Raw genomic sequence first — 57,671 nt, 5'->3', positions numbered from 1 at the left:
CATTAGCAAAATTAGGAGCCAATGCTGATTTTATTGTTTTTGAAAAATAATTTATATACCGGCTTTTACATGGTATCAAAAAAAGAGATAGCCCATGAACAATAAAAACTCATGGACTATGAACCATAAGCCACCATCCATGAACTATCAAATTCTTTTTTTTACTAAGCGTAACGATTTTTTATATGGTATTCAAGCTGGGCCATTATGTTATCGTCCAGATTACCCAGGCTGCAAACAAAATCGCATTCTTCATTAAAATTAACTTCTGCTATAATTTTACCCTGATCAACCACGCGGAACCTTCCTGCTTCGTTGGGTAAAATAGCTACAATGCGTTCATCATCCTTAAAATTGATCAACACATGAAACTGGCGTTGTGGTATAAATGCTATTTGCTGTAACATAAAACCCCCTTTCCCTTGTTAAAAAATATTAATAAATATCAAGAACATTGATTACTATAAAGTTAACGAATTTAGTTTTAATTAATTGTTATGTTTTGTAGCATTTTTTGCTCCAAATATTATAATAACTTTAGCCCACAATAACTATGCTATGAAGTATCTCTTTAATCTTTTTTTATTATTGATGGTAAGCGTTGCGTGCCAGGGTCAAAAACTAAAGCTTGCCTTACACTTAACCAAAGGCAATACCTACAATATGGTTACTACTACCTCCTCTGCTGTAAAACAAACTATTAACGGTCAGTTAAACAATATTGAATTAACCATTACGGGTAATACATCGTTCAAGGTGCTTAATGCCGATGACTCACTTTATTACATGGAGGTTAATTATAAAAACCTGGGTATGAAAATGCAATTACCCACCGGCCCTGTTAATTTCGATTCACAAAAGAAAGACCCTTCTGATATCATGTCGTCCATCCTGTCGGGTCTGGTGAATAAACCTTTTACAGCTACATTTACCAAAAGCGGTAAAGTAAGGTCGGTTGAAAATGTAGAGAAGATGATCTCATCGGTGCTTGATGGTTTTACGCAGGTACAAGGGCCGCAAAAAGAACAGATTAAAAATCAATTCATCCAGTCGTTTGGCGAAAAAGCCATTAAGGGGAACATCGAAATGTCGACCGCTATTTTTCCTGAAGTCCCGGTATCAAAAAATGAAAAATGGACTATAAATACCACGCTGGAAAGCGCTATGACCGCCAAAATAAGCACCGTTTACCAGTTAACAGATGTTACCCCTACCAGCTATGCTATTCATGGTGATGCCACTATTGCAACTAATGCGAATGACAATTATAAAGAGGTAAATGGGATGCCCATGAAATATAACATGAGCGGAACAATGACAGCCGATATAAAAGCCGATAAAGCTACCGGCTGGATCAGCGAGTCAAAAACCAAACAGACGATAAGCGGTACTGTTGAAATAAAAGATAACCCAAAAGTACCCGGCGGCATTACTTTCCCTATGAGTGTGGTAAATGAATCGGTTACTACGGATAAATAAAATCTGATATGCTGTATAAAAAAAGTCCTTGCATGACTACCTGCAAGGACTTTTTTATACACGGCTATTTGTCAATTTGTTAATGGCTACTCACCCAGAAGCCTTCAAGGTAAAGTTTGTAACGGGTGGGTTGAAATTCTCCATAAGCAAAAACAACTATCACGTCACCTCTTTTGCAGAAGTACAATCTTAAGTTATCAATGCCTTTGTACAAATCCAGAAATCCGCCATCTGAAGTAAATCCGCCGGTTTTTACGATGGATTCAAAATCATCATTACCAATAATATGACGCAGATCCTCAAAACTATTATTGGCAAAGTCATTAAATTGTATAGTCCCCCCTATATTTATTCCTATATCTGGGATAATGGATCTGTTTAAAATTTCCGATTCGGATCCATCAAAAACTAATGACTTTACCTTTATATATTTTGTGATCATTAATAAATGTTATTTAATTTTTTCTTCCTCCAGGTAACCCTCTTTTTTCAGATCGTTAACCGTGTAGGGTAATTCATCCTGGGTACCTAAACCCGGTTTACCAAACCAGGGAATTATTTTCCCTTCCCTTACATTTGGAATAGGTTTTACAATTTTGTAAACCCTGTAGGGCGAATTCAGCGTCTTATCCGGCAATGCCCGTTGCGGAAAAGGTACAGATTTTAAAGATACAAATGTTCCTTTGTCCTGAAACACACTGTCGGCATCATAATAACCGCCATAGCGATCAACCTCTAATCCAACTTTCAGGATAACTATTTTTAAATTTACCGCACCACGGTTTGGGGGCCAGCCACCGTTCAGATTGTTGGTAGTAAAGAATTGCTCCAGTTCGTTCCATTTTTCTTCCTTCCAAAGTTTCCATGCCGCCACTGCGAGGAGCTTTTTGGTACTGTCAGCAAAATCGGATACCGATGCCTTAAAATCCTCAAAACTAACCCCTCTTACAAGGCCGTTGCTGTTTCCATGATGCTTTGATGAACCTGCAGTGTGAAGGTGTTTTTTTGATTGCTGCTTTTGGGCATTCGCCATGAAAGGCATGAGCAGCGCTGCCAGTAGCAAAATTCTGATTGTTTTCATTTGATTTGGTTTAAGTTCGATAAAAATAGCATGTACCATACTTTTCTCCAAACGAAATTCAAGATTTATTTTTAAGCAATAGTTAAACCCTGTTGCTCACTTATGCAATCCGAATTTTCAGTTCACATTTCTTAACAACCAATAACTTAATGATGTTAATCACTTAGGAATGAAATAAAGTAATTCTTAACTTCGCATCTATGTCACCAGCCGAAGCTAAAAACCAAATACAGGCCTTAACTACCGAATTAAAGCAGCACAATTACAATTATTATGTGCTGGCTATGCCCACCATTTCTGATTTTGATTTCGACAAGAAACTGGAAGAGCTGAACAAGCTTGAAAAGGAATTCCCCGAGTTTGCCGACCCGGATTCGCCTACACAAAAAGTGGGAGGAGATATTACCAAGGAGTTTGTAACTGTGAGGCACCGTTGGCCAATGTTGTCATTGGGCAATACCTATAATGAACAGGAACTGCTTGATTTTGATCAGCGCATCCGCAAGGCCATAGGCGATAGTTTTGAGTATGTATGTGAGCTTAAGTTTGATGGCCTATCCATGAGCTTAACTTATGAGGATGGCAAGCTGGTGCGCGCCGTTACCCGTGGCGACGGTGTACAGGGCGATGAGGTAACTACCAATGTACGCACTATAAATACCATACCCAAGCGCTTGCACCAAGGCAGCTACCCCGACTATTTTGAGATACGGGGCGAAGTTTTTATGCACCGCAAGGCCTTTGAGCGCCTTAATAACGAACGTTTGGAGAATGGTGAAGTTGCTTATGCCAACCCCCGTAACTTTGCCTCAGGCACCGTTAAAATGCAGGACTCGGCCGAGGTTGCCAAACGTCCGCTGGATTGTTTCCTGTATGCTTTAAATACTGATAAAACTTTATTTAAAACTCATTGGGAAAGCTTGCAGGCCATTAAAAGCTGGGGCTTTCATGTTAATGACCACAGCCGCCTGTGCGGCAGTATGGATGAGGTATTACAATTTATTGCCAAATGGGATAAGGACAGATTTGATCTGAGTTATGACATTGATGGCATTGTAATAAAAGTAAATAATTACTCGCAGCAGCAGGAACTTGGTTTTACGGCCAAATCACCGCGTTGGGCCATATCCTACAAGTACAAAGCCGAGCGGGTTGAAACCGAACTGATCAGTGTAAGTTACCAGGTTGGCCGCACCGGTGCGGTTACCCCTGTTGCCAATTTAAAACCGGTATTACTGGCCGGTACTACGGTAAAACGCGCCACCCTGCACAACGCCAATGAGATCATCAGGCTCGATCTGCATGAGGGCGACACCGTTTTTGTTGAAAAAGGCGGCGAGATCATCCCCAAGATCATCAGCGTAAATCCTGAAAAAAGAGCGGCTAATGCCGTACCCGTGGTGTATCGCACTACTTGCCCGGCTTGTGATACCCCTCTTGAACGCAAAGAAGGCGAGGCAGCTTTTTACTGTCCCAATGATGAAGGCTGCCCTCCGCAAATAGTGGGTAAAATGCAGCACTTTATTGGCCGGAAAGCCATGAACATTGATGGCCTTGGCGATGAAACTATTGAAACCCTATACTCCCGGGGATATATCAGGCACATCAGCGATATTTATAAATTACATAGCCATGCTGAAGAACTGAAACAAATGGAACGTTTTGGCGATAAATCCATCAACAACATGCTTGATGGTATTGAAAAATCAAAACAGATGCCCTTTGAAAAAGTGCTGTTTGGTTTAGGTATACGCTATATAGGCGAAACGGTTGCTAAAAAACTGGCCATGTATTTTAAGTCGGTTGATAAACTGATGGCTGCTACTTACGATGAACTGATAGCTGCCGAAGAAGTTGGCGAACGCATAGCCCAAAGCCTGATTGAATATTTTAGCAACGAAAAACATCAGCAGGAAATTGAAAAACTAAAAGCCTTGGGCCTGCAATTTGTTGCCGAAGAAAAAGAAGTGAAACTGGCCAGCGAAAAACTGGCAGGGCAAAGTTTTATCATATCAGGTGTGTTCGAGAAATTCTCGCGCGATGAGCTAAAAGATCTGATAGAACAAAATGGAGGTAAAATACTAAGCAGTATATCGGCAAAGCTTAATTACCTTGTTGCAGGTGATAATATGGGGCCGGCCAAACTTGAAAAAGCTCAGAAATTAAATATCCCTATCATTAGTGATGATGAACTTTTGGCCATGACCAGTTAATTTAATTAAATTTTACAAAAAGCCATTGATTTGTAAAAAATATGTACATTTAACTATGTTTTCATTTTTTAAATAAAAAGCAAAACTAAGTAACTAACCATTACGTACTTATCACATACCAATTAGTGATACTTCTATTTTAAACAGACCGATTATCAAATTTTTATTCAATGGCACGTTTTATCGCTATACAGGATAATATTTTTTGCGAACCCTGCAAAGAATGTGGCGCAAGACCTGTAATTGAACAGTTAAAAGGAACTTTTGTGGTGCGGTGCCCTCAACATAAATCCCACTACAAAACAAAAGCAGGGTTAATTAATATTGATGACTGGAATTTAAAAAACAAAACACATCCTCCGCTCGGCAATGCTGAAAATCCGCAAAAAGCATCCTGATCAAAAGGTTGCTCCTGTTTCTGTTTAATATATTCTCTCCTCCTGTTAGTTATCTTCAGGCTTACTTAATACAAGCCTGGTATTATTTAATTTCACATTATTTAACAATCCGGCCTTGTAACATTTAGTGAATAAGCTTCATCTTAGCATAAACTACCTGCTAAATGAAATCTACCTTTTTGTTTATTCTCCTTTTTGTATCAGGTATCCGCGTATTTTCTCAACAACTTAGTATCAGTGGCAAAATAACTGACGAAAACAACAAGCCAATTCCTTTTGCATCCATTTATGTAAAAAACACTACCAAAGGTGTATCAGCAAATAGCGAGGGTGCATATGAGCTGCAAATAAGCCCTGGCAGCTATGAATTACAGTATAAAGCTTTAGGTTACGGGCAGCAAAGCCAGCGGGTACAGCTTACCGGCAACCAGGTGATTAATATCGCGTTGAAAACTGAAACCTATCAATTAAAGGCTGTATCTATACATGCAGGCGGAGAGGACCCTGCTTATGCCATTATTCGTAAAGCCATTAAAAAACGCAAAACCTATTTAAACGAAGTTAATGCTTACACCTGCGATATTTACATTAAGGGTTTACAAAAGTTGTTGGCCGCGCCTAAAAAATTTCTGCTTTTTGATGTGCAGAAAGCTACCAGCGAAGCCGGCCTCGACTCCAACCGTACGGGCATAGTTTACCTGTCAGAATCTGAATCGAAATATAGTTTTATACGTCCCAATAAGGTGCACGAAGTACAGGTATCCTCTAAAGTGTCAGGGAGTAATAAAGCATTCAGCTTTAACCGGGCATCAGATATGGCCGTTAATTTTTACGAGAATTTTGAAAACTGGGAAGGCCTGAGCAACAGGCCGCTGGTATCGCCAATAGCCGATAATGCCTTGTTTTATTATAACTATAAATGGATGGGGATATCTGTTGAAAATGGCGAAACCATTAATAAAATAAAAGTAAGCCCTAAACGTGCGCATGATCCTTGCTTTGAGGGCTACATTTATATACTGGATGATAGCTGGCGGCTATCGGCATTACAGCTTTACCTTACTAAAAAGGCAAATATTAATTTTGTTGATACCCTTAAAGTAAACCAGCAGTTTTACCCGGTAAGCAACAAGGCCTGGATGCCGGCTACCATTAAGTTTGAATTTACAGGTGGCTTATTTGGCTTTAAGGTAGGCGGTTATTATATTTCGATATATAAGAATTATGACCTTAACCCCAGCTTTGAAAAAACAAATTTTGCCGAGGTTTTACGTATTGAAAAAGGGGTCAGCAAGGATTCGGCATTCTGGAACCAGGAACGACCGATACCGTTAACTGATGAGGAAAAAACTGATTATCAAAAAAAAGATATACTGGCCAAAAAGCATGAGTCAAAGCTATACCTCGATTCGTTGGATAAAGCTAACAATAAAGTAAAGCCATTAGATGTTTTGCTAACCGGCGTTAATACCCGCAACCGTTATAAAAAGGAATCATATCATTATGATGGTTTGCTTGGTTCGCTATTATATAATACAGTTGAGGGTTTTGCCATTAACTACGGCGCATCATACAGTAAACTGGTTGATACTATTGATAACAGGTACCTGATATTAAATGGCAAGGTGCGTTATGGATTTTCGAATCACTTGCTTAATGGCACAGTTGGGGCAGCCATACCTTTAAAGCGGTTCACGCTTAGCTTAACCGGAGGGTCTGATGTCACTGATCTTAATAACCAGCAACCGATATCCACGCTCTTAAACTCCCTGTATAGTTTGTTTGAAAAGCAAAACTATCAAAAGCTGTATCAAAAGCAATTTGTATCGGCCTCACTATCTGGCCGTATAACCGGCGGATGGAAAGCTTCTGCATCTGCAGAGTGGGCCAACCGCAAGTGGCTGCCCAACTCGTCAAACTATAGTTTTTTTGACCCTGCAAACAGGATATTTACCTCCAATAATCCATTGATCCCTACGCAGGATGTTCCTTTGTTTCCTGAAAATCAATCATTTAAAATAAATTTACGTACCAGTTATGATTTTAGTGATAAATATGAAACCTACCCGTCAGGCCGGCGGTACCTGCCATCAAAATATCCAACTATCGGCTTAAATTATACCAAAGGGATAAAAAGCCTCTTTGGGTCAGACGTTGACTACGACCTGCTAAGTGCCGACATCTCCAAATCAAATATCGATATGGGTTTTTATGGCAAAACCTCCTTTTTTGCAGGCGCAGGTAAATTCCTGAATGCCAATAAACTATTTTACCCGGATTTTAAGCATTTTGATGGCAACCAGATTTTAGCTTATACCCCCGGCATCAATCGCTTCCTGCTGTTAGATTACTATAATTTTAGTACGCCTGATAAATATGTTGAGGCTCATCTGGAACATAATTTTTCGGGTTTTATTACTAATAAGATACCCATCATCCGTAAGTTTAAGCTACAGGAAATTGTTGATGTTAACTACCTGTACACCCCTACCCTTAAAAACTATACCGAACTGGGCTTTGGGTTGCAATACCTTAATATCAGGGCCATGTATGGCGTATCGTACAATAGTGGCAACAAAGTAAACTCCGCCTTCAGGCTGGGGATAAGTCTTTGATTTAGTATCAAGTAGTTAGTATCAGGTATCATGATTTACCAGCAGGATTTTGATATTTTATATTCAATGCTGACCCATGGTAATAAACCTGAGTATTTTATGCAAATTCGGTAAATACTTGATACCTGATACTGGCTACTTGATACGAACTCACTATATTAGCATCCTTTAATTTTAATCATGAATAAATTTTACGGATCAGGGGTAGCCATGGTGACCCCTTTTCAGGCGGATGGGCAAATTGACTACGAAGGTTTACGAAACCTTATTGAGCATTTGATTGATGGCGGGGTGCAATACCTGGTATCATTAGGTACAACCGGCGAAAGCGCCACATTGAATACCCAGGAGCGAAAGCAAATATGGGCATTTACCGCTGAGGTTGTAAATAAGCGGGTAAACTTAGTTGCAGGTATAGGCGGCAACAATACCCACGAAGTGGTTGAACAAATAAAGGAATTTGATACCAATGGCTACGATGCTATATTATCATCAAGCCCGCATTATAACAAACCTACCCAGGAAGGTATTTACCAGCACTATAAGGCTATTGCGCAGGTAGCATCGCTTCCGGTAATATTATATAACGTACCCAGCCGTACCGGGAGCACTATAAGTGCCGAAACAACCGTACGCCTGGCTCGCGATTTTAAAAATATTATCGGTATTAAAGAGGCGTCAGGTAATTTTGACCTGTTTAACCAATTGATGCGAGATAAGCCTGAAGATTTTTTATTCATATCTGGCGATGACCCGGTTACCCTGCCTATGATGGCATTGGGCGCTGTTGGTGTAATATCAGTTATTGGCAACGCGTTGCCAAAGCAGCTATCAACTATGGTGCAACTGTTGCTTAAAAACGATTTTAAAGCTGCACAAAAAGTACATAGCAGCTTAATTGAATTTACACGGCTCATGTTTATTGAAGGCAACCCGGCTGGTGTAAAAAGCGCGTTAAAACATTTAGGTATTTGCGGCGATGCGGTGCGGCTACCCCTTGTACCAGTAAGCAGCGGCACAGCAGCCGCCATTATACAGGAAACTAAAAAATTAGCTTAAATAAAAAACCCGGTTAAAAAATAACCGGGTTTTTTATTGGAATAAGATTATCAAAAAATCTTCCTTAGCTTTCTTTATTTTTCGCCTCCTGGACTTCCAAACGGATAGCCTGTGCCAGGTTTTTAAGATCTTGCATACCTTTACGAACACGGGTTCCGGCAGCGCTGTTTCCTTTGTTGTAGAATTTGTCGGCGTCAGCTTCCAAAGATGCTACGAGCTCTTTTACTTCAGTAAATTTTTTCATTTAATTACTCCTTTTAAAATTATTAAGGTTTATTGTTTTAATTAAAGCTAATCTATAATGTTTTTTTTTAATTAAAAATTTTTGAAGCAAAAAAATACTGCCTTTAAAGTGCTTTTTTTCCACATTTTATAGTGATAATATAATATTTACGCTACTATATATTATATTAAAAACACAAAGACTTAAAATATTGTATATTATATTTAATTAATAATTATAATATACAATAAATAGACATAGAAAATAATATTTTATATGTTTTAAACCAAGAAAACAGATATTTTAACACTATTCATATATTAAAACCTATTAAATGATTTTTTGCAATATATCAGGGTAGTGCTGATGTGTTTTTATGATCAGTTCGCCAAATAAAGTATTGGCCCAGGCAAACCATTTACGTGTAAAATCGGCAGCATTATCCTTATTAAACGACTCATGCATAAAACCCGTACCGGCATGTGTGGTTTTTAATAATCTAAGGCACTCCGTAATCTCGGCCTTATTGCTTGATGTCAGCCCGCGCATAATAATAGCCATAGGCCATATATAACCGATGCCTACGTGCGGGCCACCAATACCTTCGGCCACTTTACCTTTAAAAAAGTATGGGTTAGCTTCGCTTAAAACAAACTTGCGGGTATTTTGATACAATACATCAGTTACCGGTAATGAGTCAAGATAAGGCAATGCCAGTAAACTCGGCACGTTTGAGTCGTCCATAAAAAGCTGGTTGCCGTAGCCATCAACTTCAAAGGCTAATATTTTGCCATACTCGGGGTGTTGTGCCACCGCGTATTTTTTAAGAGCGGCATCAACCTCGGCAGCAAGGGCCTTACAGGCTGCAGCTGTAGTAGTATCATTACCAATAGTGGCATACATTTCGGCCATTTGATTAAGGCTGGTAACCGCAAAGTAATTTGACGGTATCAGGAATGGATAAATAGTCGCATCATCTGACGGGCGGAATATGGAGCAGATCAATCCAACTGGCTTAACAGGGTTACCGTATCCTTTGTTAGGTGCCGTATCGCTGGCCACCTCTGTTTTCCTTTGAAAATGGTAAGGCCCTTTATCCGTTTTGCGCTGCTGTTCCTTAAAGGTGCTTAAAATGATCTTGCCTGCCTTTTGCCAGCTATCATCAAAAAAGCTGGTATCGCCACTAATTTTCCAGTAGTTGTACGCCAACCTTACTGGGTAACACAAGGAGTCTATCTCCCATTTGCGTTCATGCAATTCGGGTTTCATATCGGTGCGGTCGGTATCCCACTCGCTGCCTGTTGGCCCCTGATTAAAGGCGTTGGCATACGGATCTATCTGTACACATTTGGCCTGGCGGCTCAATACCCCCTGGATCAGCTTTTTAAGTGCCGGGTCAGTTTTTATGAGGGGCAGGTACGGCCAAACCTGTGCAGATGAATCGCGCATCCACATAGCGTTGATATCACCCGTAATTACAAAAGTGTCGGGTTTACCGCCGGCTTCTGAATAGTTTACTGTAGTATCAAGCGTATTAGGATAGCAATTTTCAAACAGCCAGGCCAGTTCAGGATCTTTAATATCCTTTTTAACTTTTTGTATAATAGCCTCAACCGCTTTGCTGGTAAATTTACGATCGGCCAGTTTTGGTCTTTGACTTTCAAAGGCAGGCAAACTGCTGGCAAACAATGACGGTGTAACACCAAGGGTCAGTCCCGCGGTTGCAATTCCGTTCAGTTTTATAAAATGTCTTCTGGTAAGCATAAAGATTTTTTAATGGTGGCTGTAAAAATATAAAAGCCATTGGTTATCCGAAAGATATTAAATTTTATTTTAAAAGGTTTTAGCAGGCCCGGCTTGTCATGCTGAACTTGTTTCAGCATCCCACATGCAAAGTATACAGCATATCTATGACTGTCCTGAGAGATCCTGAAACAAGTTCAGGATGACAACGGGTATCAACATAAAAGGCGCTTCAAATTAAGCGCCTTTTATGTTTATTCTTGGAGAGAAATTAAACCCCCAGATCCTGCATAATCGAATCAATTTTTGCTTCCAGTTGCTGATCGGTTTCTTTATAGGCCTCCTTATTAGCCAGCTTTCCGTTCACGCTGCAATAAAATTTAATCTTAGGCTCAGTACCCGACGGACGGGCAGAAATAATGCTTCCATCTTCGGTTATAAATTGCAACACATCAGATGTTGGCAGTTCTATAGCTTTGGTAGTATTGGTATTCAGATCGGTTTCTACACGCTTTTCGTAATCCTTTAGCGTAATAACCTTTGATCCGCCAAGGGTAGCCGGCGGGTTGGTCCTGAATTTTTCCATCATGGCTTTGATCTCTTCGGCACCGGTTTTTCCTTTTTTAGTAATGGAGATCAGTTTTTCTTTGTAGAAACCATACTGAACGTAAGTATCAATAAGGGCCTCAAACAAGCTGCTTCCCTTATCTTTATAGTAAGCGGTCATTTCGGCAATAAAGGCACTCGAAACCACGGCATCTTTATCACGTACCAGCTCACCTACCAGGTAACCATAGCTTTCTTCGCCGCCACCAATAAACGTTTGCTTACCCTGCAACTGGGTCATCAGCTCGCCAATATACTTGAAACCGGTAAGGGTATTATAATAGGTAACGTTTTTGGCCTTGGCTATCGCCTCGATCAGGTTTGAAGTTACAATGGTCTTAACAATATACTCCTTACCGGTAAGTTTGCCCTTATCCTGCCATGCAGTAAGCAGGTAATTGATAAGCATGCTGCCGGTTTGGTTACCGTTTAGCAGTATAAATTCATTCTCGGTATTTTTAACAGCGATGCCCACACGGTCAGCATCCGGATCGGTTGCCAGTACCAGGTCGGCATCCACCTCCTGCGCTTTTTTCAGGGCCAGTGTTAAAGCTTCCTTTTCTTCGGGATTTGGATACACTACTGTTGGGAAATTACCATCAGGTGTGGTTTGCTCATCAACCAGGATCACGTTTTCAAAACCAAATAGTTCCAGTGCTTTTGGCGTAAGGGTAATCCCTGTTCCGTGAATTGGCGAGTAAACAATTTTAAGATCCTTTTGTCTTTTGATAGCTTCGGGAGATACCGAAAGTTTGGTGATCTCGGCCAGGTACAGCTCGTCTATATCCTTACCTATTACTTCAATATTTTCGTCAACACGGTTAAACTTCACATCGTCAATGCTGCTAATGGCCGCCACTTCGTCCATTACAGCCTTATCATGTGGCGCAACAAACTGACCACCGTCATCACCATAGGCCTTATAACCATTATACTCTTTTGGATTGTGCGATGCGGTAAGCATCACTCCGCTTTTGCAACCCAGGTGGCGCACGGCGAATGAAAGCTCTGGAGTAGGGCGTAAGGCTTCAAAGTAATATACATGAATACCATTTGCCGAAAAAACCTCGGCAGTGGTGGTGGCTAAAAAATCGGCGTTGTTACGGCTATCATGCGCTATAGCTACTTTAATCTTTTCGCCTGGGTAGGTTTTCTTCAGGTAATTTGCCAAACCCTGGGTAGCTGTGCCAATAGTATATTTATTAACACGATTTGAACCAGGCCCCATAATACCACGGAGGCCGCCGGTTCCAAATTCAAGATCCCTGTAAAACGAATCGGTTAACTCAGTATAAGCTTTATCATCAAGTAATTTTTGAATTTGCTGCTTAACATCAGCATCGTAGTTGCCTTGAAGCCACGTGTTTACTTTCTGTAGAACGGAGGGGTCTAATTCTTGCATGTGTATTATATTAATGAATGAATTGTTAAAGTCTGCTTGATAACAAATATGGTAATAAAAAGTGTGAGCGCAATTGAACAATAAAATATTCTGATGATTTTTTAAACCTAAAACGGATAGGTTAGCCGGTTTATATCTGGCCGAATCAGCCTTCATTCATTTGCCATATAAAAGAAGCGTTCGGATGTTCGCTTTTTTGCGTGCATACCCCTCCCCGAACAGGGTTAATCCGCGCGTCATTGCGAGGGTATGTTATTGGGGATTTTCTGCAGATAAATAATTATATTTAATTACCTTTCATAAACCTAAGCCATGAAGAAATTTGCGTTCCTGTTTCTTGTATTTTCATCATGTATCGAGCCCCCTAAAAAACATGATTCAATTGGTGTTAATCCAACCCAAAAAGCAGCTATGATTGCGCAGGTCTGCATCGATTCAATGTATAACGCGTATTTAGTAAATATGTCTCGGGCATATCCATATCATATCACGAAAGTGGTGCTGGAAAAATCAAAATATTTTGATAATGATCAAAAATTTCATTGGGGCAAGCACCCTGTCAGCTACAAATTTGTACCCGATAGCCTGAAGAATAAGCCATATGAATATGATACCTTTTCAAATATCGAAATGCCGTACATTCTGAAAGCAGATAGTATAGCTGGTTATGATCTTAATAAAGCGTATGTAAGAATGCTAATGACAGGCATTGGGTCACAAATTGAATTCTATCTGTCACATGAAAATAACCACTGGATTATCAGGAAAACGATTGGGATGGACTATAAGGAATAAAAGAAAGGCCCCAATAAATTGAGGCCTTTTTATCAATATGCAGTATATAGCAATTACGCTATTTCCAGTTTGTCTTCTTTATAGTAACCAGATTTTAGTTTTTCTGCCATTTCGCTATATGCATCCAGCGTACGTTGTACATCTTCTAAAGAATGTGCCGCAGTTGGTATTAACCGAAGTACAATGAGGCCTTTAGGAATAACCGGATATATTACGATAGAACAGAATATGCCATAATTTTCGCGCAGGTCGCGGGTTAAGCTGGTAGCCTCATACAGGTCGCCTTTTAAAAACACAGGGGTAACCATACTATTGCTCACACCCAAATCAAAACCTCGTTCTTTTAAACCTTTTTGCAATGTGGTAGCAATTAACCAAAGTTTTTCGCGCAACTCAGGTTTTGATTTTAATAGTTCGAAACGTTTTTTCAGCCCTATTACCATTGGCATAGGCAAAGCCTTTGCAAATGTTTGCGAACGCATATTATAACGCAGAAAATGAACTATCTGTTCATCGGCAGCTACAAACGCGCCAATCCCTGCCATTGATTTAGCGAAAGTACCAAAGTACACATCAACCCCATCAACACAATCCTGCTCTTCATGTGTACCAGCACCTGTTTTACCCATAGTACCAAAACCATGTGCATCATCAACCAGTAAACGGAAATCAAATTTCTTTTTAAGTTCAACAATCTCTTTCAGCTTACCCTGTACACCCGACATACCGAAAACGCCTTCGGTGATCAGCAATATGCCGCCGCCGGTTTGCTCGGCCAAACGGGTTGCGCGTTCCAGTTGTTTTTCGCAGCTTTCCAGGTCGTTATGCTGATAAACAAAGCGTTTACCCATATGCAAACGTACACCATCAATGATACAAGCATGTGATTCGGCATCATATACTATCACATCGTTCCTGTCAACCAGCGCATCAATGATAGATACCATACCCTGGTAACCATAGTTTAATAAAAAAGCAGCTTGTTTACCAACAAAAGCGGCCAGGTTGTTTTCCAGTTCTTCGTGATGTTTGGAGTTACCTGACATCATACGAGCACCCATGGGGTAAGCCATTCCATAATCGGCAGCGGCCTGGGCATCAGCTTCCCTTACTTCGGGATGATTGGCAAGGCCCAGGTAATTATTCAGACTCCAGATCAAATGCTCTTTGCCATTGAACTCCATGTGCGGCCCAATCTCCCCTTCCAGTTTAGGAAATGAAAAATAACCATGTGACCATTTTTGATGCTGCCCGATAGGGCCGCCCAAGCTTTTTGTTATTTTATCAAATAGATCCAAAATCGTATGCTTTTTTAGATAGTTATAAAAATACAAATATAGCCGTTTGAACTGCTTGCTACAATAGCTATAACTTTTTAGAATAGGTTATAACTAAGTATCCAGTATCAAGTAGTTAGTATCAAGACTTTAATGCCAATTCAAGTTGTGAATGCTCTTAACTACAAAAGCCATTATAAAAATTGTGGTTCTTTATAATGGCTTTTCAATTATCCTGATACTTGATACTAATTACTTGATACTAATCAGCGTTATCGTGTAAAAACGAATTGTTTTTACGAATCTCGGTATTGCCTTCGTTATCAGGAATCAGGCTAAACCTCGAGATCTGACTTTCGTCAGACTGCGGGGTTTCCTGCAGTGCTATTTCTTTACGTTTATAGGCCGGTACATTTTCCAGCTCCTGTATGTTACCGCTACGCAGTTTCATGCTCAGGTCTTTGAGGCGCATGATACGCTCGCGCGATTTTTTAAGTTGCTCCTCAATTGATTCGTTTGTTTTATGATCATCGGCTCCAACCACAGGCTCAGGTTCAGGCTGCGGCTTAGGTTCAGGCATCCTTTCTTCCTTAACAGGTGTGTATGATTCCGGCTCGCTCATTTTAAAGGTAAAGCCTGCAGTATCCGGTTCATTTTCCTCCTCAGCGTCCTCTTCGGCCAGGTTATACCTCATTACCACCTCTTCTTTTTCATCTGGGCGGGCAAACATATCAAATAAGCCGGTTTGTTTTGGCTCGTCTTTTTGTTTGATGTAGGGCTCGGCAGTAGCGTTGGCCTTTACCGGGTTAATAAATTCATTTACTGGTTTTACCAAAGGTTTAGCCTCGGGCTCCAGCATAGATATGATCTTCTTATTGTTATTCTCTTTCTCACGCTCATCCTTGGTTTGGAAACCGGTTGCTATAATAGTTACCGATAATTGCTCGCCCAGGTTATCATCCACGCAATTACCCCAAATCAGGTCGGCAGCCAAACCGGCCTCTTCCTGTATATAGTCGGTAATGATGCTTACTTCATCCATGGTTACCTCTTTAAGGCCTGAGCTGATGTTAAGTAAGATGTATCGTGCACCTTCAATTTCGTTATCCTTTAACAATGGCGATGATAAAGCACCCTCTACAGCCTTTAAAGCGCGGTTCTCGCCTTCGGCGGTTGAGCTGCCCATGATGGATACGCCGCTGTCTTTCATCACCGTGCGCACATCCTTAAAGTCAACGTTGATATAACCAGGTAAGGTTATAATCTCGGCTATGCCTTTAGCTGCTGTTGTTAATATATCATCGGCCTGCGCAAATGCAGAGCTCATGGTTAAGTTCCCGAATATTTGGCGTAACCTGTCATTTGATATCACCAGGAACGAATCGACATATTTTTTCAATTCTTCTAAACCGGCATCAGCCTGCATTTTACGGCGTTTACCCTCAAATGAAAATGGCGTAGTTATAATACCTACGGTTAGTATATCCATTTCACGCGCCGCTTTGGCTATGATGGGGCTGGCGCCTGTACCGGTACCACCACCCATGCCTGCTGTAATGAACAGCATTTTGGTATTAACACCCAGCATTTGCTTAATATCGTCGATATTTTCAATAGCTGAGTTTTTGCCCACCTCGGGTATTGAACCGGCACCCATTCCTTCAGTAAGGCTGGCGCCCAGCTGTACCTTGTTAGGTATAGGACTTAGCTCCAATGCCTGGGCATCAGTGTTGCAAATTATAAAGTCAACACCGGTGATTCCCGACCTGTACATATGGTTTACCGCGTTACCGCCGCCACCGCCAACACCAATTACTTTGATGATTGACGATTTTTCTTTTAACATCTCAAACTGCATAATCTTCGTTTTCAGCTATATGTGATCCAACCAATATTTAGATTTTACCATCGTAATAATAGGACTTTTTCCACAAAGGTTTTCCACAATTGTCAATAATGTGGAAAAGTTGATTTTTGTGAATAATTATTCTCCTTTTGGTATCAAGTAGTTAGTATCATGTATCAAGATTTTGGAAAGCTGCATAAAATTTGCTCTGTCGTGATACTTGATACTAACTACTTGATACTAATTAAAAAACTATTTCAAAAAGTCCTCGTCATTAATATCGTCTTTAATAAATGTGATACTCTTTTTCAGCAACCTGTCAAACAAACCACCTTCTTTAGTTTTGGGTTCGTATTTGGGTTTCTCTGTTTTTGCTTCGGCATTGCTTGCCGCATTCATGTACTCCGTTTTCTGGATACCTTTTATCAACAAGCCTATACCTGTAGCAAAAGTTGGGCTTTGCAGCTCCTCATAAATGTTTTTAGGCAGCACTTCATTTTTAGCCAAATGCTCTGTTGGGTAACCTACGCGGCAATCCAAACCGGTAACAAACTCAACCAGCTGGCGCAGGTGTTTAAGCTGCGCACCACCACCCGTAATAACTATACCGGCTATCAGTTTTTTCTCGTAACCCGATGATTTGATCTCATAATACACATGCTCTACAATCTCTTCCATACGGGCCTGAATTACATAAGCCAGGTTTTTTACCGAGATCTCCTTTGGCTCGCGGCCACGTAAACCGGGCACACAAACAATCTCGTTCTCTTTATTCTCATCAGCCAGGGCCGATCCAAAACGCACCTTCAGTTGCTCGGCAATGTTGCGCATTACTGAACAGCCTTCGCGGATATCCTCGGTTACGCTGTTTCCTCCAAACGGGATCACCGCAGTATGGCGTATAATACCCTCATGGAAAATGGCCACATCTGTAGTACCACCACCAATATCAACCAATGCCACCCCCGCTTCTTTCTCTTCCTCGCTCAATACCGACTCTGACGAAGCCAGCGGCTCCAGTATAAGGTCCTGACTATCCAAACTGGCTTTGTTTACACATTTCACAATATTTTTGATAGCCGTAACCTGGCCCGATATGATATGGAAATTGGCCTCAAGCCTTACGCCTGCCATACCAATAGGATCTTTAATACCCGGCTCGTTATCAACCGTAAACTCCTGCGGCAGCACATGGATAATCTCTTCGCCTGGAGGCATCACCAGGTTATACATATCTTCAATCAGTTTATCAATGTCCTTACGACCAATTTCTGATTGCAGATCGCGACGGGTTATTAAACCGCGGTGCTGCAGGCTTTTAATGTGCTGCCCCGCGATACCCACAAACACTACCTTTATATCTACATTTGATTGTGCGCCGGCCACATCAACCGCCTGGGTTATACCCTGCACTGTTTTATCAATATTTGATACCATACCACGGGTAACACCCGCAGATTCGGCCTTGCCAATTCCTAATACCTCAATCTTCCCGTTCTTGCTCCTGCGACCAACAATGGCGCATATTTTAGTAGTCCCGATATCCAATCCTACTACAATTGGCGAACTTTTTTCTTGTGTTGAGCTTTTGTCCATATTCCTAATTAATTTGAGATGTGTCCTTTTTCATTTTAGCAGAGTCGGGTTTAAGGCTTGCAGCTTTACTTGCCCTGATCGAATCTGCCTTCATATTTTCATTTTTAATACCAACCACCTGGCCAGAGTATTTAACATTGATCATGCTGTATTTATCCCAGCCCACCCGTGGCAGCACTTCTTTATAAAATGCCAGCAGGTTGGTAAATTTTACCTGCAGCGAATCGGCATTACCTATCAGTATCCTTTGATTGCCCACACGTGGTATCAGCTCAATTTCACGGTCTTTATTTACATACAGTTGTGCTATCTGCGCATCCCATAATGAGTCTTTACGTATAAAATCGGCCGTAAAGAACAGGTCTTTGGCCAGTTTGGTATGCAACGAGTCGACATGGTTAGTGAACAGCTCGTCAATAAACCCATTTGCAACCAATACCCTTGCCGTAAAATTTGGCGACAATGGAATTTTTAAGCCATGCTGGTCAACGTAAAAATCCATATCATAATGGTTCATGATACGCAGTATAGGCTGGCGCTGGCTTATTTCAACCCTTAAAACGCCATTCATTTCGGTATAAACCTTAGCAAACTCAATAAATGGGTTTGCTCTTAATTTGTTTTCCAGTTCCTGGATGTTAATTTTTTCCAGTTTGCGGCCTATCAGCGTATGGCTGCTGGTTTGCAATATCTGGTCAACCTCTTCCTTGTCAATAAAATACTGGCTGCCCGGTATATTAACTTTTACAGCCGTACAAATAACCGCGGCTTTTTTAATTTCGATGAAACTCATGAGCGCTATGAGGCCACCCAGGCAAATTACCCAGGCAAAGCCAACAAGCAGGCGCTTCCAAATGAGTTTCTTATTCATGATTTAATATCTCCTTTAAAGGGTGAACCAATGTGTCAATATCCCCGGCACCTACGGTAAGCAGCAATTCGGGTTTTTCATGCGCCACCGCATACAATGCTTCCTGTTTACTCAACTTTCGTTTGTTTTGCAGCTGCATTCTGTTTAATAGCATGTCTGACGTTACGCCTTCAATAGGCAACTCACGCGCCGGGTAAATATCCAGCAGGATAAGCTCATCAACCATATCCAGCACTTCGGCAAAGCCATCGGCAAAGTCGCGGGTGCGGGTGTACAAATGCGGCTGAAAAATGATGGTCAGCTTTTTATCAGGGTACAGTCTTTTTATGGATGATATGCAAGCCCTTAATTCCTCGGGGTGATGAGCGTAATCATCAATATAAATATGCTGTGGTGTTTTTACAATGTACTCAAACCTGCGCTTAACCCCTCTGAAAGATCCCAGCGCGCTTTTAATAGCATCTGTACTCACATTAAGCCTTAAAACCGCCTCGATGGCAGCCACAGCGTTCTCTACATTATGTGTACCTGCAATACCCATTTTTATGTTGGGGATAGTTACATCGGCATTTACAAAATCAAAATAAAAGTCGCCATCTGCTATGCGTACGTTTGCGGCATGGGCATCGGCATGGGTATCATCAATGGCGTAAGTATAGCCGGTATCAAGCGGCAAGCCATTTTTATGAACCAGTGTACCACCGGTTTTTATCTGCGAAGCAAACAGTTTAAATGATTCAGTTAAGTGTGCATGATCGCCATAAATATCAAGGTGGTCGGCATCCATCGAAGTGATGATGGCCACATCAGGGTACAGGGTCAGGAACGAACGGTCGTACTCATCGGCTTCAACCACCATTACATTACTTTTGCCGTACAGCACATTGCTTTGGTAATTAGATGATATGCCACCCAAAAACGCGGAGCAATCATTGCCCGAATCTTTCAGCAAATGCGCCACCATGGTTGAGGTGGTAGTTTTACCATGTGTACCGGCAACGGCTATAGTAAAGGAGCTTTTACTGATCAACCCTAAAACCTGCGAGCGTTTAAACAGCTCAAAACCCTTATTTTTAAAATAATTCAATATGACCGAATCCTTTGGTACGGCCGGTGTATAAATAATAAGTGTATCGTCGCAAGGCTGTTGAAAGCTCATAGGGATCCACTCTGCCTTGTCGTCAAAAACAATTTGTATGCCTTCGTTATGCAGGTCGTTGGTCAGATCGGTCGAGGTTTTATCATAACCGCAAACAATACAACCCAAATGATGGAAATATCGGGCAAGGCCGCTCATCCCGATGCCGCCTATACCTATCAGGTAAACCCTTTGTATGTTGCGTAGTTCCATTTCTTTTGTTTTAAAAAAGGCCCTCCCCTTTTGGGGAGAAGGAGGACCATAATTTTAATTGTTGTTTATTGTTAGCTTTAATAATTCACGGGCAATAACCTCATCGGCATTGGGCATAGCCATTTTACCAATATTAGTACCCAGTTTCTTTTGCAGATCTCTGTCGTCTAAAAGTTCAATTGCCCGGTCAACCAGTTTTGTTTCGGCATTCCTGTCGGCCAAAAATATTGCCGCATCCTCTTGCACCAGGGCCAGTGCGTTCTTGGTCTGGTGATCTTCAGCCACATTTGGCGACGGCACCAGGATCACCGGTTTTTTAACCATGCACAGCTCGGCAATGGTACCGGCACCGGCTCTTGATATAATGATATCGGCAGCGGCATAAGCCAGATCCATACGGGATAAAAACTCCCTAATCTTCACATCAGGGTGGTAATCCTCTCCAAGTTTTTCAATGATCTGCTTATAGTAAAACTTGCCGGTTTGCCAGATGATCTGAATATCAGCAGCTATCAGCTTATCCAATCCTGCCGTTATACTATTGTTTAATGTGCGTGCACCCAGACTGCCCCCTGTTATTAGTATAGTTTTCTTAAATGCCGATAACTTGAACAATTCAAGTGCCTGCATGTGCTTACCTGCAACATTCACCGCGTCCTTACGGATGGGGTTACCAGTTTTGATGATCTTACCGGCAGGAAAAAACTTTTCCATACCATCAAAAGCCACACATATTTTTTTGGCGTTTTTACCCAGCCATTTATTGGTGATACCCGCATAAGAGTTTTGCTCCTGTATGAGGTATGGTATATTTTTTAACGATGCAGCGTACAACAGCGGCCCGGAGGCATAACCACCCACACCAACCGCGGCATCGGGTTTAAAATCTTTAATAATTTTAAGCGCCCTGCGAACACTGTTTACAAGCTTAACCGGGAACATCACGTTTTTCCAGATAGAATTACGTTGTATGCCCTGTATATCCAGACCGATGATCTTATATCCGGCTGCCGGGACCTTCTCCATCTCCATCCGCCCGTTAGCCCCTACAAACAATATCTCAATAGCCGGATCAATATTTTTTAAAGCATTGGCAATAGCAATAGCCGGGAAGATATGTCCTCCTGTTCCGCCACCGCTTATGATAATGCGCAGCGGTCGCCCCCCAGCCCCCTGAAGAGGGAGTTTTTGATTGGCGTCACTCACATTATTGCTTTCTTTTTTCATTGTTTTAATTCCTTGTTTCTATATACACTATAGTTCCCCCTTCAGGGGGTTAGGGGGCTATTACGCCGTCCTGATCTCTCCTACTACCACTTTCCTGGGCTCCTCAATATCACGGCTTACCGATAATATGATGCCAAACGCTACACTTGTAAATAAAATTGATGTACCCCCCATACTCACAAACGGTAACGGCACCCCTGTTACCGGGCCTAAACCTACCGCTACGGCCATATTTGCAAAAGCTTGTATGGTTAAGCTAAAACTTAAACCGCAAGCCAGTAATGCCCCGAAAGCCTTTGGGGCTTTCGTCACAATTTTTATACACCTGTATAGTAAAAACAGGTAAATGCCTATTAAGGCAAAGCCTCCTGCCAATCCATACTCCTCAATGATAATGGCGTATATCTCGTCGGAGTATGACTCGGGCAGGTAATTTCTTTCGGTACTGTTACCAGGGCCTTTGCCAAAAAAGCCTCCGCTGGCAATGGCTATCTTAGCATGGTCAGACTGGAATGACTTATCAGCCTTGGCCAACTCGGGGTGTAAAAACACATTCACCCGCGAAACATAGGTGTGCCTGCGCGGCCCCAAAAAGATAACGCCCATTAACAATATCAATCCGGCCCCGCAAACCACTGCTATTTGCTTAATGCTGATACGCCCTATAATGAGCAGCAAAATACTTACCCCAAACAGCATCAGCGCTGTTGACAAGTTAGCCAGAGCTATCAAAATAAACACCAAACAAACAGAGCCCATGATAGGCAAAAAGGATTCTTTTACATCCTTTATATTTTCCTGCTTGCGCGATAGCGTACGTGCCAGGTAAGTGATCAGTGCCAGCTTGGCCAGATCCGATGTTTGGAAACTGAGGCCTATTACCGGGATATTGATCCACCGGCTGGCATTGTTGATGTGGCTACCAAATATCAATGTATATAATAACAATGGTATGGTAACTATCATCATGATCTTTGAAATACCCGCGTAATAACGGTAATCGAGCTTATGCGAAATATACATGAGCGCAATGCCCCCAACAACCATAGCCAGGTGTTTCATCAGGATCGACTCGACCCCAACCCCTCTTTTATAGGCCAGCGTACCTGTTGAACTGTATACAGCCAATAGAGATATAACAGAAAGCAATATGACTATAAGCCATATCCAGCGGTCGCCTTTTGTATTACTGAGTATCCTATGCATATAATTAATGTATGTGCAGATATGCTAATGTGCAGATGTGCAAATATTTTTTTAATGTGTTGATGAAATTATTTTTCCTAATACTTTTATTATTGATTTTATATAATCGTACAGTTCCTCTTCGAATGGGTAATTTTCTGCATGCTTGCATAGCATTAACCAATATTCTGTTTCCTGCGCTTCTTTGTATGCTATTTTACATTTGTGCCTAAAATCAATTTTACTTTCTGCCCCTTGTGCTTCTCTAATATTGGCTCCTATTGATGTACCGCTTCTAAATAGTTGATTAGCCAGATTAAATCTTCTTTGAGACTCAAGCACTTCCGTAAATGCTATAATCTTTAAAGAAAAGTTGAAGGTTAAATCAACAATCAAATTCGGCTTTTCATTCATTAACATTCATCTTTTAATCCGCACATCTGCATATTTGCACATCTAAACATTTTCATAATTCCCTTACCGCTGCTTTAAATTGGTTGCCGCGGTCTTCATAGTTTTTAAACAGATCAAAACTTGCACAAGCGGGAGATAACAATACAGTATCGCCTTTTGTGGCCAGGTGAAATGCCACCTGCGCTGCTTCCTGTGCCGATCCTGTATTTACAATCACTTCCACATCATCTTCAAAGGCATCATGGATCCGTTTATTGTCCTTTCCCAAACAAACAATAGCTTTAACCTTTTGCTTTACCAATTCTTTAAGCATACCATAATCATTGCCTTTATCAACACCGCCCAGGATCAGTACCACATCAGTGGTCATGCTCTCTAAAGCGTACCAGGTTGAGTTAACGTTGGTGGCTTTTGAATCATTAATGAAACTAATGCCTGATATTTTACCAACCGACTCCAGCCTGTGCTCGATGTTTTTAAAGTTACCCATGCTCTCCCTCATCGATTCGTTGCGCAATTCGAGCACCTTTGCTACAATACCTGATGCCATGGAGTTGTAAATGTTGTGCTTACCCTGCAGGGCCAGTTCTTTAATTGACATTTGAAAATGTTCTTGTTGTATGTTTATGACAATATTGTCGTTTTTGAGATATGCTCCCGGTTCAATCTTTTTTTCTATTGAAAATGGTAATCGCTGCGCTTCAAAACTGCGCCCGGTCATACCTTTTATGGTTTCCGGGTCATCGGCACAATAAATAAAATAATTGGCCGCTGTTTGATTTTGCGTAACGCGGAATTTTGATGCCGCGTAGTTTTCCAGCTTGTAATCGTACCTGTCTAAATGGTCAGGCGTAATATTAAGCAAAACAGCAATGTCTACCTTAAACCGGTACATGTCATCCAACATAAAGCTGCTTAGCTCCAACACATAATATTCAAATTTTTCGGTGGCTACCTGGTAGGCAAAGCTTTTTCCAATGTTACCCGCCAGACCCACATTTAAACCCGCATTTTTAAGAATGTGGTAAGTTAAACTCGTGGTAGTGGTTTTACCGTTTGAACCGGTTATACCTATAATTTTGGCATTGCAATACCTGCCTGCAAATTCAATTTCGGATATAACAGGAACACCTTTTTCTTTTAATTTTTTTATAACGGGGGCCTTTTCAGGGATCCCCGGACTTTTAATCACTTCAACCGCGCTTAATATTTCGGCTTCGGTATGTTGATTTTCCTCAAAGCGGATATTCCAGTCCTGCAGTTGTTTTTTATAGTTGCCCGCAATAGCCCCAAAATCCGAAACAAAAACATCATACCCCTGCTGTTGGGCAAGGTATGCCGCACCCACACCGCTTTCGCCGGCGCCAAGCACAACAATAGCCCCCCCCGCCCCCTGAAGGGGGTGCTTTTGATTGGGTATGTTTTTATTCTCGTTCATTCCTTTATTGTCCTTATTCTTTTATCTTGATTCTAATCTCCTGCTTCTTTCCCTCCCCCTTTAGGGGGTCGGGGGGCTTTATCTCAGCTTCAATGTTATTATCGTTATAATAGCCAGCAAAATCCCGATGATCCAAAAGCGGGTTACGATTTTTGCCTCGTGGAAACCTTTTTTTTGGTAATGGTGATGCAATGGCGCCATTAAAAATATCCTCCGGCCTTCGCCCGAGCGTTTCTTGGTGTATTTAAACCAGCCTACCTGCATTATAACCGATATATTTTCTATCAAAAACACACCGCATAATACCGGCAGCAATAATTCTTTACGTATCATAATGGCAAAAACCGCTATGATACCGCCTATGGCCAAACTTCCTGTATCGCCCATAAATACCTGGGCCGGGTAGGAATTGTACCATAAAAAACCCACACAGGCCCCTACAAATGCTCCCGCAAAAACCACCAGCTCGCCTGAGTTTGGTATAAACATGATGTTCAGGTAATCGGCCATGGCAATGTTACCCGATACATAAGCCAGTATGGCCAGTGTGATACCTATAATTGCTGATGTACCTGTAGCCAGTCCATCAATACCGTCGGTAATATTAGCCCCGTTTGAAATAAAGGTGATGATCACGATAGCAAAAAACAGAAATACTACTAATGCATATTGCTCATATCCTGTACCTAAAAATTTAAGCACCTTGGCATAATCAAACTCGTTATTTTTATAAAAAGGCATAGTGGTTTTTGTTGAATGCACATCCTGGGTGTAAACCGGAACATTCCTTTTCATGTGAAACTCCACAGGTGCATCAATTTTAACCGGCAACTTTACTTCCTGTCTGATCACGATATCGGTATTGAAATACATGGTCCACCCAATAATGAGCGAAAGCCCTACCTGGCCTATGATCTTGAACTTGCCCGCTAATCCTTCTTTATTTTTTCTGAATACTTTGATATAATCATCTAAAAAGCCAATAGCACCCAACCATATAGTGGTGATCAGCATCAGGATAATGTACACATTGCTTAGCTTGGCAAACAGTAGCGTAGGTACCAGTATACCTAGTAAAATGATGATACCCCCCATTGTAGGTGTACCTGATTTTTGCATTTGCCCTTCCAGGCCCAAATTCCTTACCGTTTCGCCAACTTGTTTAAAACGCAGGTAATCAATTAAGCGGCGACCATAAACTGTGGTGATAACCAGCGATGTTATTACAGCCAAAGCCGTACGGAAAGTGATATACTGAAATACCCCCGACCCCGGAATACTGTAATTTTTATTTAGATATGTAAATAAATAGTATAACATTCTTTACTGATTGATGAGCAGGTTTATATTCTGTTTGAACCTTGATTTGCCCGATTAAAGGATTTCCTTGATTCTGGTGATTTTTTAATTCTGTAAATTCTGATTCAGACAACTAATTCATTTCTTTAAATTGGTTCTCTAACTCTTCCATATCATCAAAGTGATTTTTCACTCCGTTTATTTCCTGGTATTTTTCGTGACCTTTACCGGCTATTAATATAATATCGCCGGGCTGAGCAAGCATACAGGCTGTTTTAATAGCTTCACGCCTATCTACAATACTTACAGCATGCCGTTTAAAGGCCGGATCGATACCCACTTCCATATCTTTTATGATCTGGGCAGGATCTTCCGAGCGTGGGTTATCAGACGTAAGTATTACCTTATCGCTCCACTCGCTGGCTACGCGTGCCATTACAGGGCGTTTGGTTTTATCCCTGTCGCCGCCACAGCCAATTACGCTTATTACCTTTTCGTTACCCTTGCGAATGTCATGAATGGTGCTTAATACATTTTGCACCGCATCAGGTGTGTGGGCATAATCAACTATACCTATCACCTTGTTTGGTGCTACTATGTATTCAAAACGACCTTCGGCACCGGTTAACTTACTCAGGCTGGTTAATACTTTTGCCTTATCCTGATCAAGCAGCATGGCGGTAGCATAAACAGCCAGTAAGTTATAAGCGTTAAAGGTGCCTACCATTTTAAACCATACCTCTTCGTTATCAATTTGCAGGAGCAGGCCGCCAAACTGGTTTTCCAGGATACGGGCCTTATAGTCGGCCATAGTTTTAAGTCCGTATGACTTTTTGTGGGCCTGTGTATTTTGCAACATTACATTACCGTTCTTGTCATCGCTATTGGTAAGCGCGAAGGCATTTTTGGGCAAGCCATCAAAAAACGCCTTTTTGGCCTTCAGGTAACTATCAAATGTTTTATGATAATCTAAATGATCATGTGTAAGGTTAGTGAATATGCCGCCCGAAAAATTCAGGTTAGCAATACGGTGCTGTGCAATCGCGTGTGAGCTTACCTCCATAAAGCAGTAGTCGCAGCCCTGGGCCACCATATCATCAAGCAGGCGGTTAAGCTCAATCGAATCGGGTGTGGTATGGGTTGATGGGATCACCTGGCCATTGATCTGATTTTCAACAGTTGACAGCAAGCCGCATTTATAACCCAGATCACGAAACAGCTGGTAAAGTAAAGTAGCTACCGTGGTTTTGCCATTGGTACCTGTTACCCCTACCAATTTTAACTGTGCCGATGGGTTATCATAAAAATTAGCGGCAACAATGCTTAGCGCTTTACCAGAGTCGGCAACCATTAAAAAATCAACCTCGGCGGCTGTACGTGCGGGCAACTCTTCGCAAATGATAGCAATGGCACCTTTCTTAATGGCCTGCTCAATATAATCATGGCCATCAACCAGGGTGCCTTTCACAGCAACAAACAATGACCCGGCAATTACCTGCCGCGAATCAAATGTTACAGAAGTAATTTCCACATCGGCACTTCCCTGTAATTCAGTGAAGGCCAGTCCATCCAATATATCACTTAAATACTTCATTCCAGTTCAATTGTTATGCGTGAACCCTTTGGTATTAAGCTGCCGCCAGTAACCGATTGTGTGGTTACTACGCCGCTGCCGCGTACCGTTACTTTATAACCCGCATTGCCCAATACATACAAGGCATCACTAAGGCCCATTCCGGTTACTGCCGGTACGGCGCCGTTCTTATATCTTACTTCTTCAAAAGGAATACCGTTGCTGGTATCAACCCCATTGCCCTGTGCATTAGCCGATGCGTAAAGTGGCTTTACACCCAGTTTGGTATAAACCTGTTTTAATGCTTTTAAATTGCCCTGTTTTACTTTTGGCATGCTTGTATTGCCCACCAGGTGGGTAGCCGGGTTTTGGTTTATCTCCATATCGTTGGCATAAACCCTGTCGGCCACTTCTCTAAAAACCGGACCGGCAACTTTTGCCGCCAGGTAATCGCCTTTGGTTGGATGATTAATCACCACGATCATGGAATATTTAGGATGATCTGCCGGGAAGTAACCGCAGAACGAAGCCTGATATATTTTATTGGCAGTATAGCCTTTTCTTCCGTCGGCAACCTGGGCTGTACCGGTTTTACCCGCTACGCTATACAACTTGTTTTTGATCACGTTTTTACCGGTACCATTAAGTACTACGCCTTCCAGCATACCCTTTATCTTCCCCAGTGTAACATCAGAACATACCTGTTCATTAATAACCCGTGCCTGAAATTGCTCAATTGGGTTACCCAGGCGGCGTATCTCGCGCACAAATATGGGAGCAATCAATTTACCGTTGTTGGCTACCGAATTATAGAAGGCCAGCATTTGCAGCGGCGTTAAATTCATTTCATAACCATAAGCCATTTCGGGCAGGGTATAATTCTTGTTCCAACTGCGGTTTGACGGATTTTTGATGACCGGTCTGCCTTCGCCAGGAATTTGCAGGCGCAGTTTTTCATTTAAATGATAACTGTAAAGCTTGTTGATATACTCCCATGGGTTACCACTATAGTATTTTGTAACCAATTTAGCCGCCGCCACGTTTGATGATTCTTCGAAAGCGCGTTTAACGCTCATCTCATAATTATCATGCTCGGTATCGGTAATAGTTGGCCCTTTGGGGAATTTATATTTACCACCTTCGGCATTTATTATGGTACTGGTATCTATTTTATGCTGATCAAGCAAAGTCATGTACGATGCCAGTTTAAAGGTTGAACCCGGGTCAATAGCGTTACTGATAGCGTAGTTCATTTTTTCCTGGTAATCACCATCCTTTGAACGGGTAAAGTTGGCAATAGCCCTAACCTCGCCGGTAGCCACTTCCATCAACACTACGCAACCATGGTCGGCCTCGCTTTTTACCAGTTGTTTTTTCAAAGCATCCTGTGCCACATCCTGAAAGTTCACATTGATGGTTGATATGATATCGGCCCCATCCTTTGCGGCTATCTCATCCTCATCATTATTTACCGGCATCCAGGTGCCACCGGGAATGCGCTGCATTAAACGCCTGCCATTTTCTCCGTTTATATATGACGAATAGGCCCCTTCAAGGCCTACCGCATTTTTAACATTCTGGTTTTTATAACCAATGGTACGGGCCGCTAATGAATGAAAAGGCAGTATGCGCTTATTTTGTTGCAGTACTATTAAACAGTTTTTGGTTTTTCTTTTTTTGAATATCGGGAACTCGCGGATCTTCTTTAATTCCTGGTAGCTTACCCTGCGTCGCAGGAGCTGGTACCGCGAACCTTCCTTACGTGCATCGCGCAGGATCCTAGAGTATTCCCGGGTTGATCTGTCGCCATACATTTTTGACAAGTTTGCAGCCAGTACATCAACATTATCATTAAAAACGCTGTCATCGGCAATGCCACCTGCCAGCATATCCATGTGCAGCTCGTACTCAGGTACCGATGTAGCCAACAGGCTGCCATCTACAGAAAAAATATTGCCCCTGGCTGCCTCTACATCCCGGTATTGTGCCGACATGCTTACTGCCATGGCTTTCCATTTTTTGCCCTGTACAAACTGTACCCGGCACAACTGTACCACTACAGCAAACGCAAATAACAATATCAACCCGAAAGCGATATACACCCGCAGCAGAATGTTGGTTCTAATTCCCATCCTGATCTTCCTCCTTTACTGTTATCTTTTGCGGCGGCTCCACTGATTGCCTTACCCCAAGGGTATCAGCACGTTTGGCCACCTCGGTTAACGTACTTTTAAAAGCCATTTCGGCTTTGGCGGTTTTATAATCCCAGCCGCGCTCTTTTACTTCTTTAGTTATATTATCAATGTCACGTATCGTTTTTTCGGCCAGGTGCATGTTGCCAATGTATATCATGCCCAATAAGGCCACATACATTACAAACGGCAATGCGCTGGTGGCCTTTTCAGTACTGAGAATACCCTTTGAAAAAAGCTGTGTAAAAAAATTATCCGAGATTTCCTTTGCAGGTTTTTCCTCAACGATAAGATTTTCTTCCGCTTCATCCTCCTGAATTTCTGTACGCAAACGATTGGTCATTTTTTTACAGCTATCCTTAATTTAGCGCTCCGTGCTCTGTTATTATTCTTTATTTCATCTTCCGATGCAGTTATAGCTCCCCGGCTTACTGCAGCAAACGGTTTATTATCATTGCCATACAAATCTTTCTCCACCTCGCCGCTGAACTTGCCCTTGGCTATAAAATTCTTCACCAGCCTGTCTTCCAGCGAATGGTATGACATTACCACCAGCCTGCCACCAACAGCCAATACCTCGGCCGACTGGATCAAAAATTCCTTTAAGGCCTCCAGTTCCTGGTTAACCTCAATGCGCAAAGCCTGGAACACTTGTGCCAGGTATTTATTTTCCTTACCCCGTGGTATCCGGTTACTAATCGCATTTTTCAGATCGGCGATGGTCACTATCGGCGCATTTAAACGCGCAGTAACAATAGTTTCGGCCAGCGATTTGGCGTTTTGTATCTCGCCGTAAACACCAAAAATGCGGTGCAGTTCGGCAGCGGTATAATTATTTACCACATCCTTAGCCGTAAGCTCACCCAACTGGTTCATCCTCATATCCAGCTCGGCATCAAACCGAATGGAGAACCCACGCTCGGCCTGGTCAAACTGGTATGATGAAACACCCAGATCGGCCAGAATGCCGTCAGCCGGAATAGCGCCATGCAAGCGACTAAAATTTTTGAGGTACCTGAAGTTCTGATCTACAAAAACAAAACGCTCATCATCAATTAAATTTTGCTGCGCATCGGCATCCTGATCAAAGGCCAGCAGGGTTCCGCCCTCACCCAAACGTTTCAATATCTCGCGCGAATGGCCGCCACCACCAAAAGTTACGTCCACATAAGTGCCGTCCTTTTTAATGTCAAGGCCTTCCATGCATTCCTGCAGCATTACCGGTGTATGATACTCACTCATCTTCCCTCCTTGTTTTGTTACCCATTACCCTTTGCGCCAAAGCGCTAAAGTTTTCTGGTTCATTATCAAACGCAGCCTTGTGCGCGGCCGCATCCCAAACTTCAATTTTATTTAACTGGCAAGCCAGCACCACATCAGATTTTATGCCCGCATACTCCAGCAAAAACTTTGGCAACAACACCCTGCCGGCCGCATCAAGCGAAAGTTCAGTGGCCCCGCGGGTAAAATATCTTATAAAATCTATATTATCTTGTTCGTATTCGTTAAGTTTGCTTAGTTCATCAAGTCTTTTGTCCCATTCCTTTTTAGTATAAATAACCAGGTAGTTTTTGAATCCACGATTGATCACAAGCCCCTCACTTTCAGCTTCAGGAAGCTTTTTTTTGAGCCCAGCAGGTATCATCATCCTTGATTTAGGATCCAGTTTACATTCAAATTCACCGGTTAAATGAGACATTTTCAGACTATGGCATAATTTAATAGGTAAAAGTAAATTACTTTTACCACTTTCTACCACTTTTTACCACCAAAAAGTTTTCAACATTTTTGGTGGATGTTTTTGCTATATCAATAAAAGCAAAAAGCCGGCTGGCGACTGTAGGTGTGAGTCGCGTCAAACAAATTGATGAATTAATTAATTTTCAGGTATACTTCAAAATCAGCTGTACATCCCACCATTCTTTTTGTTAAGCAACCAATCTCGAAAGTCTTGCGAGGTTGTCAAGTGACCATGGAATAAATCAGACTAAGGAACGCAGGAGAATTTATGCCGCGAAAGCACACATAGACGGAACTGGGATAACATATCAGTGAGTTCCTATAAGCACCTGGAGCACATCTGGATTGTTCGTAACAAATTGTTCCATATCAATAAAACAAAATGTTCCCAATTTAAAGCATATTTTGCTATCGTTAATTTTTAAAAGGCAATCAACACATGTTATTATCACTGATTCAGCGACTATATTAGAATGTCTTGAATCCCGATTTATTTTGACGTATAGAAAAGTATGGAGAAAAGTTTAAAAGCAACTACTCGATGAGCGGTAGATTAAAACCCTGTAAAACGTATTATTCTTGTATAAATCTTTCATCTACGCTCCTTTTCCAACCAAGCTTGATAGGCAGCTTTTCCACGTTCGAATTCTGCAGCCGTTGAATAAAATCTATGAGACTTATCGTTTTTCTCCACATTTAAAACATAATAAATATAGTTTGTGGTGGCAGGATAAAGGGCGGCTTTGATGGAGCTTTCAGAAACTGACGAAATCGGGCCTGGAGGAAGACCGACAACCTTTCTGGTATTGTACGGAGAATTTGACTCCAAGTCGCTTTTGTTTATTATCCCATCCCAACGATTTTCCATCTTCGCTATGTAAACAGCAGTCTGATCTATCCCAAGCGGCATTCCTTTGTTCAGGCGATTATAGATTACTGAGGCTACAATAGGTCGCTCCTCGTTCAATCGCGATTCTGTTTCGATAAGAGATGCAATGGTAATTATCTTGTACGGTGTCAGTTTCATTTTAAACGCTCGATCTGCATATTCCGGCTTCCAAACCTTTTTAAACTCCCCGACCATTTTCTTTATGATAGCCCGAGTGGTAAAAGAGCGCGGGAAATTATAAGTGTTTGGATACATATAACCTTCAAGATTTTTAGCTTCCGGAGCTATATCTTCAATGAGTGAAATATCCTCCATAAGGTTCAATATAGCATTTTCACCTGCCGGTTGATTTTGAGGGAATTGCCCGGCTATTCTTTTAGCAATATCAAAGCGAGTAAAACCTTCCGGGATGGTTAATTTCACAGTTCGTAGTCTTCCATTTTTCAGCTCCCCCAGTACCTCAAGCGGTGTAATTGGTGAATCGAATAGATATTCACCCGCTTGCATCTCATTGCCGGTACCGGTAATTTTCAAATATATTTTCAGCGGAGTTTGGGCGGAAAGAATTCCTTCGGAAGTAAGTTTAGCGAGTATTTGGCCGGGGGATGAGCCATGTGGGATTTGTATAAATTGGTTATTCTTATTGTGCGCATAGGGGGTATTCAAAGATTTATACATCCAATATGAAAAAACGATGATTGCAAGAATCACTAAAACACTAAGAAACTTTAAAACTTTCATTGAATGAGCCTCAGTTTGAATACCAACATGAAATTAATATCGGCTCTAAGATATAACGAGTTTTTTTAAGATTCATGGATTTTTCTTAAGGTCACCACGTCAGCAAATTGCCTGGTCAGTTTGGCCCGGAATCAGGTGGTCAACATCTCCATAACATACAGTATAAAAATAAGGTATGTCTCGAGTTCCCATTCAATTTTAGTAAAGCGCGGGTGTTGTTTTTATTTTTATTATTAAACCTACATTTTATCTAAAAGCTCATGTTTTAAAAAGGCGCAATTTGTATAGAACAAAACTCACCGCTGCCTTAAACTGAGAAATCAGTTGTATAACTGAAATATAAGTTATACATTTGATTATGGAGGAATTGACCAAAACCGAAGAACGTATTATGCAGGTTTTATGGAATCTTAAATCTGCTTTTATTAAGGATATTATCGATCATCTGCCCGATGATCCTAAACCTCCATATAACACCATTTCGTCCGTGGTTCGACTATTGGAGACTAAAAACTATATAAGTCACAAAGCTTACGGTAAAACTCATGAGTATTTTCCGCTCATTAGTAAAACTGCTTACCGCAAGCATTCCTTTACCAAACTTCTTACTAATTATTTTGATGGATCAGCCGAATCTTTATTGTCATTTATGGTTAAGGAAGAAAAACTTAAGGAAGATGATATAGAAAGTATCAGGGAATTTATCAATAAGCAAAAATAATATGGAGTTATTTATATACGTCGCCAAGGTGGTAATCTGTTCGGGTATGTTCTATACTTTATATTACTGCCTATTTCGCAAGCTTACCTTTTTTACGTGGAACAGATACTATCTGTTATTTGCCCTTGCAACATCCCTCATCATTCCTTCCCTTCACTTCCAAGTACAACAACCACTTCCTTTTCATACCCCCCTCCCTATCGACGTCGTTTATTCAGATCCACTTAACAGCAGGGACATGGATAATGGCGTTATACACTCTGCGACCGAACATTTCAACTGGGAGCTGTTAGCGGTCAGATGCTATGCACTTATCAGTGCGCTTTTGCTACTTAAGGTGCTAACAGGTATAGCAGTAATTATATACAAGGCTATCAGGGAAGGGCGAAAATCCGAAGGTTATTACCTAATTACCAATGCGTCCAAAAGCAACTCTTCATTTTTCAACCTAATATTTTTAAATCATAACCAGGTAGATAATTTTGAAAAAGAACAGATATTAGCACACGAATTACAACATGTTCGCCAATGGCATTCTGCCGACCAATTATTTACAGAGTTATTAAAAGCCTTCTTTTGGGTTAATCCGTTTATGTACCTTATTGCAAAAGAACTTAAGCAGGTACATGAGTTTCAGGTTGATCAATGTTTGGCCGGTACCTATAAAGCCAATAATTATGCAAACTTGTTGCTCAAGTTAATGAGCCATCCTACATCCAGGCTTGTAAACGAGTTCAGCGCTTATGGCGTAAAAACGCGTATCCGGATGCTGTTTCATGAACAGTCCCAGGCCAAATATAAACTCAGGTATTTTTGGTTAGTTCCCATTTTGATCATCATAGGCTATCAGTTTTCCTTAGAAAAAACCTATGCACAAACCCCTCTAAAAGACAATTTCACCCTCATTCTTGATGCTGGTCACGGGGGAGATGACGGTGGGGCGGTTTGTGGTGGTAAGTATTTTGAAAAGAATATCAACCTTGCTTTAGCGCTGGAGATTAAAGTGGTCGCTGAAAAAAGAGGTATACGCACTTTGCTTACACGGAAAACTGATGAGCATGTGGAGTTTAAAGACCGTGTAGCATATCAAGGAGACGTTTTTGCCTCTTTGCATATCAACGCTGCTCCCGCCGGCCCGCTCCAACAAGATGCCAATGGAATAGAGATTAAGGACAATCCATCTGGTCAAAATTCGACTCTATCAGCTCAGTTTGCCGGTCAGCTTAAAAGTAGTTTCAGACAACTTGGTGGTATAAATACCAACGATACGATTTTTGCAGCGCCGGGGTTGTATGTATTAAGGGAAAATAAAATACCCGCCGTTTTAATTGAGTTCGGCTATGGTACTAACCCCAAAGATTTGAACTATATCCTGGAAGAGCAGCACCGATACGCGATAGCCGAGAAGTTTGTAGATGCGGTGATTGCCTATAAAAACGAGCGTAAAAATTGATATTCTAAAACAGAAACAAAGCACCACAATTTACTAAACCCATCATTTATGAAGCAGTTTTTACTGTCTTTATGGCTATGCCTTTGCCCAATCAAAAATATTTACGCCCAACAGGTGGTGCGCAATGATGGCATTATTATGGGAACGGTTACCGATGGTGAAAACCATCCTGTTTCCGGAGCGACGATAATTTTGAAAAGACAAGGCATCGAGGATATAGGTCTGACAACAACCAGTAAAGACAATGGAAGTTTTCAATTTTTAAAGCTATCGCCAGGTACCTATACACTAACCACATCCCATATCAGTTATCAAACTTATCTGATCAAACAGATCGTTATCGGCAACAATTCCTCAAAACTCAATTTGCCGAATATCAGTTTGCAAAATAATTACAGTGAACTCAAAGAAGTTAATATCATATCGCCACGAAAAAGCTATATAACGCATCAGTTAGACCGGGTGGTTATCAATGTAAGTAGTCTGCTCAGCAATACCGGGACTAATGCGCTGGATGTATTGAATAATGCTCCTGCCGTGCAGGTAACCGATGATGCAATTAGCTTGCGCGGTAAAGAAGGTGTAACCGTTTACATCGATGACAGGCCAAGCTACCTCACAGGTAAAGATTTGTTAGATTACCTGAAAACCTTACCCTCTGGCACGCTGGATAAAATAGAGATCATGACTAACCCACCAGCACAATATAATGCTGAAGGCAACGCGGGAATCATCAACATTAAAACAAAAAAAGGTAAACTTAAAGGTTTTAACTCTGGACTGAGTGCAACCTATCAGCAGGGTGTTTATGCTAAAGCTAACTCCAATATCAACTTCAACTACGGCTTTCATAAGATCAATCTTTTTGGAAACCTGGGTTATTCTTTAACTAACAATTATTACGATGTAGCACGAAACCGACAATTTAACAATGTGCAACCCTACAATAACTTATTAATGAGCCAATTTAATACAGAAACAAGTACCACTATTAGTTATAATTATAAGTTAGGATTCGATTATGATATTGACGCACATAATAAATTGGGGGTTACAATTGCCGGGATAATTCATCCTTATCATGAACATGGCAATTATTCAACTGCTTTTAACAGGTTAAACAAAGTTGATTCCACGATCAATACCATCAGCCTGCTTCACTACATTACCAGGAACAATACAGTCAATTTAAATTTCCACCATCAGTTTCATAAACCTACACAAGAGCTAAATATTAACACAGATTATTTACAATATTCAACCGACCCTCTCCAGGTAATTAACAGCGGCACCTATTTACCTGGGAATACTTTGATCAGTAATTATACTCTCAACACTTATAATCCTTTTAAAGCAAAAATTTTTGGAGCAAAAGCCGATTACGCTGATGAACTGCCCGGTCACCTGAAAATGTCAATTGGAATTCAAACTACATATTCGATAAGGGAAAGCACAGGTGATTATTTATATACGATCAATAATAAAACGTATCCCAGCGATTCTTTAAATGGCAGTTTTAGTTACCGGGAGAATATTAATGCGGCTTACGTTAATTTTCAAAAGACCACTAAAAGATTCGACATGCAGGTTGGATTAAGACTGGAGTATACACACGCCGAAGCAATGCGGCAGAGTGCTGTCCTCTTAACCGCGACTACGGCTGAATACAATTACAGCAACCTATTCCCAACCGCTTATATAAGTTATAAGCTTGATACGGCGTCAGCAAATACCCTGATCTTATCCATTGGCCGGAGGATTTCCAGGCCCGGGTATGGTGATTTAAATTCCTTTGTTTTTACTTTCGACAGGTATTCATCCAATAAAGGTAATCCGGAAATTGTGCCCGCCTATTCTAATAACTTAGACTTATCTTTTAACATGCAAGATAAAATTACTGCAGGAATAACCTATAGCGACACCCGTAATGATATCGCCCAGTATTATCAGCTTACAGGTTACGCGTTAGCATTTGTCCCTGTCAATATTGCTAAGGTAAATGCTTATGGAGCGTATTTCAACTTGTCGCAGCCTGTAACTAAATGGTGGAGCACCAATTTATACAGCGACTTCACCCATAATCAGTATGCCGGCCAGGTTTTGAACATTGGATATTTAAACAATACGGTTAACACAATAACTGTTAGCGGGAGCCAGCAATTTAAACTTCCACATGGATGGAGCATGGAAGTTAATGGCTCCTATCATAATAAACTTACCGATGGACAGGGCATATACCTACCGATGTGGCTGCTAAACGCTTCTATTCAAAAAACTATTTTAAAAAATAAGGGAGCCATCATCTTAACCGCTCGTGACATATTTAACAGCCGTACGCTCAGGCGGAAAATTGAATATCAATACGCTTCCCTTACCTCATCAAACCATAGTGATAACCAAACAATAGGTCTTACGTTCACTTATAAGTTTGGCGCGTCAGCATCGGCCAGGCAACATCATAACAGTATTGAAACAGAAGCCGGTAGGGCTGGTGTAAATTGAAACTACATGAAAAACTGTATTTATTTTATCTTCATTTCTCTTCTATTCGTAAATTGGGCAAATGCGCAAACCATAGCACCCAAACGGGAATTTAGGGGTGTATGGATAGCGACGGTTGAAAATATTGACTGGCCGCGCAAACCAGCAGAAAGCGCAGATCAGCAACAACGTGAACTTACCGCCATACTCGATGCGCATCAGGCAGCGGGCATTAACGCGATTATATTTCAGGTTAGGCCTGTAGCTGACGCTTTTTATGCCAAAGGCCGCGAACCCTGGTCAAAGTATCTGACTGGAAAACAGGGAAAGGCTCCTTACCCGCTCTATGACCCTTTAGAATTTGCAATCAAAGCCGCTCATCAGCGCGGTATGGAACTACATGCCTGGTTTAACCCTTACCGGGCTACCAAAGATCTTAACTTTTCGAGCCTGAGCCCTCAGCATATCACCAACATCCACCCCGAGTGGTTTTTTATATATGGCGGACAAAAGCTGTTTGATCCTGGTATTCCGGAGGTGAGGGAATATATTGTAAAAATTATTTTGGACGTGGTAGATAATTACGACGTAGACGGTATTCACCTGGACGATTATTTTTACCCTTATCATATTGCAAGGCAGCAAATCCATGATGAACAAACTTTTAAAAAATATGGCGCAGAGTTTTCAAACGTTAATGATTGGCGGCGCAATAATGTAAACCTGCTGATAAAAATGCTTAACGACAGTATCCATCAGCATAACCCGCGGATCAAATTTGGTATGAGTCCCTCAGGTATCTGGGCCAATAAATTTCAGAACCCAGAGGGATCAGATACGCATGGCGGTGATTCGTATTATGAACTTTATGCCGATTCTAAAAAATGGATCCAGGAAGGCTGGGTTGACTATATAAATCCGCAGCTCTACCGGCCTATGAACGATCACTCGGTACCTTTCGGAGTTATGGTTGACTGGTGGAGCGAACATACTTACGGAAGACATTTATATATCGGTCAGGCTCCGTACCGAATCATCGAGAACAAATTACCTGGTTTTAAAATTCCATCAGAATTACCGAAACAAATCAATTACCTCCGTAAAAACAAACGCGTGCAGGGTAGTGTGTATTTCAGTTCAAGGTCCCTGATAAATAATCCGCTGGGATTTACAGACTCGCTAAAAAACAACTATTACCACTCTCCTGCATTACCTCCGCTTATGCTCTGGCGCGATTCCATCGCCCCTAATCCTCCTCGTGAACTCACGGCAAAAAACAATAATGGAGTTATCAGCCTAACATGGGAAGCGCCATTATCTGCTCAAGATAACGAAGCGGTATATGGTTATGTGATATACAGGTTTGACAAAAAGGAGACCATCAATATAGACGATCCAAAATACATACTGCATAAACAATATGACTCAAGCTGTAGCTATGAAGATAGAAATGTTATCAATGGGCAAACTTACCTATATGTCATTACAAGTATTGACCGCTTAAAAAATGAAAGCGAACATTCTATACCTGTTACAATAGACGCTAAGTAAGAACTCATCAAACAAACAGCACAACAAAAGTCACAAATAACTAATAATCAGATGATTAAATAATAAATATCATAATTTGTTTTATTAACATTTTGTAAATGGCAAAAATTCACAATTTGTTTGAATCAAGTAAACACCTAAAAAGTTGATTCTATCACATAGAAACTGCGTTTTTAGCATAATAAGCAATTTTTAGAAATTCACAATTTGTTTGAACCGACTCACGTGTGAGTCGCGTCAAACAAATTATGAAGTATTGATAAAACAAATTTTGACTCACGTCCTTTACTTTTTCCCAGCCCAGATATAGGCTCGCCTGCTTGGGAATTTCGCATCTTCATACGGACGCCTTTCTATGGCTTCAATAATATTAAAACCCGTTTTATAAAGTAATGCTATGATGTCATCTGTTTTAAAGAAGTATAAATCAATATCCACTTCTTTGTCATGAGCTTTGTCAAAATGAACTATTTCATCTCCCGCGTGAAAGGAAAATAAAAAATCTCCCCCGGTTTTCAGAACCCTGTTTATTTCTCCGAAACACTTCCTGATTTGGTCATTAGTAAAATGTACTATCGAATAGAATGCAAGTGCACTTTCAAAATGCCCCGGCGAATAAGCAATATTCAACAAGTCCCCGGTTTCAAATTTAATTTCAGGGGAAAGTCGGCGGGCAGCGCTAATCATCGCCGGCGACAGATCAATTCCGGTGATGTCTTTTATGCCATTATCGTACAGAAATCTTGTTGTTTGTCCGGGCCCGCAGCCAAAGTCGGCACATGGCCCTTTGTCTTTATTGAGAGCTGCAAATTCCTTCAATAGCCATCGGTCAAAATGTGTTTTGGAGATTTCGTCCCAACGCTCAGCCGCATAATCGTCGGCTACCTGGTTGTAACAGTTTAATACTTTTTCCTGTGAATTCATTTTATTCTTGGTTTTCCAATACTAACCGGATGTTGATTTCTCCTGTTCTTACTTTTTCTATCGCTTTATTCATTTCAGAGAACGGCATAACGTTTACTGCGCTCCCGATATGATGCTTTGCCGCGAAATCAAGCATATCCACCATATGCTTGCGGCTACCTACATAATTTCCATAAATGCTTCTTTGCGCGTAATCATACAGCAAGCCGATGCTAATAGGTTGCTTTTGCAAAGGCGAAGCCACTACGCAAAATTTTCCCTGTGGTTTAAGCATTTTCAAAAAGGCGTCCAGATCATATGCTACATTTAAGGTAGAAATAATAAAATCAAATTTCTGATTTAGCGCCGATAGGTCATCGGGTGTGGAGCTGAGTATAAATTCGGCACCCAACTGGTTAATCATCTCTTTTTTTTCCGGAGAATGAGAAAATGCATAAGCCTGGTGCCCCATTTTATTTAAAAACTGAATTGCCAATTGGCCAAGGCCACCGGCTCCCGATACGCCAACAACGGAGTTGGGCAACAATTGTGCGTGCATAATTGCTGAATATACGGTAAGACCGGATGATAATAAAGGAACGGACTTTGCCGGGTGTAATGCCGGTGGAAGTTTAAAGGCAAATCTGTGATCAACAACAATATGCTCGGCTAAACCACCATAACAATGCACACCAATTACTTTTTGCTGAGTGCAAAATTGTTCGTTACCCGCTTTACAAAACTCACATTCGAAACAGGCCGCTTGCTGATAACCGACACCAACCTGATCGCCCACACTTAGTGTAGTTACACTGGAACCAATTTCTTCAACAATTCCTAAAATTTCGTGTCCCGGAACAAGCGGAAATTTTGTATCGCCCCAATCATCACTTATGAATTGGATGTCCCCCCGTGCAATGGCGCAATAAAGAACTTTTACGCTTACCTCGTTGTCACCAACATTTCTTTCATAGTAAAATGGCTCCGCTTTGCCACCTTTCTGTTTAATTCCGTACGCTTTGATTTTCATAAATAATTCAATGAATTTACAGATTTTTGATATCCGTTGCTACCAAATTAAGATTGTTACCGACGGGTGCCCTTCACCTTCAATTTCGTGAGATCACCAACTTTGCATCCTGTATATAAAACATTGGTTTTCTTATACCCAAATATCTCTAATTAGCCTAAGAGAGATCACTATTGCCTCAAATCGTATGCCATGTAGTCACGATAGGTATACTCGTCGTACTTTAAAACCATAGCCATTCCATATTATTCCACAACCTGTTTAAGCACACTTTGCTTAAGCCTGCTTGCTTCACATAATTTCACACATTACTGCCCAACTTTATACACATTTGATTTTTTAAACTAATTATGTGTGCAATAAATGGTGACCTAATTGTGTACTTTTCTTCAGATATTAAAGAAATATAAAGACTATTTTTAACTTTAAATTACTACTGCGTTACAGAAGTAATACAAACACTATTCCGCAAAATATGCCGTTCATTTAATTCACATATTAATACACAGCATTAAAGTACCTTTGTAAGTTCTTACAGAGCCGAATTAAACAGGTAAAAATTAATGAACCAGGTTACCGACAAATATCACAAATTGATCAAGGATAGCGATAAGCACCTTGACTTACTTTTTGATATGAAAGAAGTTCCTAAAAGATCTTATCAGCTTGGTTTAGCCGCATTATTTACAGGTGTCGCGATTTCCTTTTATGATTCTTTTATCGGCTTGTACGTATCCTCATTCTTAGTTGCCTGTTTTTGCTTTGCCATTTTAATGTTTATTCTGTTAAAATATAATGGGGCCATTAAAAATCTTACCATTTCTATTATATTTCTGATTTGTAGTTTATTAATTATTTCTGCCGCCATTGAGGGCTTACAATCCGAACAATTCCTGTACTTTTTTCCAATACTCATTTCAGTCCCCATTATAGTTGACCTTAAACAAAGCAAATACCGGGAATCATTTATTTATATTTCCATCATTGTAGTTTCCTTCGGCATTTGTATTTTAATTGGGCGCGGTGTTACTCCGTTACAGGATTTTACGTTATCACAAATAAACAAGCTGGCCTTTGTTAACCGGATAATTGCCATTTTTTCGACCATTATATTTGCCATAGCCTATATATTTTTCGAGAAAAAATATATTAATGAACTCATGGAACAAAGCAAACGGGTAATTGATACCCGTACCCAGTTTTTGGCTACTATGGGCCATGAACTGCGCACACCCTTAAATGGCATAATTGGGGTAATAGGTTTGCTTAAACAGGAACACACTGCATCACAGCATGAAGAGTATATACAGGTGTTAAAATACTGTTCAGAACATATGCTGCACCAGGTAAATAATATTCTTGATTTTAATAAGATAGAGGCAAACAAGCTTGAAATTCATCCGGTTGAGCTAAACCTAAAACTTCTTTTATTAAATGTAGCGACACCATTTACCGCACTTTTTAATGAAAAGGGTGTAGAGCTAAAAATGGAAATAGATCCAGAACTTGATGAATTGGTAATTGCTGATGACTTGCGTTTAGTACAGGTTTTTAATAACCTGCTATCAAACGCTTTGAAATTTACCAATAACGGATATATTAAATTAAAGGCTGAGTGTAAAAACAAAACCAAACAGTTTATTGAGGCAAGCTTTAGTGTTGAGGATACCGGGATAGGGATCAGTGAAAATGACCAGGTTAAGATATTTGAAAGTTTTTGGCAGGTTTATGATCAAAACACCAAGGATTTAAATGGAACTGGATTAGGGCTTACCATTTGTGTAAGGTTATTAAATTTAATGAATAGCAAACTTACACTTGTTAGTAAAAAAGGAGTAGGCAGCACTTTTAGTTTCAACCTTAAAATTAATTACGCTAAAAATCCACAACAACAGCCGCTGGTCAGCAAAATTGAAACTGATAACCATTTATCGGGGGTAAGGATCTTAGTAGTTGAAGATAACCAAATCAACATGATGGTGGTCAAAAAATGTTTATTAAGTTTTAAGGCAAGCGTTACCTGTGCATACAATGGTCAGGAAGCACTGGATGAACTAAAAAAAGACCAGGCGTACCAAATTATTTTAATGGACCTTGAAATGCCTATAATAAATGGCTATACAGCTATATTTGAAATAAAAAAGCTATACCCTGAAATTCCCGTTATTGCCTTTACGGCATCGCTGGTAAATGAAAAAATGCTATCAGACCTCATAGAGAGTGGTTTTGTTGATTGTATGTCAAAGCCTTTTCAGCCTTTGCAATTATTATCAAGTATTCAAAAACAGCTTTTAAACTCTCCATTTCCGTATCAACAGTAATTTTCAAACTTCTATTCTAATATTGAAATATCCCGTAATATTTAACAGGGAAACCAATATCAACATAACAACATTTACGCGGTAACCAGCCCTTTTGATGCCGGCTTCTTTTTACGGGTACGGTTAAGCCACATCATTACACCGGTAACCGGAAAAATAAGCGACAATGAGCAAACTATAAAGCTGAGTATCTTGGTAGGCAAACCATATACCGAACCTGTATGCACGGGTTTTACCAGCGCTCTTACACGCTGACCCAGGCTTTTACCTGCAAAGGTTTGTGAACCTGCCAGTTGACCGCTATATTGATCAATATAATAAGTATCAGATGTGGTTTCAATAGCACCTTTAGGTAATACATTTATACTGTAAGTACCCGATGAATCGCGCGGGGGGCGGACGGTATAATATTCGGCTGTTTTGATTGCTCCGGCTATGCCCCGCAATGCTCCATCAATTGTTAAAGCCGTTGCCCCGGCATTGTATACCGATTGAGGTGGCTTGGGTTGCTCTTTAACCAGTTTTGAGCCTGTAATAGCAAATAATGCCTCATTGGCCCATTTAAAGGTCATGACAAGCCCCGTTAGTACAATTATTATTAAGAACACCGAGGTATAAAATCCGGTAACTATATGCAGGTCATGCGTTAATCTTTTAGTGCTACCGTCCCATTTGATTTTGAGGCGCTGACGCATGATCTTTTTTGTTTTGGGCCACCATAGTACAACCCCGGTTATCAGTATAAACAGAAAAAGCAATGTAGATAGTGCTATTACCATATCACCAGCGCTATTCTTGCCGGCCAGCAAATACCGGTGAAACATCTCCACCGAATATAAAAACGAATCCTTACGGCTAAATTGTTCAATAACCTGGCCAGTGTATGGATTAACAAAAAGGGTAATGTTTGGCTTTTCGTCGCCTTTTGGTTTTTTGCCGCCGGCCGTGTGTTCGTTTAAGATCTTCCCCTTTTCTGTGTGCCCGGCAGTTTTACCGGCATTCTTTTTCCCACCTTTTTCAGGTACCAATACCCCTATTTCAATGCTGCGTTCAGGGTCATCATAAACCATAACCGACGAAAGCTTAGCTTTGGGCACCTGCTTTAACGCTCCTGCCACCAGTGTTGCTAAAGGCATCCGCTGGTCCTGAGGCTTTACATAATACCGCCTGGGGAAAAGTGTATGCTGTATCTCCTTTTCAAAAACCAGCATGGTACCTGTAAAGCATGAGCAAAAAATAATTATGCCAGCTGCAAGGCTCAGGTAAAGATGTATGGTGCGAAAAAAGACTTTCATAGTTATATATCTGCAAAAACCGGGTATGCAAAACATACCCGGTTTTTTATTGATAGGTATTTAAAAAATTAAAATTTATAGGCCAGTGTAGTTAAAAACTGTCTTGGCGGTATTGGGTTAATACTATAGTTTTCATGTACATTATAATTAAGCACATTGCCAATATTTGATATTTTACCAATAATAGATAGTTTTTTATAGCTATACCCTACAGATGCATCAACCGTAGTAAAGCCCGAAACGTTAACTAACCTTGATATGGTTTGTGTTTGCCCAATAGTATTGGCATTACCAGCAATACGGTTACCCAGGTAATAAACAGAAGCTCCAACTTTAAAGCCTTTAAGGTCGCCGTTATAAAAAGTATAAAACAAGCTGGTATTTGCCGTATGCTTAGGCACGTTTAACAATGGCTGTCCGGCTATGTTACTCCCCACAGTTGTTGGGGTTTTGGTATATTTTGCATTGGTATAGCTATAACCTGCCAATACATCCAATCCTTTTATAGGGTGCCCGGCAATATCCAGTTCAACCCCATCGCTTTTGGTTTCCCCTGTTAATGTTTTGATATTTGTATTGGTATTGGCCGAACCATCGGCCAGGAATGGAGCGGTTTGTGCCAGGTTATTGTTCAATATTCTATAGGCTGTTACATTTACAGACAGATTTCCATTAAGGAAATCATTTTTAACACCAAACTCATACTGATCTAACAGTGAAGGATCAAGCGGTTTATTATTAATATCGGTACCGGTATTTACTACAAAAGAGTTGGAGTAGCTGGCAAATAAAGCGGTAGTAGTCAATGGCTTGTAAACAATACCAACTCTTGGCGAAAATGCCTTGTCTTCTTTACCTGCTGCAGGCTGTACCAATGCCGGTGTGGAGTTATAATAATTAGTAACTGTTGTAGGCGATATATATTGGTACGACCAACGTAAACCGGCCAATACTTTTACTTTTTCTGATAAGCTGATCAAATCATTAAAATAAGCCCCAAAACGGTTGGTTGGTGTTAAAACGTTATAAAACGGATTCATTGTTGGCTTATCTGTACGCAGGGTGTATTTGCTAAGATCAAAAATGTTGATCTGATCATAAACCGAATTTTGAAGCGCGTTATTTTGATCAAGATAGCTTGATACTTTATTTACCGTTGCTACATAAGTATAGTTGGTGTTTTTATACCAATCGGCATCAACACCTAATAAAATATTGTGCTTAATGGCACCTGTGTTGAACTGCCCGGTTATGTTAAACTGGCCTGTATAATAATTCTCCAGTGTTTTGGCACGGTTTAAGGTACGTCCCCAATCGCCGTTAGCATCAGGCAGCACACGCTCGGTAGTTTGGTACTGACGATCATAATGCTGGTACGAAAAACCGCCGCTCAATTGCCATAAACTGTTTATCTGGTGATTAATGGTTGCTGTAGCGGTTGTTTGTTTAGTATTACCAGTTGACCATGATGCACCCAGGTATCTGTTACGCGGCACTTTGGCAATTACATTATTAACTTGCCCGGTTCCAAAATCGGGGGTAAAATCATAGTTCAGATAATCACCTTCCACAATAATATTGGTTTTATCGCTGATCTTGTACAGGAATGACGGGTTTATATACTCCCTTTCTGATTTTACGTTATCGCGATAGCTTTTAGCATTTTCATAGGTTCCGTTTAAGCGATAAGCTAATTTAGATGATATAGGGCCGTAAACATCAAACGCGGGTTTGTACAGGTCATAACTGCCATAGGTCATGGAAACCTGGCCGCCTTGCTCAAATTTTGGTTTTTTAGTAACCAGGTTAAGTATACCGCCTGGTGCCACGTTGCCATAAAGCAGGGCAGCGCTTCCTTTTAAAACTTCAACACGCTCCAATGAACTAATCTCTGGCATTACACCTGAGTTAATCCTGAAGCCGTTTTTAAACATGTTTGTACTTGAAAAATTGTAACCACGGGCGCCAAATGTTTCTTGTGTATTGCCACGGGCGCTGTACAGGTACACACCATTAATATTTTTAGTAACGTCGCTTAAACGCAACGATTGCTGCTGATCAAGTACATCGCGACCAATTACAGTAACACTTTGGGGCAGGTCCATCGGCGCAACGTTCATTTTGCCAATGGTCAGCTTTTTGCTGTTAATGGTTTTTGTGGAGGAAACCACTACCTCATTAAGCTGAGCCGCACTTTCAGTCAGGACAAATTCTACCGATGTGGTTTGGTTGGCAATAACTTCAACCTGTTTTTCTTCACTTTTGGTACCGATGTAAGATGTTTTTAATAAATAGGTCCCCGGTTTTATTTTGTTAAAAACAAACGAGCCATCACCAATGGTCATGGTACTTTTATTTAAGCCCTTGATAGCTACATTTACAAATGCCGCAGGCATGCCATCACTGGTTTTTACAAAACCAGCTATCTTACCGGTTACGCCATCGTCATCAGCTTTAAGATTTAGGGCATTAGCAAACAGGAATAAGAAAACAATGAAGAGTTTTTGAAAGGAATTATGTAAGATATTCGGCATATTATTTAGATTAAGTCCAATTAAGCGCAAAAGTAAGAACACAATCTTAATTTGCAAACATTATTTAGAATTAGTTTAAATTAACTTATCTGTCAAACTCCTTAACTATTTCGTTACAATGGAATAAAACCATTTAATCCTTAGTACATCTCATTATATTTAGCACATAAACTAAATTATTATGAAAAAGCTATTCCTCCCTGTTATAGTTACTATGCTGGCTTTAACCTCAGTTAAAGCGCAGCCAGGCAAAACCCTGGTTACGAGGTGGCAATATGACCGTAACGGCGCTGTTTCTATTACCTGGGACGATGGTTCTGTTAACCAGTTTAAGGTAGCCTTACCTATCCTGAACAAACTGGGCATCAAATCAACCTTCTTTATCATTACCGGACAAATACCGGGTTCACAATACCAAGGCAAGTTTATTGGCCGGCCGGTAAAAGATATTATTAAAGAAACAGCTACTATCCCTACCAATAAGGACAACTTTTTTGAACGTGCTTCGGCGGCGGGGTACCTGGGTTTGATAGGGACGCTTGATTACCATTACAAGGCCGGATCATTAATTGACGCGGGCAAAACCGAAGCGGCTTATAAGGCGATTGACGAATGCTACAGCAAAGTACGGAACGGAGAATTTAAACCCGGCATACAGCACAATGATGAGTACAGGGACTCACATGGTACTACCTGGACCGAGATCAAAAAATATGCAGCCCAGGGCCATGAGTTTGCCAGTCACATGATAACGCACCCGCGCCTGGCCGCCCTTGATGAAACCAATTTGATGTACGAGGCCCAAAAAAGCCGGCTGGATATTCTGCACCATTTAGGAGTACAATATACTTTTAGTGCCGAAGGACCATTCGGAACCGAAAACGAACGTGCAGTATCCTACTTAAGCAAAGTTTATCCTGCCCTGCGTAACCGCATGCCCGAGCCATGGCTAAAAGAAATAAGCCGGGGAAACAAAGACACACCGGGTAATACCGATAAAGAGTACGTACAGTACCAGCGCGGGGCTACCACTAAAACGCCACTGCCTATGATGAAAGCATGGGTTGATACCACCATAAACCGAAAAGATACCTGGCTGGTGCTTACCCATCACGGTGTTGAAGGTATTGGCTGGGAAGCTTTACCCGGTCAAGAACTGGATGAGTATTTTACCTACATTAAAAACCATGAGGATAAGCTTTGGGTAGCTACCTTTGGCGATGTAACCAAGTACATGCGCGAAAGACAAAGCGCGAAAGTACAAAGCAGCTTAAACAATGGCAAAGTAACCGTGAAAGTAAGCCATCCGCTAAACAAAGCTTTTTATACCATGCCGCTCACCCTTAAAACCTATGTGCCTGCAGGCTGGAAAAAGGCAACAGCAGTACAAGGGAGCAAAAAGCAAGCGATTAAAGTATTAACAGACAAAAATGGCACTTACGTGTTATACCAGGCCAATCCTAATGCATTGCCGGTAGTTTTATCGGGGGTTTAATATTAATCAAAAACAATAGTATCCGGTCCTGATTTTTTAGATACATGGCAGCCACAGCCACCTGCAATTTTCAGGATGGCGGTTTTGGTTTGATTTGTTTCAGAATTGGTGGCAGATATTTTTACATCATCTCCGTCGGTCGAAAAATCTTTGATATTACCATCTGAGGTTATTAATGTATACCCTGCAACAAAATCAATATTTGGTGGATAAAGAACCGGAGTTAAAGGCTTATTTGTACGTAAATTAATCATGCTGACATCTTTAAGCGGCGGAAACTTGTTTTGTTGATCCTTAAACAAAATTCCGATATAAGCATATTCAAGCGTGCAGGTTTGTACCCCGCATCCATTTTTTTGTTTGTTACTGCTGCAAGCCGAAAGGCAAGCAATTAACAATAGCAGGAGAGGCACTTTCTTTGTCATAATCAGGGTTTTATACCATTACGACAAGAGAATTGCAAACGCTACAAAGGGAGTGTTCAATTGATGCGAAAGCACAAGTCTTCCGCACCTTTGCTCAACATATTTTCTTTAAAAAGGGGTCTAAGTTTAATCAAAAGCAAGTGTGTCCGGACCCGAAACTTTAGATATATGGCAGGCACAACCACCTGCTAATTTGACAACAACCGATTTAGTTTGATTGGTAGCGGAATCTGTAGCGGTAACTTTTACGTCATTGCCTTCATTAGTAAATTCCTTCATGTTGCTATCCGTTGCTATGACATGAAAACCTGCATTGGAACCAGGAATGGGTTGGGTTTCAATCTTTTTATTAGTCCTTAAATTAATGGCCGAAAAATCTTTTACAACAGCGTCCTTACCCGCCTTGTCTACAAAATGCATTCCAATTGTAGCAAACATCATGGTACACATACCGGGATTGCAGGGAGCATTCTGGTGAACTTTTTTACTGCATGCCGAATAAACAACTACCAGTAACAAAAATAATAAGTACTTTTTCATAGATATAGGTTTTATACCAAATTACAATAATTAAATAAGAGGAGCAAAGTACAGAGATGTTTAAATCAAGGTAATCTGATTTGCCATAAAACGTGTCATTGCGAAGCACGAAGCAATCCCAAACTATACAGAGCGTCCCTGTAAATAGGGGACTGCTTCGTCGTTCCTCTTCGCAATGACGACTGCGCTGTCCGAAGTCTCTGACTTCGGACTACTATGCTCGTAGTCTCTGACTACATAAGACGCTTATCCTCCCGCTTAAAAAACATACCCCTCCCCATTCTCAAGAGGGAATCGCACGGCCCGATGCTTTTATGAAAGCTATTCCATCACCCTCACTTTCAAATAACTGCTGTTATCTTTTGAGGTATAAACCCTGTGGGTAGCCTTTTTAAAGTCGGTGTCCTTTGCTTTCATGATGTCCTGAAACTGTTGGGTATTACGGTCAATAAGCGGGAACCAGGTGCTTTGTACGTGCACCATTAAGCGGTGACCTTTTTTAAAGGTGTGCAGCACGTCCTGCAGTTCAAAATTAACGGGGGTTACCTGGCCGGGCACAAAGGCCTCTGGTTTATCAAAACCATTGCGAAACTTACCGCGCATGGCCTCGCTGCGCACCATTTGCTGGTAGCCCGACAGGTATACTTCCTTTCCTGTCCATTTGTTGTTTTTGGCAGAATCGGGATATACATCAATTACCTTAACCACCCAGTCCGCGTCGGTGCCGGTTGTTGATACTTTCAAGTCAGCCCATATATTACCGGCAATAGTAACGTCTTTATCCAGCACATCGGTTTCATAGGTTAACACATCTGGCCGTTGGGCGGCAAAACGCTGGTCGCCGGTCATGTATTCGCGTTTCATATTCATATCAATACTGTTAATAAACGGCACGGGTTTATTAGGATCGGATACAAACTCATCATAACTATCGGTAGTGGCGGCAGGCGCATCAAAAGCTAATTTACCGCCGGGCAGCAGGTACAAATTCTTTTCGGCGGCCTCTTTTGGTGGCCAGGTATTGTAAGTTTTCCAGCTGTTAAGGCCTGTCTCGAATGTTGATACCGGGGCCAGATTCAATTCCGTACCTTTTAGGTAATGACTAAAAAAGGCGAATTCTATTTTTTCGCGATAAAACGGACCCGTAGGGCCGCCAAAGTCAATATCGCCTAAATGATCGCCATCACCGCGCGACCAGCCACCATGTACCCAGGGACCCATGGCAAAGTAAACCGGTGTTTTAGGGTTTTCCTTAACCAGCGTTTTGTAAGTATTTATAGCGCCGTAAAGATCTTCGGCATCATACCATCCACCGGTAACCAATACGGCCGTTTTAATATCATGCAGGTGATATAGAACGTTGCGGTCTTTCCAGTGCTGATCATAGTTGGGATGATCAAGCATTTCGTTCCACAAACGGATAGTATCTTTATAATATTTATCGTTGGAGTTTTTTACCGAACCCATCTTCAAAAAAAAGTCGTAGCCATCTTCGGTGCCGGGATTAAACTCAGGCGCGTGCCGTTGCGTAGGCTTATCGTCCTGCCTGTTGGTAAAAAAGGGATAAAAGCCAAAATTGGCCACCAGCATAAAGGCGCCGTTATGAAAAGCATCATCGCGGTACAGATCGGCAATGGGAGCTTGCGGCGATGCGGCAACCAGGGCAGGATGGCGGCTCAGCAATGCCGTAGTAGTGTAAAAACCAGGATATGAAATACCCCATACGCCTACTTTACCATTGTTATTAGGCAGATTTTTAAGCAGCCAGTTAATCGTATCGTAGGTATCAGTGCCTTCGTCAACATCGTTTTTGGTTTTGTGCACCTCTTTTTCCGGGGTCATTTCCTCATAAATACCTTCACTCATCCAACGGCCGCGAACGTCCTGATAAACAAAAATAAAACCATCATGCGTAAATAATGATGATGGCCCCAAACTGCCTTTATAAAGGTCGACACCATAAGGGGCAACACTATAGGGTGTCCTATCCATCATAATAGGGTATTTTTTCGACTTATCTTTTGGTACATATACCGAGGTAAATAGCTTTTTACCATCGCGCATGGGTATCTGGTACTCATATTTCTGATAATTGGCTTTTATATATTCGGCATCGGGGGCTTTAGGCTGGGCGCACGCACTGATCACTGCCACTATCAGCAATAAATTAGTAAGTAAAATTCTTTTCATTTTTGAATGTTCTATAAAGTCCTAAATGTAACTGAATAAAATAAAAGAGGCAACTGCGGAAAAAGGGATTCAGGTTAAACCAGCATTTACAGCGTATGAAGATAATCTTATGATAGTTAACAATAACCTGTAACTAAGATGATTAATATTTACGTATAAGCACATGTCTAAACCGATAAAACCAAAAATACGCCCTCACTTTTTGTATAAATAAGATATTATCTCTGATGATTAACCCCCTTAAATCACCTAAACAGCTTGCCTATGGATAAAATTCAATGCTTATTTATTTAACCAAAATTTATTAACCAAATTCAAAAAAACTTTATGAGATTACAACTTAACAAAATACCTGTCGCCATATTAGGCATAAGCCTGATGTTTACGGCGGCCTGTAAAAAAGATTTAGCCCCGGTTCCACAGGCGTCTAATAATGCTTCATCAAAATTGGGCACCAACGCCATCGGCGTAGCCGGCCCCAAAAGCGTTTGCTATGTGGAAGTAAACAATAACGACATTCGTAATGTTGGCAATTACACCCTGTCAACCGGCGAGCAGCTTTTTGATATCGGTATTATATTTGCAGCCAACATTAACTACAATACTACCACCCAAAAAGCCGAGCTGTTTTTTAATCCGCAGGTAACTAATGTATTAAGTAATGCGGCAACCTATATACAGCCTTTGCAGGCCAAGGGTATTAAGGTAATGCTGTCTATTTTGGGTAACCATCAGGGTGCGGGTATTTGCAACTTCCCTACCCAGGCGGCTGCGCAGGATTTTGCCCAGCTGTTAAGCAACGCGGTAACCACATACGGCCTTGATGGTATTGACTTTGACGATGAATATGCTGACTATGGTAACAACGGAACCGGGCAGCCAAATGCAAGTTCATTTGTTTACCTGGTAACCGCGCTGCGCCAGCTGATGCCTACCAAACTGATCTCCTTCTATTTTTACGGGCCTGCATCAACAAGATTAAGCTTTAATGGTGTAACTGTTGGCTCAAAGGTTGATTACAGCTGGAATGCTATTTATGGCACTTACTCTGTACCAAACGTTCCGGGCCTGGCGGCCAGCAACCTTGGCCCTGCTGCTATTGATATCCAGAGCACCAGTTCATCAACCGCTACATCATTGGCTACGCAAACTGTGAATAACGGTTACGGCATTTATCTATGCTACAACCTGCCAAATACCGATGTTCATACTTACCTGTCGGGTTTCTCTAACGCGCTTTATGGTAAGGCTACCATTTATACAGGCACTGCTCCTGCTACCGGGGTTACTTTTTATCAGAACTCAAATTATGGTGGTACAGTAACCAGTGCTATACCAAAAGGTAATTATACGCTGGCACAATTGCAGGCTTATGGCTTTGTTGATAATTGGGCATCATCAGTAAAAATACCTACAGGATGGACGGTTACCATGTATAGCAGCAATAACTTTACCGGTACTTCATGGGTTCGTACAGCAAACACGGCAAACTTTACTACTTTGTTCCCAAGCGCGAATGATGTAGTTACATCGGTTAAAATTCAATAAGGCTGATAAAAGGCATATTGTACAGCCTTGCATGTGGGGTGCCGAAACAAGTTCGGCATGACATTAGGGGATAGCATTCTGAAAATTTACAAATTCAGAAAATCCTGATTCAGACAAAAAAAGCCTCCTGGTAATATCAGGAGGCTTTTAAAAATTGTTACAATATATTATTCATTAATAGCTTTTACGCCGGGCAGTTCTTTACCTTCCATATATTCAAGCAAAGCGCCGCCACCGGTTGATACGTAGCTTACCTCGTCGGTTAAGTTAAACTTGGCCACCGCTGCAGCAGAGTCACCACCACCTATCAGGCTGAAAGCGCCTTTTTCAGTTGCTCTAACTACCGCTTCGGCAATGGCTTTGGTACCTACCAAAAATGTTTCCATTTCAAAAACTCCCATTGGGCCATTCCATAAAATGGTTTTTGATTCCTCAACTACCTTGCTGAATAAAGCCACAGTTTCCGGACCGATATCCAATCCCATCCAGCCGTCTTGAATTTGGCCTGTTTTTGCAATACCGGTTTTAGCGTCATTTGAAAAAGCGTCGGCAACAACATTGTCTACCGGCAATAAAAGTTTTACACCTTTATCTTTAGCTTTTTGCACCAGGCTGGTTGCCAGGTCAAGCTTGTCAGCCTCAACCAGTGAGTTACCTATGCTACCGCCATCTGCTTTTGCAAAGGTATAAGCCATACCGCCGCCAATGATCAGATTATCTACCTTATCCAGCAATTTTTCTATAAGCTCTATCTTATCAGAAACCTTTGAGCCACCCATAATAGCAGTGAACGGTTTTGCGGCACCGTTTAATATTTTTTCGGCATTGTTCAATTCGGCAGCCATCAGGTATCCAAAAACCTTATTATCAGGAAAAAATTGAGCGATCACAGCCGTTGATGCATGTGCGCGGTGAGCGGTGCCAAAGGCATCGTTCACATAAACATCACCCAGTTTTGAAAGTTTTTCGGCAAAAGCCACATCGCCTTTTTCTTCTTCTTTGTAAAAACGAAGGTTCTCTAATAAAAGCACCTCTCCTTTTTCAAGTTCTTTTGATTTTTCAACCGCTTCCGCGCCAATACAATCATTGGCAAATTCAACCTGCTGACCCAACAAATCAGACAGATGAGGTATCAAATGTTTTAAAGAATATTTTTCTTCGGGACCACCTTTTGGCCTGCCCAGATGCGACATCAGGATAACTTTACCACCATCCTTTAAAATCTTTTTTATAGTTGGCAAAGCCGCCGTCATCCGGTTATCGTCAGTAATGTTATAATTCTCATCCAAAGGCACATTAAAATCAACCCTGATTAGAGCCTTTTTGCCTGCAAAACTAATTTGATCTACTGTTTTCATATAATTTATATGGGTCATTTACTGTAAGGCGCGCAAATTCAACATTTTATTCCTAATTCTTAACGAAAAAATGAAAAAGATGATTTAAAGCACTCCAAATTTCATCTTATTTTAACATACATCACGTAATGTGGCCCTATACCAGGCACTTCAAACTCGGGCGAAATGATTTCAAAACCAGCATTATGATAAAACTGTACCGCCTTTTTACGCGCATTGCACCATACATAATTGGCTTTTTGTCCCCGCAGGTAAACCAACGCAAAATTAACCAGCTGGTTGCCCAAGCCCCTGCCACGGTATTGTTCTGTTGTTGCCATGCCACGTAACTGATAAGCCTTCCCCGCAAAGTCGCCATAATTTTGCGGGTGGAATGATGCTACGCAAGCCAGTTCATTGTTTTGATAAAATCCTAAGTGAAAAGCACCTTCAATTTTATCTGTAGGGAAACGGCATTCATCCAAAGTAAGCCTGCCCTCACGTAATACTTCGTTGCGTATGGGTAATAAGTCGTCGACAGTTATAAACTTAACCATAAGTAAAAATTGATTGGAATATTTTACCCAAAATGAGGGTATTGTTACACCCCATATGTAAAATTAACCATGCCGGTTTTTATAAAAACCGCCGTGAATTTAAAATTTAAGTACCTTTTTAGCTAATAATTAAAATATTTATAATGAGGCACATTTATTGCAAAGCATATAATAAGAAAAACTATAATACAACTACTATTACAGCGACCTTGTTGTATAAAAAGGCCGACTAAATATTATAACCTAAGCATTATCAACTAAATATCTCATAGCCCAACTGATCAGTTTTTCAGTTGGGCTATTTTTTCGACCAGATCGGCCAGGCGATTGCTGTAGCCCATTTCGTTATCATACCAACCAACCACTTTCACCAGTCCACCTACAATAGAAGTAAGCTGCGCGTCAAAAATACAACTGTGCGGATTGTCCAATATATCGGTTGATACTATCGGATCTTCGGTATACTCCAGTACATTTTTCATTGGGCCATCGGCAGCCTGTTTAAATGCAAGGTTAATTTCATGAATAGTGGGTTGCTTTTTAAGGCTGCAGGTAAAATCAGTTAATGAGCCGTTTAGCACCGGCACGCGGATACCGGCACCGCCCAGCCTGCCCTCTAAATGCGGGAATATAGCAGTTATAGCTTTTGCAGCGCCCGTGCTTGTAGGGATAATGGAGGCCGATGCCGCCCTTGCCCTGCGCAGGTCTTTATGCGGGGCATCATGCAGGTTTTGATCACCTGTCATGGAGTGTACGGTGGTGATATACCCATCAATAATACCCCAGTTTTCGTCGAGTATTTTAACCATGGCCGCAACATTATTAGTGGTGCATGAAGCATTTGATAATACGGGTGAGCGCAGGTCAACCTGCCCGTCATTAACAGCCAGCACTACAGTTGGTACATTTTTGTCTGTTGATGGCGCCGAAATAATTACCTGTTTGGCCCCGGCGGTTAAATGCATTTCGGCACCTTGCCTGGAAGTAAACTTCCCTGTCGATTCGATCACCAGGTCAATATCCAGCGTTTTCCATGGCAAAGCCAGCGGATCACGTTCTGCAAGTACCTTTATTTGATGGTCATTTATAAAAAGGTTATCTGCATCAAAATTTACAGTTCCCTTAAATCCGCGGTGAACGGAATCATACTTGAATAAATGAGCAAGGGTTTGAGTATCTGTCAGGTCATTTATGGCAACAACCTGTATGTTTGGTTTATCTAAAATATTCCTTAAAAAAATGCGCCCTATACGGCCAAATCCATTTATAGCAATCTTCATTATATGTTTTTAAAAACATTCAAAGTTAATAAGATGGATGGCTAATTTATGATGCATATAATATTAGCACGGTTAATACTACGCAGGCATTACAAAACTGTAATAATACTGAATAATAAATTATGTGCTATACAATAGCGGTGTTGATCTCTTTCCAAAGCAGATCCTTTAAACCGTCGAGGTTTTTTTGTGCTACAGACGATATAAACACAGATGGAATGCCCTCGGGCACTTCTTTTTTCATTTCGGCCTGCAGCTCCTCATCCAGCATATCTGATTTGGTGATAGCCAGCACACGCGGTTTATGTATCAGTTCGGGGTTGTACTCCTGTAACTCACGCAGTAATATCTGATATTCCTCTTTAATGGTACGGGTTGTATCGGCAGGTACCATAAATAATAGTACCGAATTACGCTCTATATGCCTCAAAAACCTAAATCCTAAGCCTTTTCCTTGCGAAGCTCCCTCAATAATTCCCGGAATATCGGCCATTACAAACGAGCGGTTGTTACGGTACGATACGATGCCCAGGTTGGGTACCAGGGTAGTAAATGCATAGTCGGCAATCTCGGGCTTGGCAGCCGATACAACCGAAAGCAAGGTTGATTTACCCGCATTCGGGAAACCTACCAATCCAACATCGGCCAGTATTTTCAGTTCAAGAATATTCCAGTCTTCTTTGCCATCTTCGCCAGGTTGTGCAAAGCGTGGGGTTTGCTGGGTCGCAGTTTTAAAATGCCAGTTTCCTAAACCACC

General features: G+C 41.1%; 47 protein-coding genes (2 of these 47 cut by a window edge). 14 read left to right on the top strand and 33 right to left on the bottom strand.

Going from position 1 to position 57,671, the window contains the following annotated elements:
* Positions 1–50 carry the 3' end of an FAD-binding oxidoreductase gene (locus M2273_RS05955; protein ID WP_429394228.1) on the top strand. The gene continues 616 nt to the left of window position 1, outside the view, so the window shows 50 of its 666 coding nt (coding positions 617–666); the start codon falls outside the window, past its left edge; it ends in the stop codon at positions 48–50.
* A gap of 114 nt (positions 51–164) precedes the next feature.
* Here the strand turns inward: M2273_RS05955 and M2273_RS05950 are convergent, their stop codons facing one another.
* Complete coding sequence (locus tag M2273_RS05950) at positions 165–407, bottom strand: hypothetical protein (RefSeq protein ID WP_429394227.1); 243 nt, start codon at positions 405–407, stop codon at positions 165–167.
* Positions 408–558: 151 nt separating this feature from the next.
* Here M2273_RS05950 and M2273_RS05945 point away from each other — a divergent pair, with 151 nt between their 5' ends.
* Positions 559–1,479 carry a DUF6263 family protein gene (locus tag M2273_RS05945; protein ID WP_429394224.1) on the top strand — a complete coding sequence of 307 codons (921 nt, stop codon included), beginning with the start codon at positions 559–561 and terminating at the stop codon, positions 1,477–1,479.
* A 79-nt stretch (positions 1,480–1,558) separates the two neighbouring features.
* Here M2273_RS05945 and M2273_RS05940 read toward each other — a convergent pair whose 3' ends face one another.
* Both M2273_RS05940 and M2273_RS05935 read right to left on the bottom strand, forming a co-directional pair.
* Positions 1,559–1,921, bottom strand: coding sequence for a hypothetical protein (locus M2273_RS05940; protein ID WP_429394222.1), 363 nt, complete (start codon positions 1,919–1,921; stop codon positions 1,559–1,561).
* Between the two features lie 9 nt (positions 1,922–1,930).
* A complete protein-coding gene (locus M2273_RS05935; protein WP_429394219.1) occupies positions 1,931–2,560 on the bottom strand; it encodes a TNT domain-containing protein in 630 nt (209 codons plus the stop codon).
* Between the two features lie 200 nt (positions 2,561–2,760).
* Here M2273_RS05935 and ligA point away from each other — a divergent pair, with 200 nt between their 5' ends.
* The 4 genes from ligA (at position 2,761) to dapA (ending at position 8,845) form a co-directional block, all read left to right on the top strand.
* Entirely contained in the window at positions 2,761–4,773 is a 2,013-nt protein-coding gene (gene ligA, locus M2273_RS05930) for an NAD-dependent DNA ligase LigA (RefSeq protein ID WP_429394217.1), read from the top strand.
* A 170-nt stretch (positions 4,774–4,943) separates the two neighbouring features.
* Complete coding sequence (locus M2273_RS05925; RefSeq protein WP_429394214.1) at positions 4,944–5,171, top strand: hypothetical protein; 228 nt, start codon at positions 4,944–4,946, stop codon at positions 5,169–5,171.
* A gap of 164 nt (positions 5,172–5,335) precedes the next feature.
* Positions 5,336–7,786 (top strand): DUF5686 and carboxypeptidase regulatory-like domain-containing protein, encoded by a 2,451-nt coding sequence (locus M2273_RS05920; protein ID WP_429394211.1) that lies wholly within the window; start codon positions 5,336–5,338, stop codon positions 7,784–7,786.
* A gap of 180 nt (positions 7,787–7,966) precedes the next feature.
* A complete protein-coding gene (gene dapA / locus M2273_RS05915; protein ID WP_429394208.1) occupies positions 7,967–8,845 on the top strand; it encodes a 4-hydroxy-tetrahydrodipicolinate synthase in 879 nt (292 codons plus the stop codon).
* A 64-nt stretch (positions 8,846–8,909) separates the two neighbouring features.
* On the opposite strand, the gene M2273_RS05910 is transcribed toward dapA, so the two are convergent.
* The 3 genes from M2273_RS05910 to M2273_RS05900 form a co-directional block, all read right to left on the bottom strand.
* Positions 8,910–9,089, bottom strand: a complete 180-nt coding sequence (locus M2273_RS05910; protein ID WP_090652322.1) for a histone H1 — start codon at positions 9,087–9,089, stop codon at positions 8,910–8,912.
* A gap of 309 nt (positions 9,090–9,398) precedes the next feature.
* On the bottom strand, positions 9,399–10,832 hold the full coding sequence (locus M2273_RS05905; protein ID WP_429394205.1) for a glycoside hydrolase family 125 protein: 1,434 nt from the start codon (positions 10,830–10,832) through the stop codon (positions 9,399–9,401).
* Positions 10,833–11,082: 250 nt separating this feature from the next.
* A complete protein-coding gene (locus M2273_RS05900) occupies positions 11,083–12,819 on the bottom strand; it encodes a phospho-sugar mutase (protein ID WP_429394202.1) in 1,737 nt (578 codons plus the stop codon).
* A gap of 312 nt (positions 12,820–13,131) precedes the next feature.
* Between M2273_RS05900 and M2273_RS05895 the strand changes: the two genes are divergently transcribed.
* Positions 13,132–13,614 carry a hypothetical protein gene (locus M2273_RS05895; RefSeq protein WP_429394199.1) on the top strand — a complete coding sequence of 161 codons (483 nt, stop codon included), beginning with the start codon at positions 13,132–13,134 and terminating at the stop codon, positions 13,612–13,614.
* A 53-nt stretch (positions 13,615–13,667) separates the two neighbouring features.
* On the opposite strand, the gene M2273_RS05890 is transcribed toward M2273_RS05895, so the two are convergent.
* From M2273_RS05890 to mltG, 16 genes are all read right to left on the bottom strand, one after another.
* Positions 13,668–14,912: an aminotransferase class I/II-fold pyridoxal phosphate-dependent enzyme gene (locus tag M2273_RS05890; protein ID WP_429394196.1), complete on the bottom strand. Its 1,245-nt coding sequence runs from the start codon at positions 14,910–14,912 to the stop codon at positions 13,668–13,670.
* Positions 14,913–15,153: 241 nt separating this feature from the next.
* Positions 15,154–16,749, bottom strand: coding sequence for a cell division protein FtsZ (gene ftsZ / locus M2273_RS05885; protein WP_429394193.1), 1,596 nt, complete (start codon positions 16,747–16,749; stop codon positions 15,154–15,156).
* A gap of 240 nt (positions 16,750–16,989) precedes the next feature.
* Positions 16,990–18,333 (bottom strand): cell division protein FtsA, encoded by a 1,344-nt coding sequence (ftsA, locus tag M2273_RS05880; RefSeq protein WP_429394190.1) that lies wholly within the window; start codon positions 18,331–18,333, stop codon positions 16,990–16,992.
* A gap of 4 nt (positions 18,334–18,337) precedes the next feature.
* A complete protein-coding gene (locus tag M2273_RS05875; protein WP_429394187.1) occupies positions 18,338–19,204 on the bottom strand; it encodes a cell division protein FtsQ/DivIB in 867 nt (288 codons plus the stop codon).
* Positions 19,197–20,555 carry a UDP-N-acetylmuramate--L-alanine ligase gene (gene murC, locus M2273_RS05870; protein WP_429394184.1) on the bottom strand — a complete coding sequence of 453 codons (1,359 nt, stop codon included), beginning with the start codon at positions 20,553–20,555 and terminating at the stop codon, positions 19,197–19,199. Before murC ends, M2273_RS05875 begins: the two co-directional genes overlap by 8 nt.
* 54 nt (positions 20,556–20,609) lie before the next feature.
* Positions 20,610–21,782: an undecaprenyldiphospho-muramoylpentapeptide beta-N-acetylglucosaminyltransferase gene (gene murG, locus M2273_RS05865; RefSeq protein ID WP_429394181.1), complete on the bottom strand. Its 1,173-nt coding sequence runs from the start codon at positions 21,780–21,782 to the stop codon at positions 20,610–20,612.
* A gap of 60 nt (positions 21,783–21,842) precedes the next feature.
* Positions 21,843–22,988, bottom strand: coding sequence for an FtsW/RodA/SpoVE family cell cycle protein (locus tag M2273_RS05860; RefSeq protein WP_429394178.1), 1,146 nt, complete (start codon positions 22,986–22,988; stop codon positions 21,843–21,845).
* 51 nt (positions 22,989–23,039) lie between these two features.
* A complete protein-coding gene (locus tag M2273_RS05855; RefSeq protein WP_429394176.1) occupies positions 23,040–23,381 on the bottom strand; it encodes a four helix bundle protein in 342 nt (113 codons plus the stop codon).
* 52 nt (positions 23,382–23,433) lie between these two features.
* Positions 23,434–24,819: a UDP-N-acetylmuramoyl-L-alanine--D-glutamate ligase gene (gene murD, locus M2273_RS05850; protein ID WP_429394173.1), complete on the bottom strand. Its 1,386-nt coding sequence runs from the start codon at positions 24,817–24,819 to the stop codon at positions 23,434–23,436.
* A 78-nt stretch (positions 24,820–24,897) separates the two neighbouring features.
* Positions 24,898–26,139: a phospho-N-acetylmuramoyl-pentapeptide-transferase gene (gene mraY, locus M2273_RS05845; protein ID WP_429394171.1), complete on the bottom strand. Its 1,242-nt coding sequence runs from the start codon at positions 26,137–26,139 to the stop codon at positions 24,898–24,900.
* Positions 26,140–26,251: 112 nt separating this feature from the next.
* Positions 26,252–27,712, bottom strand: a complete 1,461-nt coding sequence (locus M2273_RS05840) for a UDP-N-acetylmuramoyl-L-alanyl-D-glutamate--2,6-diaminopimelate ligase (RefSeq protein ID WP_429394169.1) — start codon at positions 27,710–27,712, stop codon at positions 26,252–26,254.
* Complete coding sequence (locus M2273_RS05835; RefSeq protein ID WP_429394167.1) at positions 27,709–29,823, bottom strand: penicillin-binding protein; 2,115 nt, start codon at positions 29,821–29,823, stop codon at positions 27,709–27,711. The genes M2273_RS05840 and M2273_RS05835 overlap by 4 nt, the downstream gene beginning before the upstream one ends.
* Complete coding sequence (locus M2273_RS05830; RefSeq protein ID WP_429394164.1) at positions 29,813–30,226, bottom strand: FtsL-like putative cell division protein; 414 nt, start codon at positions 30,224–30,226, stop codon at positions 29,813–29,815. Before M2273_RS05830 ends, M2273_RS05835 begins: the two co-directional genes overlap by 11 nt.
* Positions 30,223–31,125: a 16S rRNA (cytosine(1402)-N(4))-methyltransferase RsmH gene (rsmH, locus tag M2273_RS05825; protein WP_429394161.1), complete on the bottom strand. Its 903-nt coding sequence runs from the start codon at positions 31,123–31,125 to the stop codon at positions 30,223–30,225. The genes M2273_RS05830 and rsmH overlap by 4 nt, the downstream gene beginning before the upstream one ends.
* Complete coding sequence (gene mraZ, locus M2273_RS05820) at positions 31,118–31,582, bottom strand: division/cell wall cluster transcriptional repressor MraZ (protein ID WP_429394158.1); 465 nt, start codon at positions 31,580–31,582, stop codon at positions 31,118–31,120. The genes rsmH and mraZ overlap by 8 nt, the downstream gene beginning before the upstream one ends.
* A gap of 633 nt (positions 31,583–32,215) precedes the next feature.
* Positions 32,216–33,253: an endolytic transglycosylase MltG gene (mltG, locus tag M2273_RS05815; protein ID WP_429394155.1), complete on the bottom strand. Its 1,038-nt coding sequence runs from the start codon at positions 33,251–33,253 to the stop codon at positions 32,216–32,218.
* Positions 33,254–33,611: 358 nt separating this feature from the next.
* Here mltG and M2273_RS05810 point away from each other — a divergent pair, with 358 nt between their 5' ends.
* The 4 genes from M2273_RS05810 (at position 33,612) to M2273_RS05795 (ending at position 39,459) form a co-directional block, all read left to right on the top strand.
* Positions 33,612–33,974, top strand: a complete 363-nt coding sequence (locus M2273_RS05810; RefSeq protein WP_429394152.1) for a BlaI/MecI/CopY family transcriptional regulator — start codon at positions 33,612–33,614, stop codon at positions 33,972–33,974.
* Between the two features lie 238 nt (positions 33,975–34,212).
* Positions 34,213–35,427 carry an N-acetylmuramoyl-L-alanine amidase gene (locus M2273_RS05805; protein WP_429394150.1) on the top strand — a complete coding sequence of 405 codons (1,215 nt, stop codon included), beginning with the start codon at positions 34,213–34,215 and terminating at the stop codon, positions 35,425–35,427.
* A gap of 48 nt (positions 35,428–35,475) precedes the next feature.
* The gene (locus M2273_RS05800) at positions 35,476–37,929 is read left to right on the top strand and encodes an outer membrane beta-barrel protein (protein ID WP_429394147.1); all 2,454 of its coding nucleotides are present in this window, start codon (positions 35,476–35,478) and stop codon (positions 37,927–37,929) included.
* Between the two features lie 6 nt (positions 37,930–37,935).
* On the top strand, positions 37,936–39,459 hold the full coding sequence (locus M2273_RS05795) for a glycoside hydrolase family 10 protein (protein WP_429394144.1): 1,524 nt from the start codon (positions 37,936–37,938) through the stop codon (positions 39,457–39,459).
* 285 nt (positions 39,460–39,744) lie between these two features.
* Here the strand turns inward: M2273_RS05795 and M2273_RS05790 are convergent, their stop codons facing one another.
* Both M2273_RS05790 and M2273_RS05785 read right to left on the bottom strand, forming a co-directional pair.
* A complete protein-coding gene (locus tag M2273_RS05790; RefSeq protein WP_429394142.1) occupies positions 39,745–40,383 on the bottom strand; it encodes a class I SAM-dependent methyltransferase in 639 nt (212 codons plus the stop codon).
* Between the two features lies 1 nt (position 40,384).
* On the bottom strand, positions 40,385–41,392 hold the full coding sequence (locus M2273_RS05785; RefSeq protein WP_429394140.1) for an NAD(P)-dependent alcohol dehydrogenase: 1,008 nt from the start codon (positions 41,390–41,392) through the stop codon (positions 40,385–40,387).
* Between the two features lie 563 nt (positions 41,393–41,955).
* On the opposite strand from M2273_RS05785, the gene M2273_RS05780 reads away from it, so the two are divergent.
* Positions 41,956–43,713: an ATP-binding response regulator gene (locus M2273_RS05780; protein ID WP_429394137.1), complete on the top strand. Its 1,758-nt coding sequence runs from the start codon at positions 41,956–41,958 to the stop codon at positions 43,711–43,713.
* Between the two features lie 74 nt (positions 43,714–43,787).
* Here the strand turns inward: M2273_RS05780 and M2273_RS05775 are convergent, their stop codons facing one another.
* Together M2273_RS05775 and M2273_RS05770 are read right to left on the bottom strand one after the other, a co-directional pair.
* Positions 43,788–45,008: a PepSY-associated TM helix domain-containing protein gene (locus M2273_RS05775; RefSeq protein WP_429394134.1), complete on the bottom strand. Its 1,221-nt coding sequence runs from the start codon at positions 45,006–45,008 to the stop codon at positions 43,788–43,790.
* A gap of 68 nt (positions 45,009–45,076) precedes the next feature.
* Positions 45,077–47,542 carry a TonB-dependent siderophore receptor gene (locus M2273_RS05770; protein WP_429394131.1) on the bottom strand — a complete coding sequence of 822 codons (2,466 nt, stop codon included), beginning with the start codon at positions 47,540–47,542 and terminating at the stop codon, positions 45,077–45,079.
* Between the two features lie 181 nt (positions 47,543–47,723).
* Here M2273_RS05770 and M2273_RS05765 point away from each other — a divergent pair, with 181 nt between their 5' ends.
* Positions 47,724–49,037, top strand: a complete 1,314-nt coding sequence (locus tag M2273_RS05765; RefSeq protein ID WP_429394128.1) for a polysaccharide deacetylase family protein — start codon at positions 47,724–47,726, stop codon at positions 49,035–49,037.
* Between the two features lie 2 nt (positions 49,038–49,039).
* Here the strand turns inward: M2273_RS05765 and M2273_RS05760 are convergent, their stop codons facing one another.
* The 3 genes from M2273_RS05760 to M2273_RS05750 all read right to left on the bottom strand — a co-directional run bounded on the left by M2273_RS05760 (position 49,040) and on the right by M2273_RS05750 (position 52,192).
* Complete coding sequence (locus tag M2273_RS05760; protein WP_429394126.1) at positions 49,040–49,462, bottom strand: hypothetical protein; 423 nt, start codon at positions 49,460–49,462, stop codon at positions 49,040–49,042.
* A gap of 126 nt (positions 49,463–49,588) precedes the next feature.
* Complete coding sequence (locus M2273_RS05755; protein ID WP_429394124.1) at positions 49,589–50,002, bottom strand: hypothetical protein; 414 nt, start codon at positions 50,000–50,002, stop codon at positions 49,589–49,591.
* Positions 50,003–50,323: 321 nt separating this feature from the next.
* Positions 50,324–52,192 carry a CocE/NonD family hydrolase gene (locus tag M2273_RS05750; RefSeq protein ID WP_429394121.1) on the bottom strand — a complete coding sequence of 623 codons (1,869 nt, stop codon included), beginning with the start codon at positions 52,190–52,192 and terminating at the stop codon, positions 50,324–50,326.
* Positions 52,193–52,519: 327 nt separating this feature from the next.
* Between M2273_RS05750 and M2273_RS05745 the strand changes: the two genes are divergently transcribed.
* Complete coding sequence (locus tag M2273_RS05745; RefSeq protein ID WP_429394118.1) at positions 52,520–53,740, top strand: endo-beta-N-acetylglucosaminidase H; 1,221 nt, start codon at positions 52,520–52,522, stop codon at positions 53,738–53,740.
* Positions 53,741–53,907: 167 nt separating this feature from the next.
* On the opposite strand, the gene M2273_RS05740 is transcribed toward M2273_RS05745, so the two are convergent.
* The 4 genes from M2273_RS05740 to obgE form a co-directional block, all read right to left on the bottom strand.
* Positions 53,908–55,098: a phosphoglycerate kinase gene (locus M2273_RS05740; protein WP_429394115.1), complete on the bottom strand. Its 1,191-nt coding sequence runs from the start codon at positions 55,096–55,098 to the stop codon at positions 53,908–53,910.
* A gap of 101 nt (positions 55,099–55,199) precedes the next feature.
* Positions 55,200–55,634, bottom strand: coding sequence for a GNAT family N-acetyltransferase (locus M2273_RS05735; protein ID WP_429394112.1), 435 nt, complete (start codon positions 55,632–55,634; stop codon positions 55,200–55,202).
* 281 nt (positions 55,635–55,915) lie between these two features.
* Entirely contained in the window at positions 55,916–56,914 is a 999-nt protein-coding gene (gene gap, locus M2273_RS05730) for a type I glyceraldehyde-3-phosphate dehydrogenase (RefSeq protein ID WP_429394109.1), read from the bottom strand.
* 127 nt (positions 56,915–57,041) lie between these two features.
* A protein-coding gene (gene obgE / locus M2273_RS05725) for a GTPase ObgE (protein ID WP_429394106.1) crosses the window boundary here: on the bottom strand, positions 57,042–57,671 show its 3' portion. It continues 378 nt past the right edge of the window; the window shows 630 of its 1,008 coding nt (coding positions 379–1,008); its start codon lies beyond the right edge, outside the window; its stop codon occupies positions 57,042–57,044.

This window comes from Mucilaginibacter lappiensis (assembly GCF_050433765.1).
Taxonomy (GTDB): domain Bacteria; phylum Bacteroidota; class Bacteroidia; order Sphingobacteriales; family Sphingobacteriaceae; genus Mucilaginibacter; species Mucilaginibacter lappiensis_A.
This window is presented reverse-complemented; position numbering and strand designations above follow the sequence as displayed.

Coding starts and splice junctions, on each gene's coding strand:
- murD (WP_429394173.1), bottom strand. CDS start 24,819: ATGAACGAGAATAAAAACATACCCAATCAAAAGCACCCCCTTCAGGGG.
- M2273_RS05810 (WP_429394152.1), top strand. CDS start 33,612: ATGGAGGAATTGACCAAAACCGAAGAACGTATTATGCAGGTTTTATGG.
- gap (WP_429394109.1), bottom strand. CDS start 56,914: ATGAAGATTGCTATAAATGGATTTGGCCGTATAGGGCGCATTTTTTTA.
- M2273_RS05860 (WP_429394178.1), bottom strand. CDS start 22,988: ATGCATAGGATACTCAGTAATACAAAAGGCGACCGCTGGATATGGCTT.
- M2273_RS05750 (WP_429394121.1), bottom strand. CDS start 52,192: ATGAAAAGAATTTTACTTACTAATTTATTGCTGATAGTGGCAGTGATC.
- M2273_RS05900 (WP_429394202.1), bottom strand. CDS start 12,819: ATGCAAGAATTAGACCCCTCCGTTCTACAGAAAGTAAACACGTGGCTT.
- rsmH (WP_429394161.1), bottom strand. CDS start 31,125: ATGAGTGAGTATCATACACCGGTAATGCTGCAGGAATGCATGGAAGGC.
- M2273_RS05895 (WP_429394199.1), top strand. CDS start 13,132: ATGAAGAAATTTGCGTTCCTGTTTCTTGTATTTTCATCATGTATCGAG.
- M2273_RS05875 (WP_429394187.1), bottom strand. CDS start 19,204: ATGAATAAGAAACTCATTTGGAAGCGCCTGCTTGTTGGCTTTGCCTGG.
- M2273_RS05775 (WP_429394134.1), bottom strand. CDS start 45,008: ATGAAAGTCTTTTTTCGCACCATACATCTTTACCTGAGCCTTGCAGCT.
- dapA (WP_429394208.1), top strand. CDS start 7,967: ATGAATAAATTTTACGGATCAGGGGTAGCCATGGTGACCCCTTTTCAG.
- ligA (WP_429394217.1), top strand. CDS start 2,761: ATGTCACCAGCCGAAGCTAAAAACCAAATACAGGCCTTAACTACCGAA.
- M2273_RS05940 (WP_429394222.1), bottom strand. CDS start 1,921: ATGATCACAAAATATATAAAGGTAAAGTCATTAGTTTTTGATGGATCC.
- M2273_RS05785 (WP_429394140.1), bottom strand. CDS start 41,392: ATGAAAATCAAAGCGTACGGAATTAAACAGAAAGGTGGCAAAGCGGAG.
- M2273_RS05805 (WP_429394150.1), top strand. CDS start 34,213: ATGGATAATGGCGTTATACACTCTGCGACCGAACATTTCAACTGGGAG.
- M2273_RS05740 (WP_429394115.1), bottom strand. CDS start 55,098: ATGAAAACAGTAGATCAAATTAGTTTTGCAGGCAAAAAGGCTCTAATC.
- murG (WP_429394181.1), bottom strand. CDS start 21,782: ATGAAAAAAGAAAGCAATAATGTGAGTGACGCCAATCAAAAACTCCCT.
- mraY (WP_429394171.1), bottom strand. CDS start 26,139: ATGTTATACTATTTATTTACATATCTAAATAAAAATTACAGTATTCCG.
- M2273_RS05755 (WP_429394124.1), bottom strand. CDS start 50,002: ATGAAAAAGTACTTATTATTTTTGTTACTGGTAGTTGTTTATTCGGCA.
- mraZ (WP_429394158.1), bottom strand. CDS start 31,582: ATGTCTCATTTAACCGGTGAATTTGAATGTAAACTGGATCCTAAATCA.
- M2273_RS05840 (WP_429394169.1), bottom strand. CDS start 27,712: ATGAAGTATTTAAGTGATATATTGGATGGACTGGCCTTCACTGAATTA.
- ftsA (WP_429394190.1), bottom strand. CDS start 18,333: ATGGACAAAAGCTCAACACAAGAAAAAAGTTCGCCAATTGTAGTAGGA.
- M2273_RS05855 (WP_429394176.1), bottom strand. CDS start 23,381: ATGAATGAAAAGCCGAATTTGATTGTTGATTTAACCTTCAACTTTTCT.
- M2273_RS05835 (WP_429394167.1), bottom strand. CDS start 29,823: ATGGGAATTAGAACCAACATTCTGCTGCGGGTGTATATCGCTTTCGGG.
- M2273_RS05735 (WP_429394112.1), bottom strand. CDS start 55,634: ATGGTTAAGTTTATAACTGTCGACGACTTATTACCCATACGCAACGAA.
- M2273_RS05800 (WP_429394147.1), top strand. CDS start 35,476: ATGAAGCAGTTTTTACTGTCTTTATGGCTATGCCTTTGCCCAATCAAA.
- M2273_RS05920 (WP_429394211.1), top strand. CDS start 5,336: ATGAAATCTACCTTTTTGTTTATTCTCCTTTTTGTATCAGGTATCCGC.
- M2273_RS05945 (WP_429394224.1), top strand. CDS start 559: ATGAAGTATCTCTTTAATCTTTTTTTATTATTGATGGTAAGCGTTGCG.
- M2273_RS05925 (WP_429394214.1), top strand. CDS start 4,944: ATGGCACGTTTTATCGCTATACAGGATAATATTTTTTGCGAACCCTGC.
- M2273_RS05770 (WP_429394131.1), bottom strand. CDS start 47,542: ATGCCGAATATCTTACATAATTCCTTTCAAAAACTCTTCATTGTTTTC.
- M2273_RS05950 (WP_429394227.1), bottom strand. CDS start 407: ATGTTACAGCAAATAGCATTTATACCACAACGCCAGTTTCATGTGTTG.
- mltG (WP_429394155.1), bottom strand. CDS start 33,253: ATGAAAGTTTTAAAGTTTCTTAGTGTTTTAGTGATTCTTGCAATCATC.
- M2273_RS05765 (WP_429394128.1), top strand. CDS start 47,724: ATGAAAAAGCTATTCCTCCCTGTTATAGTTACTATGCTGGCTTTAACC.
- murC (WP_429394184.1), bottom strand. CDS start 20,555: ATGGAACTACGCAACATACAAAGGGTTTACCTGATAGGTATAGGCGGC.
- ftsZ (WP_429394193.1), bottom strand. CDS start 16,749: ATGCAGTTTGAGATGTTAAAAGAAAAATCGTCAATCATCAAAGTAATT.
- M2273_RS05760 (WP_429394126.1), bottom strand. CDS start 49,462: ATGACAAAGAAAGTGCCTCTCCTGCTATTGTTAATTGCTTGCCTTTCG.
- M2273_RS05745 (WP_429394118.1), top strand. CDS start 52,520: ATGAGATTACAACTTAACAAAATACCTGTCGCCATATTAGGCATAAGC.
- M2273_RS05830 (WP_429394164.1), bottom strand. CDS start 30,226: ATGACCAATCGTTTGCGTACAGAAATTCAGGAGGATGAAGCGGAAGAA.
- M2273_RS05910 (WP_090652322.1), bottom strand. CDS start 9,089: ATGAAAAAATTTACTGAAGTAAAAGAGCTCGTAGCATCTTTGGAAGCT.
- M2273_RS05935 (WP_429394219.1), bottom strand. CDS start 2,560: ATGAAAACAATCAGAATTTTGCTACTGGCAGCGCTGCTCATGCCTTTC.
- M2273_RS05780 (WP_429394137.1), top strand. CDS start 41,956: ATGAACCAGGTTACCGACAAATATCACAAATTGATCAAGGATAGCGAT.
- M2273_RS05795 (WP_429394144.1), top strand. CDS start 37,936: ATGAAAAACTGTATTTATTTTATCTTCATTTCTCTTCTATTCGTAAAT.
- M2273_RS05790 (WP_429394142.1), bottom strand. CDS start 40,383: ATGAATTCACAGGAAAAAGTATTAAACTGTTACAACCAGGTAGCCGAC.
- M2273_RS05905 (WP_429394205.1), bottom strand. CDS start 10,832: ATGCTTACCAGAAGACATTTTATAAAACTGAACGGAATTGCAACCGCG.